This window comes from Streptomyces sp. NPDC048275 (genome assembly GCF_040652275.1).
GTDB lineage: Bacteria > Actinomycetota > Actinomycetes > Streptomycetales > Streptomycetaceae > Streptomyces.
The window spans coordinates 56415-101613 of sequence record NZ_JBEZLR010000027.1 but is presented as its reverse complement, the minus strand read 5'-3'; the positions used below and the strand labels follow the sequence as shown (position 1 = coordinate 101613).

Here is a 45199-nt window from a genome sequence, read left to right as displayed (position 1 = left end):
GAGGTGCTGGACCGGTATCTGCACCACCTGCCAACAGCCCCTACCCAGCAGGACACCCACCACGCCAAGATCGAGACAGACCTAACGGAGTCCTACTAGGGGTCGGCCTGCGCGCGCGGCTGCCGTTCCGGGTGACGCAGTCGGGCGATCACCTGATCGTCGACGTCGCGCACTCCTGGAACGCCACCTCTTAGCCGGCTCCCTCGGCCCGTACCGCACGGCTTCCCGGACCGGTGCCGAAGGCCGTGCGGTGCCCCCCCGGCCCGGAACTCCGGGGCAAAGCCGCGCCCGACGGTCGGTGGTGTCTCCCCCACCCCACGGGTGCCGGAAACCGCCAACACTTCGGGCCGAAGTGTTGGCGGTTTCTGAGAAAGGGTCCCCTGCGGCGGATCGGCCCACAGCGCCGGCGTGCGTGCGGAGCCTCCACGCGCCGGAGACCGGGTCAGCGCTGGACGGGCTTGCCGCGGCCCCAGGCCCAGGCGAGGCGGTCGGCGCCGGACTGGTTGGTGGTGGCCAGCCAGGGGCGGGCGGGGTCGCCGGTCAGGGTCTGCAGTGTGTAGGTGTCGTCGGTGCGCAGGCCGGGCCAGTACACGGAGCCCATCTTCAGCTCGCGGAAGGTGTCGGTGACGGCCTGGACGTAGTTGACGAAGTTGTTGGAGACATCCGGCTTGTTGTAGTCGAAGCCGGTGGTCATGGGGGCGCCGAACTCGTCCGCGACGGTCCGGTTCGCGCAGTCGCCGATGCGCACCTTCAGGTCGGCCACCCACTGGTCGTAGGTCGCGTACTCCTTCCAGAACCCGTAGTGGTGCAGCGACAGGTAGGTGCCCTTCAGGCGCGGGTCGGCGCAGACGGAGGTGACATGGTCGTTGTAGCCGGCGCCGCTGACGAACACCCGGTTGCGGGGGACCGACGGGTAGGTCTCGAGCCACTTCGCCGCGATGTCGGCCCACTCGGTGTCGGTGTAGCCGTGGGGCTCGTTCATCGGCTCGAAGTAGACGTGCTTGTCGTTCTTGTACGCCTTGACCACGGTGTTCCACATGGGCCAGTAGGTGGCGGTGTCGTCGATGAAGCCGTCCTTGCGGGTACCCGTCCCCTCCCAGTAGGAGACGATGACCTTGAAGCCCTTGTCCGACGCCGCGTCGATGACTCCGCGGTACGACTTCCAGTAGGAGCCGTTGGCGGTGTACGGGTTGATGGGCAGCCGTACGGTGTTGGCGCCGAGGTTCGCGCGGAAGGCCGAGATGATCCGGCTCGCCTTGGCGTAGGTCTGGGCGTAGCTGTCGGAGGTCGACAGACCGGACAGCACGATGGGGTCGTCGGCGAAGTTGTCGCGGGGATCGGCCCAGTTCACGCCCTTGAACTGGGTCGTGTCGGTGCTCGGCGCGGCGGAGGCGGGGCTGGCGGCGAGGGTCGTGCCGCTGGTCCCCGCGATCAGGATCGCCACGACGGCGGCGCGCAGGCGGGGGGTGAAGCGGGTGCCGGCGGAGGTTTTGCGCATCAGCGTGCCCTTTCGGAAGATGACGACTCGGCGCATGGCGGAGCCCGCGCGTGGCTGAGTGGCCGTCGGAAGGTGTGCCGGGCTTGACGGTTGGTGTCGGCTCGCCGTCGGGGGCCCGGTGATGGCCGGTGGTGGGGTGCACCGGTGGGCTTGGCGTGAGGGGTCGTCAACTGCTTGCCGGGGAGCGTGTACGAGGGCGGTTTAACTCGGTCGTGTGATGGTCGGCTTCCGGGCTTGCGGCGGCCTGGGCCGTCCGGGTTAACGTGATCGTGCGATCTGGGACGCCGGGTACGGCGCCAGCGTGCGGGGCCCCTGCTCCACCGGAGTGATGGTTCAGGGCCTCTCCGTCGCCTCTGGCCGTACCCATATGGCCAGGTCGCACAGGGAACTGGCCTCCCGGGCCCGGACCACACACAGGATGCGTGTCGCCGCCCCGGGGTTGAGTACGCCGGGGACCAGTGCGCCCAAGACCGTTCGGGGCGTGCGGCTGAGCGGACTCACTCCCGCTCAGTCCAGAGGAACGGTCCTACGTGAGGGCGGCGGCCTCCTGCCAGGCACCGAGACCGTCCCACAGGCAGGTGCCGCCGACGTGGGTCTTGTCGGTGGTGGCGGGGCAAGAAGGCGTGAGCAAGGCGAGGTTGTTCTTGCCGGCACCGGTGCCGGGGTCGGCACCGGTGCCGACCTCCGGGCGCGCTGAGCCCTCGCCTGCGGCGCTGTGACCATCGTTGCGTTCCTCCCTGCTCCACCGACCGCAGTGCGGTGTTTGCGTAAACATGCTTCGGGAGAAACGTTGACCGAGGCTGGGACCCGGGGCGATGTTTACGTAAACATTGCGGCGCCGGAATCGTGGCATCCGACACGGAGATCGTCAAGGTTTCGCGCACGTAACGTCGTTGGCGTGGTGTGGCAGGTTTCCCGAGTCGCGGGTCGGTCACGCTGGACCACCGCTCTTTTGCCGGTGCCGCTGAGGTCGTCGAGCAGGTGTTGCTGGACCCATCGCGTCGCTGCCGGCCAGAAGTCGGGCCGAGCCAGTCCCACCCCGCCGCATGCCAGGGCGATGGCGAGGACGACGGCGAGTATGCGGATCCGCAAACGACGCGGGCTGCCTGTGGTCCCGCCGGTGCGAGCCGCGGGGCGGCTGGTCGTGTGCACGTACGAGCCCGTCGTTGCCGGGGCGGGCTCGTACGTCCGCTCGGGCCTCGGCCGGATGAGGGAGGGCTCGGGTTCCAGCGGGGCGGGGTGGAACCTGGGCCGTACGTCTGGCGGTGCCACCGGCTCAGGGCTGGGGACGGCTGAGCGCCGACGTGGGTCCGCTGCCAGGTCGTCGAGTTCCGGAACGGGCCGTTGGCTGCCTCGCGGGGCTGGCTCGGGCCGCCATCCCAGCCCGCGCACGAACTCTTGGGGTGTTTCCACCTCGATCCGGGAGGGCGTCGGCCATCGAGCCGAGCATGCCGTGCAGGCGGTTGGCTGTGTCGCGCACTCGAGGACGTGGATGTTTCAGCAGTCGCTCCCAGCGCTCCGACGCGACGGGATTGCGGAAGTCGCGCCGCGAGAGCAGGAGGTGGTCCGCTCCCGGACGGTGCAGCTCTGTCCACAGCTCCGGGGCTTCGCTGAGCATCACGAGGGCACTGTGGATCACTTGTGAGGGGAAGCGGTCACGGTGCATCGCGGCAGTTCCGTCCTGCGGTGGCAGGTTGACCGACATGGTCGTGCTGTCGGTGATGAACGTGCTGATGTGGACCGCGGAACCGCGGATGTGGGTGCTGGTGCCGTCGTCCACTCCCCATTCGTCCCTGCGGGGCAGCCGGAAGTCGGGGTGTCCGTCCTCGCGGCGTGGCAGGCATGAGTAGGTGGGCACGGTCATGGCGTCGTAATCCACGAAGCGGATCGCTCCGTTCGGCAGCACGAGTACGTTGCCGCTCTGGAGGTCCCCGTGACTGATGCCGCAGCGGTGCATCTGATAGACGGCGGCGGCGAACTTGCGTGCTGCGCGGGTGAACTGGGAGGCGAGGTCCGCGGGGTTCTCGTCGATCAGCCGGTCTATCCAGCCTGTGATGCGCTGACCGGGGATCCACTCCATGAGGACGACGGGCCACCAGTTACCGCCCACATAGAGTCCCCGCTCCAGGTAGTGCACTTCCGCGTGCCAGGGGGCTCGTACGGAGGAAAGGCAGGCGCTGATCTGCTCGTAGCGGTGGCGGCGGTCCGGCTCATCCCGCAGGAAGCATTTCAGGGCCCAGCTTCGGTTGTCGTCCGGATCGTCGAGTCGGTAGACGGCGCCGAAGCTTCCTCCGTTCGCACCGGGTTGTCCGTCCGCGCCCCTGCGTGGTGTGGCACGCGTGAGCCGGGGGTCTTGCGCGAACCGGTGCAGCTGGCCAACGGTGTTCTGATAGTCGGACAGCGTCGGCCGCTGTCCGCCGGGCGTCAGCATGACAGGCACTCCGCCCGCAGTACGGTGATGTCGTCGTCCTGCAGATGGTGCGCCTCGCGCTGCGCGTGTACCCAGGAGTTGAAGACGGACGCCGGCTGCTCGCAGAGGTTGTCGAGTTGCGACCAAGGGTGTTGGCTGCCCGACAGGCAGCGTCCACACCAACGGGCGAGTGCGTCGGTCATGAGGTAGAAGACGTCACCGGGGATCCATGAACCGTTGCTCGTCATCGCGGGCTTGGTGGCTCCGGCCTTACCGGGGGCCGCCGTGACGACTGCCGGGTTGCGACGCGACACCTGAGTGGGGAAGGCGGCCAGGGCGCTGCCGTCGCGTACCTGGAAGAGGCAGGAGTCGCCGACCGCCACTGCCTGCCAAGTACCTGATGACGCGCCATGGGTTGTCATGCCGGCGAGCGCCGCCATGGGCTGGCGGGGGTCGGCGCACAGACGAAGGGCGAGGACGGTCGCGGACGGTCCTTGGCCTATACGGTGTCGAGCGAGCCAGCTTTTGGGATCGGACGCGCTCACGGTTCTCAGCAGGGCCTGCTTGCGGCTCGGCCAGCGCAGTGCGGCGTGCGATGCGATGCGGTCGAACGCCTGTGCCTCCTGAAAGGCGCGTCCGGGTGCCACGCAGAGGTCGCGCACCAGGTGCTGTGCCCACCAGCCGCTGACGGCCGAACCGCTGGTGCCGTCCGCCACGGCGAGGCGAACCTCGCTGCCGTGTTGCTCGTGCCGAAACGGGATGGGGCCGGCCGCGTCCTCCGACGCGATGGCTTCGAGTCCGGACTTGGGTGCCTGTCGCAGGTGCTGACGGATGATCATGGCGTCCCCACGTTGAGGAACAGCATGACGGACGACATGCTCGCGTTGAAGACGAAACCGCGGGCGCCGGGTCCTACCTGCAGCCCCAGGTCGGCTGCGGTGTCCCGCATGTCCGACGGCAGGGTGTCCGACATGGAGAACAGCTTGGCGCCCATCGGCGGCAGCCCCGCGTCGGTGCTCGGGTAGCTGGTGGGGACGGCGAACTCGGACGAGATGTGCAGGTTGAACAGGAGGACCCGGCCGTCGTTGGTGCCGAGCGAACGGAGTTGCTGCGCGGGACCGGCGGGGTCGCCGTCGGTGGACTCACCGTCCGTCAGGTTGAGGACGATCGGCGGAAAACTACCGGGGTATTCGCTCACCCAGCGGTCCAGTACCCGGTGCGCGTAGCGAAACGCCTCGCACATGGGCGTCCCGCCGGCCGCGGCAGCCTCCAGCCAGATCGGCACCTCGGCGACGTGTGTGGTGGTCGTTCCGTCCGGGAGCGGATCGGTACGGCGCAGTTGCATGCTGCGAAGCCTGCCTTGGGCGAGTGCGCTCGTGGGGACGAGATCGCGGCCGGCCAGCGGTCCGCCCAGCACCGGACCGACCGTCGCTCCGTAGCCGATGACGGCGACGTGGAAGAAGTCCCAGATCTCGTCGATGCCGCGGCCACAGCGGATGATCAGCTCGCGAAGCATGCGGTTGATCGCTTCGGCTACCACGAGCTGCTTGGACTTGACGGTGTCGGGCATGGGCGCGCGCATCGAGCTGGACTGATCGATGAGAAAGACGATGCTGGCAGGGTTGGCTCGGCTGATTTCGGCGTCGTACATGGTCGGTGTCCCACTTCTCTCGCAGGTCGGCAGGTGACTTCCGGGTTGTCATCCGGGCGGGCCCCAGGCGTGCAGGAGGCCCTTGGTCAGGGCGACGTAGAGGAGGCCGTGGCCCGTGACGGGCCCGGTCGACTGGTGGCCCCCCACGTCCAGTCGGTCGAGCGTGTGGCCGTTGTCCCGGTTCAGCCGCCACATGTGCTCCGCGCCGCCGACGGCGTGGACGATGCCGCCCCGTACCGTCATGGCGTGGCTTCCGTCGCCGTCCGTCGGTGTTCGCCAGCGTTCGCTTCCGTCCGCTACGGAGAGCGCGATCACGGTGCCCTCGTGGTCGCTGCCCAGGAGCAGGTCGTCGTCGCGGACGAGGGGCGCGGTGATGGGGCAGGACGACACCTCGCGCTGCCACACCGGTTCATCGGAGCCTTGCTGGAGGCAGCGCACCGTGCCGTCGGCGCCGCCGACGCACACCCCGTGTCCGGGGACGATGACCGGAGTGCAGCCTGCCGCGTCCCAGGGGTGCTCGGGGAACTGCGTCTCGCCCGTTTCGACGTCCATGCCCACCAGGCCGCTTCGCTCGGTGGGCACCCAGAGGGTGCGACCGGTGCACACGGCGGTCGAGACGAGGGGCTCGCCGATGTCGATACGGCGTTCGACGGTTCCGTTTCGGGGTTGGTAGATCTGGAATGTGCCGTTGCCGGTGCCGGTCCACAGGCGGTCGTCGACGACGATCGGCGCCCCGAATCCGGGGTCACCGTCGAGGTCACAACTGGCGTGCTGCTGCCCTGTGTACGGGTGAATGCCGACGAGGAGGCCCTCACGGAGGGCGAACCACAGCAAGTCCTGGTGGATGACGGGGGTGGACTCGGCGGTGCCGGGGAGGGCGGACGTGTAGCCGGCTGTGCCGGTGGTCGTCGACAGGCCGTGGAGTCTGTTCCCACTGACGATCAGGATGAGGTTCTCGTGAATGAGGGGGGCGGCCAGCAGCGGACCGCTCGCATCGAACGTCCACAGCCGCTTCAGCGGTGTGGACCCGATGGAGGATCGTGCGGTGCGGCCGCCCGGAGATTCCTCCTCGCCCCTCCCGCTGGTCGGGCCGGTCTTCCCCAGCCACAGAGTGGGACTCCCGTGCTGTGAGGGGGAGGACAGTGACGACGGGCCGGCCGGGAGGTCCGAGCCGGGTGCCGCCTCGGGCTCCTCGCGCACGGTGCCCGCGTCGATCGGCGGCGGCTCCCAGGGCGTCACAAGAGGTTCTCCCTCCGGCGCCGTCGGCTCGTCCTGTGCCGACAACGCGGAGGACGCCGCCGTCCCCGCGACGAGTGCCCGGCGTACCTGGCCAGGATCCAGTACGAGCACCGAGCGCACCGCTCGCCCCTTTTCGAGCGCCTGCGTGACACAGGAGTCCCAGCCGTGCTGACAGGCGTGGGCGCGCCGCCTCCACAGGCCGCGCCGTCCGGCGAGCTTTCCCAGCCGACCGGGCCCCGGCCGCGATCCGGGCCGTCGCCGCAGACATCGTTGGACAAGTCGCAGCACGGTCATGCCTCGCACCACGGCGTCGGTGGACGCCCAGTGGCGCAGGGCCTGGTCGGACCTGGCGCGGGCCGACTTGTGCTGCATCAACGCGTCCACCAGATCGGCGACGGGATACACAGGGACGCCCGTGCAGGCGTACAGGGTGACCGCCCCCGCGGCGTACACGCTGCTGGACGCGACCAGCGCTCGATCGATGTGGGCCCTGCGCAATTCCGGCGGCAGACAGGACACGTCCGCCCAGATGACCGGGAGGCGTGAGCTCGCCCCCTGCTGTCTGCTCCCGGACGGCGCTGTATGGAGGAGTGCTCGCAGCACTTGGGCGAGATGCACGTCCACGACGACGACCCCGGAGGCCGTGAGGAAGACGTTGGACGGCTTGAGTCCGGACAGGGACAGGCCGCGCGTGTGCAGATGACGCGCGAGCTCACTCAGCTGGGACAACAGCGAGAGCGCCGCACCGCCCTGGAACACCCCGGCACTGCGCACGGCGGTATCCAGGCCGATGGCAGGCTGGGCGTAGGCCCCTTCCTCCGTGTCGGGCAGCAGCAGCTTGGTCGCCACCCACGCGCAATCGGCCTCCCTGTCGTGGCCGCCGTCGAAGGGCCCCAGACACGTGGCCTGCGGCGATCGCCGATGAGAGGTGGCATCGAGTCGGATGTCCCGAAAGGCGTCTACGGCGCATTGCATCAGCTTGCCCACCTCGAGGGCAGGTCCCCAACCGCTGTGGAGTACCTTGACTGCCGCTCGCTGTCCATCCGCCCCGACCCCGATGTAGGTGTGCCCGAGTACACCGACGCCGAGCCGGCGCACCAGTTGGAACCCGCCGACGAAATCGCCCGTCGCCTGCCGTGAGTCGCGGACCACGCTGCCCCCCTGCTCTGGTCGTACGGCTGTCAGCCCCCTGGGCCCCTGGCTCTTCAGGAGCCCCCTGTGGGCCCGAGGGTGGATCAGCCGGTCGGGGGGAGGACCAAGGCCTCCACCCGGCAACTCCAACTGCCCACATAGGCCTGCCCGTCCGCGATCACCGGCGGTGCGTGGATCGCCCCGTGCGTGCGGTGTCTCCAGCGCACGGTTCCGTCCGTGGCGGAGAACGCCGTCAGCTCGTTGCCGGCGCCGACGTAGAGCGTGCCCGCGTCGGCCACGGGGGCGGCTCGCAGCCGACCGGTGACGTCGGCCTTCCACCGTTCGGTGCCGGTGCTGGTGTCGTAGGCACGCACCGACCGGTCACCTCCGCCGACACAGACGACGGCGTCGGCGACCGCCGGGCCGACGCAGGCGGACGGGCCGCCCACGTTCCGCCACCGCTCGTTCCCGGTGCGGGCGTCGATCGCGCACAGGGTGCCGGTGCGGATGCCTACGTACAGCACTCCGCCGCTGAGCGCCGGCTCGCCGGCCATGCCCTGGAGCCGGGGGAGTGGGCCCGTATCGGATCCGTCGCACAGGGCCAGCGCGTGCAGCGTGCCTTCCCAGGCGGAGACGTAGACGGTTTCCGCGTCGACCACCGGCCGGTCGAAGACCGTGCCGTCCCTCGGCCTGCTCACCCACTGCCGCGCACCGGTATGCGTCGCGAGGCAGTGCACCGAGCCGTCGCGTGCGCCTGCGAGGACGCGGTTTCCGGCGACGGCGGGGGTGAAGACGGCGCTGTCTCCTGCCGCGTAGCGCCACTGTTCGGAGCCGTCCGCCAGGTTGAGGGCCCGCAGGGTCCGATCCGAGCAGGAGACGAACAGCAGGCCGTCTCCCACGGCCGGGGCGCATTCGATCCTGGTGCCGAGGTCGGACTGCCAGAGGGTCTTGCCGTCGGCTGCCGCCAGCATCCGCGCCGATCCGTCCAGCGAGCAGACCGCGATGCCGCCCGGCGTGGCCACGGGTGAGGCGAAGTAGCCTCGCCCGCCCAGATGGTGGCTCCAGCGGAGCCGGGGCTCGGTTGCCACGGAGTCCCGCAGTGTCGGTGGCGCGCCGGTGGGTTTCTGCTGCGGTACCAGAGCGTCCGTCCGGGCCGCGTGGTTCAGCACGTACGACCGGGCTGTGTCCGGCAGCCATGTTTCCTTGGCTGCCGGGGTGACGGGGTGGATGTTCTTGATGGCGAGCTTGCGCAGCAGATCGTCCGCCGTTATTCGGTCCGTGGGTTCTGGGCGGGTGCAGTCCTGCACCACATCTATGAGAAGGGGATCGAGTCCGGAGAATGTGTCCGCGGGAAAGCGGGCTTTTCGTCCGGCCGCCGCTTCGGAGAGGTCCCGGCGCATGACTTCCGTGCCACGTGCCGCGTAGACCAAGGTGAGCCCGAGGGCGAACATGTCGCTGGGGTGATCCGCGTCTCCGTACAACTGTTCCGGTGCCATGAAGCCGTCCGTGCCGACGCGGACGGCCGGCCAGGTGCGGGTCTGGTCGAGCCTGCGCACGATGCCGAAGTCGATGAGTCGGAGCGAGCCGTCCGCCGCGCTGAGAATCAGGATGTTGGACGGCTTGAGGTCGCGGTGGACCATTTTATGGGTCTTCAGCCGGACCAGGATCGTGGCCAGTTCGGCGGCGAAACGCAGAACCGTCGCGGTGCGCAGCGGTCCGTGCTCATTGACCAGGGAGCGCAGGTCCAGACCGGGGACGTACTCGGTGGCGAACCATGGCTTGCCACCGCCCAAGTCGTACTTCAGCAGTCGCAGGGTGCCGTAGGCGTCCATCTGCTTCAGGGCCTCCACCTCGCGGCGGAACAGGCGCAGCGCGTAGGAGTCGGTGCTGAGGTCGTCGCGAATTGTCTTCACGACCGCGAGTTCGGCTTCCGCCGATCCCCTCCTGCGGGCATTCGCCAGGTACACCGTCGCCATGCCACCGGTGCCCAGGATCGCCAGGAGCCTGTAGGGCCCCAGCCGCCTCGGATCCGTGCCCGGGCGCAAAGCTCTCATGTCCTCTCTCCCCCCGTGCTGAAAAAGGACGTTGAATCCATTCGCAGGGATTCTGTCACCGGTGGGGCCAATAGGGTGCCGAAATAAAGAGAATGGCTCGGCCCTCTGTCCATTCGATTTCTAGTTCCTATTGGGGAACTGGCGTCCGAGGTTCATATTTTCGATCGCGTTCTCTCGTGGAGCTCCTTTTCCTTTCCTTCGGGTTCGTCGGCGACGTACCTCGCGCGGGGTCTGCCCATCGGTCCCGAGTCGTGATATAAGCGGCGGAAGGGGATTGTCGTATGGCGAGAATGGGGTTCTGACTATGAGGGCTGTGGTGGTCGGCGCGTCGAGTGGTCTGGGCCGGTGCATCGGGGTCGACCTGGGGCGCCGTGGTGACCGAGTCGCCCTGCTGGCACGTCGGCACGACCGGCTGGTCGACGCGGCGAAGGAGGCGGGCGCGGACGCGCTCGCCATCGCCTGCGACGTGACCGACGAGTCGTCGTGCCGGGCAGCGGTGGAGGAGGCCGCCGCCGGGATGGGCGGGGTGGACGCGCTGGTCTACGCGACCGGCACAGGTCCCCTCGCGCCGATCGAGAAACTCGACGCCGACATCTGGCGCCGGGCCATGGACACCAATGTGATCGGCGCGGCGCTGGTCACGGGCGCCGCGCTCCCGTACCTGTCGGCATCGGGCGGCGTCGCCGCCTATCTCTCCTCGATCGGCGGGTCGCTCACGCCCTCCTGGCCGGGGTTCGCGGCCTACCACGTGAGCAAGGCCGCCCTCGAGAAGCTCGTCGAGGCGTTCCGTGTCGAGCACCCCACCGTGGGGTTCACCCGGTTCGTGGTCGGCGACTGCGCCGGCGGTGAGGGGGACGCGGGGACCGAGTTCACCAAAGGCTGGGACAGGGCGTACGCGGGTGAGGTCATGCCGGTGTGGAGGCAGCGCGGGTATCTGTCCGGTGCCCTGCTCGACGTCGAGGAATTCCTCCGTGTGCTCGACGTCGTACTGCGCTGCGGCGGCACCATCCCGGAGGTGACCGTGACACCACGCCCGCCGGTCCGGTCGGCCTAGGTCCTGTCGTCACATTCCCGTAGTCCGCCTGGAGGGCGGGCCGCGGAGCGGCTGATGTCTGCCGTAGGTGCGGCGGGTGGGGGTCCCTGCTCGAAGAGCTTGGGGGAGCGTGCATGGCGTCGCGAGGCAGACGGGAATGTGACGACGGGGCCTAGGCCCGTGGCACCACCCGGTTCCGGCCCCGTCCACTCCGTGCCGTTGTCCTCGCGTAGGAAAATCGGTCATATGTACAGAAGGAGCGTGACGCCACGGAGGCCGTGGGCACACCGTCAAGTAGCCTGAGGCGGGGCCCAGTTGACCTGCTTGATCGTTTCGTGGGGAGGGCTCGTGGGCAGGGTTCGGGCAGCGTTGTCGCGTTGTCCCGGTCCGCCGGACGGAGGGAGGGGCGAGCGCGGTGTCTGACCAGGTGCGGACGGCGGACGGGCGGCTCCTGCGGGTCGACGTCTCGGGCGATCCGTCCGGACGCCCGGTGTTCCTGCTGCACGGCACGCCCGGCAGCCGGATCGGACCCAGACCGCGGCCCATGTTCCTGTACCAGCGCGGCACCCGGCTCATCAGCTACGACCGCCCCGGGTACGGGGGGTCCGACCGCCGGCCCGGCCGCCGGGTCGTCGACGTCGTGCAGGACGTGGCCGCCGTCGCCGACGCCTTCGGGGTGGAACGGTTCGCGGTGGTGGGCCGCTCCGGCGGTGGACCGCACGCACTGGCCTGCGCCGCGCTGCTGCCGGAGCGCGTCACACGGGCGGCGGCGCTGGTCGGGCTCGCGCCGCGGGACGCGGAAGGCCTGGACTGGTTCGCGGGGATGGCGCAGTCCAATATCAGTGAGTTCCGGACCGCGTTCACCGATCCCGAACGGTTCGAGGCCGGGCTGATTCCCCGCTCGGCCGCCATCCGCAGGAACCCGGCCCGGCTGCTCGACGAGCTGCGCTGCGATCTCACCGACGACGACCGGCAGATCGTCTCGGACACCGGAATCCGCTCCATGCTGCTGCGCAACTACCAAGAGGCGTTACGGACTTCACCGTACGGCTGGATAGACGACGTACTGGCGCTGACCGGCCACTGGGGATTCGACCTGGCGGAGATCCGGGTGCCGGTGCTGTTGTGGCACGGGGCGATGGACGCCTTCTCGCCGGCGTCCCACGCCTCCTGGCTCGCCGAGCGCATCCCCCGGGCGACGGTCGCCGTCGAACCCACCGCGGCCCATTTCGGGGCGCTGCCCGTGCTGCCGAAGGTACTGAACTGGCTTCTCGCGGAGTCGCCCGCCTGGCCGGTGCCGCGGTGAACGCGCAGGGCCTAGCGGCGGTCACACCGTCAGCGGCTCCAAGTCCCGGTAGATGCGCCGCTCGTCCATCGCGAGCCGGGTGAGGCCGTTCTCGTCACCGAGCAGGGTGCGCAGGTCCGTCAGCGCCTCGTCGCGGATCCGCCCGGCCTCGTCGTCGCGGCCCAACGCGCGCAGGGTGAGGGCGTGGTTGCTGGCCAGGGCCAAGGTGTCCGGGTGATGTGAGCTGAGGACCGCGCGAAGCGTGGCCGCGGTCTTCTCCTCCAGCTTCAGGCTCTCGGCGAGACGTCCCTGGTCGGCGAGGACATTGGCGTAGTTGACGCGAGTGAAAAGGGTGTACGGGTGCTGCTCGCCGAGGATCTCCGCCATCCGGCGCAGAACCTTGAGGAACACCGTCTCCGCCGCCTTGAGGTCCCCGCATCCCCAGTGGTAGATCCCGAGGTTGTTGAGCGCGGCCTGGGTGTACGGGTGGGACTCGCCGGGAACCAGCATGTACTCGACCAGCGCCTCCTGGGCCACATCGCGGGCGGCCTCCCGCTCGTCGGCGGCGAACAGGTCGGCAGCCATGTTCAGATCGCAGGCGAGGGAGTCCGGCGTCGAAGACTTGTACTGGGCCCGGTACCGTGCCCGGGTCGCGGTCGTCAGCCGGCGGGCGTCCTCGAACTGGCCCTCCCGGCGCAGCGCCACGGCGAGGGACTTGGCACAGCTCAGCGTGCCCGGGAAGGTCCTGCCCAGGACCTGCTTGTGGGCGTCGTAGGTGCGCGAGAGCAGGGAGACGGACTCCGCGTACCGGCCGACGTCGCGAAGGTCGATGCCGAGGCGCGCGGCCGAGCTCAGGGTGTACGGATGGTCGGGGCCCAGGATCTCCGTGCGCCGGTCGAGTGTGTCCTGGTCGATTTCGCGGGCCTCGTGGTAGCGGCCCACCATGCTGAGCGCGAGCGCGAGGTTGTTGGCCGCGCTGAGGGTGCGCGGGTGCGACTCGTGGAAGATGTCGCGGAAACCCTCGTGCGCCTCGCGGGCCAGTTCGACCGCGGACCGGTACTCGCCGAGCGCCGTGAGATCGCTGGCGAGGCTGGACGTGGTGAGGTATGTGTGGGGATGCGAAGGCCCGAGCACCTCGTGCTGCCGTTCGAGCACCGCGGTGTCGATCGCGCGGGCCTCGACGTGGCGCCCCAGGGAGCGCAGCACATTGGCGAGGTTGAAGTGCAGATACAGGTACTGCACATTGTCCTCGCCGAGGAGCGGCCCCCATTGCTCGAGAAGGTCTTCGGCGAGCTGCTGGGCGCCGCTGAAGTCGCCACGTTTCCATAGATAGCGGACGCGGTCGATGAGCAGTCGGCGGGTCTCGGGCTCGGCGCAGTCGCGGGCGTCGGAGGCGGCCAGGTGGGGCCAGATGACATCGAACCGTGACCAGGTCCCGAGGTCGTCGATGGGTTCGTCGGCGTCGGGACGGAAACCCGCGAGCACCCTGTGCACGACGTGCCGGGACTGCTGCTGCTCCTCCTCGGAGAGCTGCGAGCGGATCACCGCCTGCACCAGGCGGTGGACCTGGATGCTGCTGCTGGCCTGGTCGACCTTGGCGAGCGCGAACCGGCCGATCTCCTGGATGACCCGGCCGAGGACCAGCCGCTCCTGGAGGGCGGGGTCGTACGGCTTCAGGGCGTCGATCATCTCCTTGCTGTAGAGCAGCTGCGTGGAGATCGGCTCGGGTCCGAGGAACGCGCACAGCTGAAGCAGCCGCACGGCAGCTGGGGAGCGTTCCCGCAGCCGGTCGATGGAGACGTTCCAGGTCGCGGCCACCGGCGCCGGGTAGCCGACGGGCTGGTTGATGCCCAGTACCGCGGTGGTCTGGTCGTCCAGCTGCCGCAGATAGACCTCGACCGGAGTGGCCGTCTCGGCGAGCCAGGCCGCCGCCTGCTCCACCGCCAGCGGCAGGTCGCCCACCGCGATCGCCACCTGGTCGGCCTCCGCGCCGCTGAGCCCAGGGGCCCGCCGGGTGAGGTGATCCACGCTCTCCTCGCGCCGGAACACATCGATGGGCAGGGCCTCTACCTCCTGCGCCCACGCCTGGTTGCGCGAGGTGACGAGGATGTGGCCGCCGCCTCCGGCGGGGAAGTGGGGGAGGAGCTGCGCCGGGTCGTCGGCGTTGTCGAAGACGAGCAGCCAGCGGTTGGTCGGCACGCTGCTCGCCAGCATCCGCACGGCCTCCTGGCTGACCACCGTCATGTCCTCGCCGCCCGGTGCGCCGATGCGGGCGCCGAGTTCCGCGAGCGAGGCGACGACGTTGGCGGTGTCCTCGGCGGAGATCCACCACACGAGGTCGTAGTCGGCCATGAACCGGTGCACGTACTCCAGCGCCACCTGTGTCTTGCCGACACCGCCGAGCCCGAACAGTGCCTGGGACTGCGGCAGCACCACGGAGATGCCGCTGCCGAGCTGCTCGCGGACCTGGTCCAGGACGACGCCCCGCCCGGTGAAGCCGTAGTTGCGCTGGGGCGCGTTCCAGATAGCCGGGGTGCTGCCGGGAAAACGCGTACTCGAGGGGTCGCTGTCGACGGGCCGGACCGGCAGTTCCAAGGCCCTCAGCAGCGCCCCGACACAACTCTCCTCGCCCAGCCGATGCAGGTCGACCGGGTTGTGCTCCAGGTAGGTCTTCGACAACCGCACCTCCTCGACCCGCAGCGGGATCACGGTGCCGTGCGGGGCGTCCCGGTCGGAGTCGGTGAGGGCGCGCCAGGCGGCGTCGGCGTACCGGGACTTGCGAAAGCCGTTCGACAACAGGACGAGGGTCCTCGCTCCGGCGTCCGAGTGTTCGACAGGACCGGCGGAGATGTCGTGCGGTGTGACGTCGCAGCCGACGCGCTTGAGCAGCGACCTGATCCAGTCGGCCCACATGCGGTTCTCCGCCGCGTAGGCGATGACGACACGGGGCGCGGTCGTCGTCGGCCGCCGCCGCACGAACGCGTCGCGGCAGCGCAACCGCACCGGCTCCGGCACCGTCGGCAGCGTGTTGACCTCGCCGTCCGAGACCACCGAGGCGAGCCGCTCGAAGGCGGACAGCAGGGAGTTGGGGATCCCGGTCTCGTCGCCGACGGTGGCGAGTGTCTCCTCGTACGCGTAGTACGGCCGGTACGGGATCTCGACGGCGCCCCAGTACGCCGCCATTTCCTCGGGGCCGAGTTCCTCGCCGTCGCGGCCCTTGGGCAGTCCGTCGAACTGCAGCCGGGCCAGTGCCCGTCCGGCGTCGGCCTTCTCCTTCTCGCCCTCGTCGATGCGCATCGGCACGGGCAGTACGCGGATCCTGCGCTTGCGGTATCCGTCCTCGATGCTCCGGGCCACGGCCGCGGCGCCGTTCATGGCCTGGTCGCTCAGGGTGAAGCAGTCCACGACCACGTCGGGCATCTGGATGGTGCAGATGTCGGCGTTGTCGGACAGGCCGGTGCGGCTGTCGATCAGGACGTAGTCGTACGAGGCCTTCATGTCGTCGCGCAGCGCGTCGAGGAAGAGGCCGCCGCCCAGCCGCTCGTAGAAGTTGTCCCACTCGAAGGACGACACGGTCGCGGAGTACGAACGGTCCTGGCGGCCCGCGGAGAGGAAGTCGAGCGAACCGCCGTCCGCGAAACGCAGTCCCAGGCGTTCGGGTGTCAGCGACAGGGCGTGCCGCTCGACGCGCGCGTAGTCGAGGTGCCAGGCGCCGGAGCGCTGGGCCGCGGTGGTCGCGGTCGTCGCGGCCCAGGCGTACTCGTTGATCAGGTCGATGACGCCGGTGGTGGCGGCGAGCGCGTTGGGGTCGAGGAAGGGGTGGAAGAAGCGGTGCAGCCCCGGAGCCTCCAGGTCCCAGTCGACCGCCAGGACGCTCTTGCCGTTGGCGGCGAGTATCCACGCCGTGTTGGCCAGCGCCATGGTCCGGCCGGTGCCGCCCTTGTACGAGTAGAAGGTGATGATGCGTCCGTCCTGCGCGGCGGTCATGCTTCTCCTCCGAGGTCGGGTCCGCCTTCGCGGTACGGCAGATGGGTGGGGCCCGTCAGACGGGGCCTGCGAACCGGCGGGCCCAGGGGTGGATGGACCTCGGCGTGCCTGAGGTATTGCCGGGTCGTGTGGGCGACGACGGCCGGGAGTACGTCCGTGAATGCCTTCAGGGTGGGTACGCCGTCGACCGCGGCCCGGCAGTCGGTGCGCCGGCCCCGGTCCAGGATCAGCGGCAGGGTGCGCTCCAGCTCTTCCGCGAGCCGTCGGCCCTCGTCGCCGTGACACTGGCTGTCGCCCCGGTTCCAGGGGACGATCGCGCTGACCCAGGGGTCGGCGCTCGCGTCGAACGCCTTGAGCCTGCACTGCCGTTCCGCGTCGGCGAGTGCCCAGCGGTCGATCAGGAGGATGCGGGGGCGGCTCGGCGGCAGATGGCCGGGGCCGTCCGGCAGCGGTTCCGCGCCGGTGTCGTCGTCGAAGTCGGACACCGTGATCAGGTAGTCGAGGGAGCCGATCAGCTCCTCGGCGAGCGCGGGCAGTGGGCGGGTCGACTCCGAGTGGTACGGGTTCCAGTCCCGGGCGTCCTCGCCGTACGGGCTGTCGTCACGGTGCTTGGGGATGCTGTGCCGGGTGGGGGCCGCCACGGTCAGATGGATGCGCCGCCGACCCGTGTCGATGTGCCGCGGACCCGTGTCGATGTGCCGCGGACCCGTGTCGATGTGCCGCGGACCCGTGTCGCGCGGCTCGAACAGATTCCGTGTGCCCTCGTACGAGGGGAGACGGCCGGGTGGCAGCGGCGAGTCGTGCGCGACCCGCACGATCCGCCGGGCCAGGCCCAGTACGGCTTCCTCGTACTCGTCCCGCAGCCGGGCCAGTTTGATCAGTCCGTAGATCCCGTCGTCCGCGTAGCGGTGCCCGAAGGCGGCGTGGTCGATGCGGATGTGCCGTAAGAAGTCGGGGAGTTGGTCGTGTTCGATGCGCGTCCACAGGACGGGGACGGCCCCGGAACCGGCGGTGGCCCGTGCCCACGCCCTGCGCTCGTTGAACGCGAACCACTCCCGCCCGCAGCTCTCGCTCGTGAAGTAGCGAGGTGAGAACAGCGGTACGAACACCCGGCAGGTCGCGAGATTCTCGCGGAGTTTCCTGGGCCAGCCCTCGCCCGGCCGGGTCTCCCGGTCCATGAAACCCGCGGGGGCGCCGGCCGGAAGATCCGTGAGCGCCATGACGTGGTCGCACAGATCCGTGAAGAACGCGCGCACCCAGTGATCGGGGTCCCCACCGCCCGGACCCCGGCCCGGCGTGTGCGGATGGCTCAGGTAGAAGTACGGCCGGTTGTCCGAGACCCGATCGGGCATGTCCACATGTCCCCCTGCCCGTGGATGAACCCTCACCCCGCCCGCGCGGACGTCGTCGTCCGGCGGGAACCAACCATGTTCCCGACCGCCGACCCCCACGGGTGGCTTGTTTCACGTCAATCAACGGCGATATCTGGACATCTCCCCGGCTGCCCAGTCGACCGCCTCCCGCATTCCGAACAGCAGGACGGCTTTCCCTGCCACTTCCCGCTCCGCCACGAGATCACGCGGAAACCGGGCCCCGATCGCCGCGAAGTTCCCGTCGTCCGGCGCGACATCCTGTCCAGGGCGAAACACCGTCCACCTGATCGGGTAGGCTGGGCGCCGTGCGTTGCGAGAACCAAGCGCGTACACCGTGCTGATCGAGAGCCAAGACAGCACATGCACCTCCAAGCTTTGCCCTATCAAACCGGGCTGGTTTCAACCCGGCTGGTGTTGATCGTGGAAGACCTGTTGGGTCGCTGACCCGCAGGCAGCGTGAGCCAGGAATCCCCCTGCTTCAGCTGGGGGAGGATTCAAGAACAGATCCGCCAGGCGGACGCGATCAGCCATGGTGCCGCTTCCACTCGGCCCGCAGTTGCTCGGCCAGCACCGCGCCGGTCCTGGTCAGTTCGTGCTCCGGTGCGGCGGCCAGCTCCGCCAGGGCGCGGCCCGCCCGTTCCAGGGCCCGGGCACGCGCGTCCGGGGCGCCGGCCCAGGAGGAGGCGTTGCCGAGCTCCGCGCTCGCCTCGTCGAGGAGCTGTCCGGCCCGGTTGCCCGGCACGTTCAGATCGGCCGCTTCCCGCAGTGCGGTGAGCCGGGCGAGGCGTGCGGCGCGCGGCAGTTCGCGGATGAACTCCTCGGACTCGATGTCCACGGCCACGCCCAGCGCGCCGAGACCGTGCGCGCCGAGCCGCACTCCCGTGCCCGGCGCGAGCGGGGTGATCGTGGTGGGGAGGGGGGCGTCGACACGGAGCCCCCCGTGGGGCGCGCGCTCGGTCGGCATCTCGTACGCCGTCCGCAGCCGTTCGGAGAAACGGGCCAGGTCGGTGGGGTCCAGGGGAGGGGTGACGGGCGCGGGGTAGCAGTCCCGCAGCGGATCGGCGTCGTCGACGACCAGGGGCGCGCCGGTCGCGAGGTCCACCCTCCTCAGCGGGCGCCATGCGGCGGGGCCGTCCTCAGGGGTGTACACCTCACCGCCCTCGGTGCGTACCCGTGCGCGGCCCGCCGTCACACTGGCCTCGACGCGGCCGGGCCCCGGCAGTGTCAGGGTGCCCAGGGTCGGGAGGTGCAGCTCCGGGGCGGACTGGTCCCAGCTGAGCCGCACGGCGGCACGCGCGCGGACCGCCACGGCGACGACCGCCGCCGCCAGGTACGCGGGCGTGGTGGCCCGGCCGTGCAGGAAGTGCTTCAGGGCGGTGTGCAGATAGGGATGGGTGAGGATCACGTCGAGGTAGGGCGCGGTGCCCTGAGCGCCGTCGAGGTCCAGGAGCGCCTGCCACACCTCGTCCCAGTCCGGTTCTCCGGTGTGCCGGGCCGCGATGAGGGACAGCGTGTGACGGTCCGACTCGACCTGCGCGAAACGGAGTTCCTCCGCGCTGAACACAGCCGGACTGAGGGCGTGTTCCGTGATCCGCTCGGCGACGCCGTCGACGAAGGCGCGCAGGTCGGCGCAGAAGACGGAGGGGTTGTCGAAGCCGCGTTCACCGCTGTACCGGTGCGCGTACAGCCCTCCGCCGCACGACGCGACCACCGGGCAGCGGCGGCAGGTGTCGCTGACGCCGTCGATGCCGAGCTGGCGGGCGCGTACGCCGGGGTGCCGCGCGAACTCCTCGAAGCTGTGCCGGAAGACGTCGTACCCGGTCGCCGGGGCCCCCTCGTAGGCCACCTTCAGCGAGTCCGCCTGCTCGAAGCTGCCGTCGGTCTCCACCACCGCGAGGTCGCTCGGCGCGAGCCCCAGAGACTCCGTCGAGCTCGGTCCACCGCGCAGGGTGCTGAGCACGGACTCGAAGGTCCGCACCGGCACCGTGCGCCCCTGCCGGTCCCAGTGGTCGAAGATCCTGAGCAGCCAGTCGGCGTACGCGGTCGGTGCGTTCGGTGGTCTGGGCGGTGGGGTGTCCCAGGTGGAGTGCGGAAGCAAGTAGTCGATCCGGGGCGGTTCGAGCGCCGCGAGGGCGTCGTGCACGGCTACGGGATCGTTGGCGATGTCCACGGTGCACAGCAGGCCGCTGTAGAGGTGCTGGTACTCGGGGGTGCGCAGCAGGTCGATCGCCCGGAGCACCCGGTCGTAACTGCTGCGGCGTCCGCGGTCGAGCCGGTGCCGGTCGTTGGCGGCGCGGTCACCGTCGAGCGAGACGCTGACCTTGACGTCGAATTCCCTGAACACGTCGAGATGGCGGGTGTTCAATCGCACGCCGTTGGTGTGAATGCGGAGATCGAGAGCGGTGACCGGGGAAAGAGCGCGGGTGAGTTCCGCACAGATACTTCTCATGCGGGTGGGACCCACGAGAAGGGGCTCACCGCCGAGAAGGATCACGGAAACCGTCGGGAGTTCATGCGCTTCCGCATACGCGGCGAATCGATGGGCGGCCATTCCGAGCGTTTCCCCGGAAATGAAGGTCGGTCGCCCTTTCCAGCTCTGATCGGCGTGCTCGTACACATAACAGTGATCGCAGGCGAGGTCGCATCTGCTGTGGACCTTGAGAATGAGCTGCCGTAGCGAGGCATCGCTGTTCACGTGCTGAAGGGTAACGGCTGCGGAAGGATGCCGCGGTAGCCAACTCCATGATTATTTGAGGGAGTTGGCCACCCGTTGCCACAGTGGGCGTGACTTTACACAGCCGAGTTGAAGGTGATTGGCTTGATCGGGTGCTTTCCGGGGAGATCCGCCGCACGCTCGGCGGACCGCACCGCGGTGGTTCCGAGCGGGTCGATGGCCGAAAGAGGTGTGTGCTGCCTGCGCGTGCGCCGGGGCTCGGACGAGGAACGCGTCGTCGACGTCACCGAAAGATTCATTTCACCGCTTTCATCGGGGGCTTTCAAAGGGCCACTTGATCCCACACATACCGCCGGGCCCGGGTGCGGGGCAATGGGGGCGATGCCCGCCTGGGCGAATCCCGGCCACATCCTGGGATCGGGGCGGTTCGGTGGGCGCCGACCGCTCACAGGGGCGACTGCCAGGTGACCGTCGTACCCGCGCCGTCCTCGCTCGTCCCACGGTTCTCCACCGCACCGTTGTCATGAACCGTGAGCCGGACACAGGACCGGCCGTCGGGAAGCGTCGCCGTCGCGTCGACCGTGACCTCGATGCGGGACACCCCGGCACGGCGCGAGGCGGCGTCCAGCGCGCGGTGCAGCGCGGAGAGGAGCTGGGCGGCGACCGGTTCCGAGACGCGGCTCTCCACCGCGCCGGTGAACCGGGCGGACGGCTGGAAGCCCAGCACCGCCGCCGCACCCGCAGTCTCGCGAAGCACCTTGCCGCGGACGGTGGTGGGGGCGTCGGCGGGCGGTTGCTGGAGCGCGAAGATCGCCGTGCGGACTTCCTGGATCGTGGACTGCAACTCGTCGACGGCTCTGCTCAGAATCCGGTGTACGCCCTCGTCCTCCTCGCCCGTGCTCCTGCGCTGCGTGGATTCCAGCATCATGCCGGTCGCGAACAGCCGTTGGACGACCAGGTCGTGCAGGTCGCGGGCGATCCGGTCGCGGTCCTCGAACACGGCGAGCCGCTCCCTGCTGTGCTGGGCGTCCGCGAGGACCAGTGCCAGCGCGGCCTGCGAGGCGAACTGGGTGGCGAGCAGCCGTTCGACCGGGCTGTACGGGCGGTCACCGCGCCGGCGCGGCAGGGCGAGCGTGCCGATGAGACGGCCGTCCGCCTCGAGTGGCAGCAGCATGTTCGGCCCGAACCGGTGCCGGAGATGCGTGGTCGTCCGCGGATCGGTCGCCGAGTCGTCGATGAACACCGCTTCGCCGCCGAGGAGTTGTTCGAGGACAGGGCTGCCCGGTGCGATCGTGGTGCCGACGATGTCGCCGGGATCGTCGAGCGTGGAGGCCGTCACGAACGTCATGCCGCCCTCCTCGGTGGGCTGCAGGATGATGCCCGCCGAGGCGTCGGCGAGGATACGGGCCCGCTCGGCGACGGTCATCAGCGCGTCGGCGGCGGCCTCGCCGGTGAGCAGTGCGGTGGTGACGGCCGCGGCGCCCTCGAGCCAGCGCCCGCGCTGCCGGGCCGCCTCGTACAGCCGGGCGTTGCCGATCGCGCTGCCGGCCTGGTTCGCCAGCACCCGCAGCAGCTGCTCGTCCTCGTCCGTGAACGGACCGCCGCGCTTCTCGGCGAGATACAGGTTCCCGAACACCTCGTCGTCGACGCGGATCGGGACGCCCAGGCGGTTCTCCGACCGTCCGGTGAAAGGCCTTTGGCAGACCGCGACCGATGCGGGCAGGTCGGCCGCACGGATCTCCACCAGGCCTTCCTGCCCGGGGTCGGCCGTCCCGAGCGCCGCGTACCGCGCCCCCGTCAGCTCGGCGGCGCCCTTCACGATGTGCTGGAGCGTGGCCTGCAGTTCGAGGTCGGTGCCGACGTTGAGGACGGCCTCGAGGAGGGACGGGAGACAGGGGAGGGGGTCGGTGGGGTTGGTGGGGTCGGTCATACGAGGCCCCGGCGTCCTGAGTGTTTTGGGTGTCCTGGGTGTCCTGGGTGTCACTCCGCCAGCGGGTCCAGGACCAGCGGCTCGATCTTGCCCTCCAGCATGTAGCCCAGCCCCTGCACCGCGCACACGTCGGGCCGTTCGGCGATGTGCACCGGCATGCCCGTCGCCTGCCGCAGCATCTGGTCGAGCCCCGGCAGCAGGGCGCTGCCCCCGACCATCATGATCCCGCGGTCGGCGAGATCGGCCACCAGGTCGGGCGGGCAGGCGCGCAGCACCTTCCCGATTCCGTCGAGTACGGCGGTCAGCGGGGTCTGGATGGCGTCGCGCACGGCGGCGGTGTCGACCTGCACGGAACGGGCGAGGCCGGTCGCCACGTCCCGCCCGTGGATCTCCGTCGACGCGGGGCCGTGCGGAGTGAGCCCGTTCCCGGAGAGGGCGAGCTGCAAGGGCCGTACGGACTGTGACGGCAGCATCAGCTCGTGCTCGTGACGCAGGTGCTGCACGATCGCGTGATCCACCGCCTCACCGCCCACCGGAAGGCGCGCGGCGGTCACGATGGATCCCAGCGACAGCACGGCGACCTGGGTGGCGGCGGCCCCGCACACCATGATCATGGTGGCTTCCGGCCGTTCGACGGGCAGCCCGCAGCCCACCGCCGCGGCGATGAGCGTGTCGACGAGCTCGACCCGCCGCGCCCCCAGTCCCACGAGTGTCTCGATCGCGGCGCGCTGCGCCAGCGGGTCCGCGTCGTGCGGGGTGCAGGCCGCGGCCCGCAGCCGCGGCTTGCGGCGCAGGGTGCGCCGCACCTTGTCGCCGAGCAGGTGGCGCAGCATGCGCTGGGCCATGTCGATGTCGACGACCGTGCCGCCGGACACCGGCCGCATGACCCGGATGTAGTCGGGGGTACGGCCCGTCATCTTCTCCGCGAACTCGCCGACCGCGATCAGCGCACCGGTCTTCGTGTTGATCGCGGCGACACTCGGCTGGTCCACGACCAGTCCCGCGCCCTTCACATAGACACGGGTCCTGGCCGCGCCCAGGTCGACGGCGAAGTGGCAGCGGCGCAGCTGCTCCAGACTGGCGGTCATGGCGGGTCCTCCCGAGAGCGCAGACCGTGGGGCTCCGCCGGACGGCGGTCCTCTCTCGCATCGTGCGGGCGACGGGAGCGGGGCGCCTCTTGTGGAGGGCCGGGTGGGGGTGCCGCCGGGCGTGTGATCTCAAGGGGAGCGGGGGGAGCGGACCGCATCGAGGAGGGGGTTGTGGCTCCACACCAGGAGTTGTGCGCCTCCCGCCGCGAGCAGACGTGTCCTCGTAGGCTGGTCGGGCGTGAAGGCGAGGAACGGTACGCCGAGCGTGCGTGCCGCCGACTGTTCGGCGACGGTGGAGCCGATCATCAGGCAGCGCTGGGCCGGGATGCCCAACCGGTCCAGAGCACGGCGCAGGCTGTGGGTGTGGGGCATGATCAGACCGAGGTCGGGGTCACGGCCGTGGACGCCGCCGCGTACCGACGTGTCGAGGCCGCGTCTGCGCAGATAGGTCTCGACGGCCGCCGTCGCGATGTCCGTCACCACGGTCAGGCCCACGCCCCGCGACTCCAGGGTGCGGACCAGCAGATCGGCGCCGGTCCGGGGCGGCGAGCTGCGGGCGGCCCGGGTCTCGATCGCGTCGAGCCGTGTCCGCAGCTCGTGGGCGAGTTCGTGCCGGGCGAAGGTGCGCAGCAGGTCGAGCGGGTTGGCGTACCCCTCCAGAGGGTCGCCGTGCGGCAGCGGCTGCCCCGGCGACGGGGCGGCCTCAGGGCCACGCCGCTCCACCAGGAGCCCGGCGAGCTCACGCAGCGCCGTGGCCGACTCGCCCGGCCCGTACAGGCGGGTCAGGGGGCCGTCGAAGCCGAGGAGCACACCTTCGGCCGCCAGGAGGGCCTCACCCACGGAGGTGTCGGGGCGCCGGGGCGCCGGGGTGTTCGGTCGCGGCGGTGCGCTCAGCGAGACACTCCAGTCCAGGGCGTAACCGGGCAGCACCCATCGGCTCAGTCGGGCGTCGAGCACTTCGTCCGCCTCGGACAGGTGCGAGGGCGGGTAGTCGGAGGTGAGTGAGAGGAGTTCCGCCAGCAGATGGCGTGTCAGATACCCGGGTACGTCGCCCCTGCGCTGCCGCACCGCCTCGGCCGGGTCGGTGACGCGCCAGGTCACCTGTCCGCGTGCGGCGAAAACGGGTACCTGGTCCGTCTCCGGCCCCGGGACGTCGAGTTCGAGTGCGGTTCGGCGTTCGGTGAGATCGACTTCGTAATAGCTCTCGGCTGTGGGGCTCGGGGCGATATGGCGCGAGGCGGGGCGGAGTTCGCCGTGGGGGAGGGCGTAGACGACGGTTCGCTTCCTGCCCAGGGGCTGGGGGAGCTCGGTCCGGGTGGTGGGGAGGGGGTACGGGCCGCGGACGGGGGGCGGCGGGTGGGTGCCGTCGTAGGCCGAGCGCGGCAGATGGCAGAGACGGTGCCAGCCGCTGTACCGGCCGTCCTCCGATTCGGGATCGAGCGGACTCAACAGCGGCACGGAGGCCGGGTCTTCTTCGTCCAGCTCGTCCCTGAGATACCACGGCACGGCGATGATGCCGCGCGCCTCCGACGCCTCCAGCGCGGCCTGGACGGCGTCCGGGTCGGGTCGTTCGGAAGGTCCGTCGGTGTCGACGCACCAGAAGGTCACGCGCACTCGCGGGCCGCCCAACTCCACGATGATGTCCGGCAGTCGGAGCAGCGTGGCGGAGAGCAGTGGCAGCGCGGACACGCCCTCCTCGGTGACGGCGGTGTGGATGTGGCCGCGCCTGCGCAGTTGGTACTGATCCCGCTCCAGGCCGCTCTCCGTCAGCAGCCGGGTGACCGCCCGGCCCAACGCGGCGAGTGCGTCCGGGTCCTGGGGGCCGTCCGCGAAGTCGAAGAAGACGCAGGTGCGGTACAAGGTGTACGGCAGTGGTGGGTGATCCGGCCGGAGGTATCCGGGCCGCTCGGTCGTGTACGAGGGGTTCTCGACCGTGTACGAGGGCCTTTCCTCGACCGGGCCGTTCGTCAACCTCCTGCGCTGGAGGGCGAGCTGGTGCAGTCGGCGGAAGTCCTCGCGCGACGGGTGCGCGCGGACGAGGGCGGCAAGGTCGGTCGCGGTGCCCTCGAAGTCGCCGAGGTCCAGGCCGAGTTCGGCGCGGGTCGCGCAGAGTGAGAGACGGAGTTGGAGGAGGCGGGTGCGGGCGGCTTCGGCGGCGGGGCCGGGGACGTCGTCCAGTGCGGTGCCGTGCCACAGCGCCAGAGCGTTGTTCACGTGGGCGAGGGCGAACTCGTAGCGCCCGTCCGCCCGTTCCCTCTCCGCGCTCGCCACTGAGCGCCGGCAGTCGACCACGTCCACGAAGTCCGCGCTGGTGTGCAGGGCGTAGCCGTCGGAGAGGGTGGCCAGGACACCGGGGCCGAGGGCGTTGCGCAGCCGGGACGCGTAGGTGCCCAGGAATGCCCGGGCACGCGCGGGAGGCTTTGGGCCCCAGATGCCCTCGGAGAGTTCGCCGTGGGTCACCTTGCGGCCGTGCCGGAGGAGAAGCATGCAGAGCATGGCCCGCTCCTGGGGGGAGCCGAGGGCGAGGGGGCGGGTGCCGCGCTCGGCTCGCGGCGGGCCGAGAAGGGTGTAGCGGAGCGGGGAGTGGGCCGACTCTGCCCAGCGGGGAAGATCGGGGCTGCGGAGGAGGTCCGCGCCCTGTTGCCGCAAGGCGGGGTTGTCGGCCAGCAGCAGCCGCAGGGCCGAGGTGTAGGTGGGGCGCACCTGGGTCGGCAGGGCGGTCAGCTGTTCGGGCAGGACGTGGCCGCCCGCGCGTGCCGGCCCCCCCGACGACAGCTGGAAGACGAGCCGGCCCAGCGCGCGGAGATCCGATGCCATCCCTTCTTCCCCTGCCGCGTGGGCGAGATCGGGGGGGGTGAGCTTGGCTGTCCCGTCGGGCAGGATCAGGATCTTGGTCATGTCGGGTCCGCCGTGTGTGACACCGGCCCCGTGGATGGTTGTGAGGGCGGCGGCCAGCTGCCGCCCCAGCGACACCAGCAGCGGAGCCGGGAGACGATAACCACCCGCCGAGGCAAGGGAGTTCAGCGCGACTCCGTCCAGATGTTCCATGACGACGTACGGCTTCTCGTCCTCGACGCCGTAGTCGTGGACCTTCACCACATTCGGGTGGTCGATGCCCGCTGTCGCCCGTGCGTCCCGCAGAAAATCCTGCGGGTCGACCCGCGACGGATACAACCGCACCACCACCTCCCGCCTCAGCTCCGTGTCCTCGGCCCGCCACAGGGAACCGCTCGGCCCGAGCCGCTCGACGAAGCGGTAGCGGTCGCGCAGTGCCGGTGTGCGGCGCGGCGACCGTGCGTGCTCCGCAGCCGTCCCCAGCAGCCTCCGTACGCTCTCTGGACGCACCGTCGCGATCGGCTCGCCCCCGCCCGCCGCCTCCGTACCGGTGGCCGTCGGCGTACTCGCCCGGAACTCCCCGGCCGCCGCCCCCGCCCGCTCGTCGATCGCCGCCCCCATCCGGGCCAGCAGCCGGGAGGTCCGCCCGCGGGCGGTACGCGGCAGGCTGCGCAGCAGCAACTCCTGCACGCCCGGCCGGAAGGCGTACGACCCCTCAGGCCCCGGCACGGTGGTGAGCATGCCGCTGAGGATGACCTCGGCCAGGTGCTGAGGGCGCGGACGCGGCTCGACCGCCGCCTGGACCAGGCGCATGACGGGCAGGTCGGGACGCCCGACCGCGAGGTGTCCCGCGAGCCGGAACGCCTCCGGGGACGCGCTCGCACGGAACCGGAGAACGAGCTCCTCCGCAGGCAGCCGGGTGACGTCGCTCCGGTTCGCGGACGCGTCCGGAGGGGCGGGCCGAGAGGTCAAGTGGGCGACCGAACCGGGGAGCTGACTGCCTCCCGGGTTCGCCACGAGTGCCGACCAGTGCGCCAGCCAGGCCGCGTCCGGTTCCAGGACCGGGAGGGGAACGGCGTCGGCGGCACCGGGTTCGCCGGAGGTTTCGTACGGCGTGAAGGCCAGCGAGGAGAGCGGGGCCGCCGGGAACGGGGCCGACAGGAGGCCGGGGGTCGTGGACAGTGCCGTATCACCCCACAGGCGTTCCGGGAGGGGCTGGACCAGGGCCAGTGGCATCCGGTGGGACCAGCGCCGCAGCGTGGCGTACCAGCGGTCGCCCGCGGGGCCCGCCCACCACTGCGGGCCCATGCAGTCGCTGACCAGCAGGGTGATGGTGCGTCCGTCGCCGGGGACGTCGCCGCCCGTGCCCGAGACCGTGCCGTCGGGGTGGGCGCGATGCATGGTGAGTGTGCGGAAGACGCCCGACTGGGCCAGGACGGTATGGAGTTCGTGGATCAGGGGGTGCCAGACGGGCATCGTGGGGCCGGTGTCGCGGACCAGGCGCAGGCTCAGCCAGCGCTCCCGTGCGGGGCGCAGGACCGGCAGCCACCACTCCGGGTCGCCACCCAGACGGGCGATGCGGTGGGCGGTCGCCGACTCGTCGAGTTCGTGGCCGACGGGCGCGGCGCTGAGGCGTTTGAGCGGGCGCAGGGCCCGTTGCAGCGCCAGCGGTCGGCGCAGCATCGGAGGTGCGGGGGCCAGCAGCGACGTGTGGGGCGTCCCCGTCCCCGTCCCCGGGCCCGCGAGGCTCGGCAGGTGGAGCGGGACACGGTTGTCGTTGCGCGGCTGGGCAGGGAGCTCCGGGTCTTCCTCGATAGGCCCTGGCTTCTTCTCGGGAACCTCCGGCTTCTCGTCCTTCTCGTCGGCGGAAGGCGTGGGCGGGGTACGCGGTTCCTGTACGTCTTCGGGGGCGGGACCGGGCCTGGTGGCGGGGCCCGAGTCCGCCATCTGTGCGGCCAGCCACAGCAGTTCGGCCAGTTCGACCGGTGTCGGGGGCGTGCCGTCGCCCGCCTCGGCCAGGATTTCGGCCAGGCGGCCCAGCAGCCGTGCACCGGTCGGCTCAGAACGCATCGGTCTCCGGTGCCTCGCTCAGGTACGGCATCAGCTCCTCCGCCAGTTCGTCGAGGGACTCGGGGGCCAGCCCCGACGCGCCGGCCAGGTAGATCGCGTTGAGGAGCTGGTCCGTGGCGAGGTCACCGCCGGACGCCCGGGACAGGAAGCGGGTGATGAGGGTGCGCGCGTAGTCGTCGGGTTCGCCCAGGTGGGCGCGGACGATCCCGGCGAGATGGTCGTCCTCGGGCTGGCGCAGCCGCAGGGTGACACAGCGGCGCAGGAAGGCGGGAGGGAACTCGCGCTCGCCGTTGCTGGTGAGCACGACGAAGGGGAAGGCGCGGCAGCGCACCCGGCCCCGGGCCACCGGGACGCGCTCGTCGGTGCCGTCGACCATCACCAGCGCGTCGGGCGTGTGCCGTGCCGCGCGGACCAGCTCGGGGATCTCGTACTGGCCCTCCTCCAGCACGTTCAGCAGGTCGTTGGGCAGATCGAGGTCGCTCTTGTCGATCTCGTCGATGAGGAGAGCGCGCGGGCGGGCGTAGGGGAGGAGGGCGGTGCCGAGGGGGCCGAGCCGCAGGTGGTCCTCGATGCCCGACTCCGCTTCCCCCTTCGGGTACGGCGTCACCCGCGTGCCGCGTGCCGCGTACAGCCGCGACAAGGGGTCGTACTGGTACAGGCCGTCGTGCAGCGTGCTCCGGCTGGTGATGTTCCAGCGCAGTACCGGCCCGAGGCGCAGCTCGCGGGCGACCGCGTACGCGAGGGACGACTTTCCGGTGCCGGGCGGGCCGGTCACCAGCAGCGGGCGGCGCAAGTACAGTGCCGCGTTGACGAGTTGGACGCTGCGCTCGGTGGCTTGGTAGGTGCGGGCGCGGTGCCTGCGGTCGGGGGAGGCGGCCGAGCTGTCGTCGCCCTCGGCCGGGGTGTCCAGCGCCGGTCCGCCGTCGAAGGCCCGCCAGGGTGGGGGCGGGGGCAGCCGGGTGATGCCGTCGTGCGGCTCGTTCGTGCCGGTGTAGACGGGCCACAAGGGCATGTGAGGGCTCTCCGGTTCTCCGTGGATCGAGGGACTGTCGGGCTTCAGGTGAGGGGCGAGCTCAGCGGGGCGGCGGGTTCGGGGAAGCGACGGGGGTCGTCCCACAGGAGCTGCACGTCCTTCGCCCAGTGCCGGTCGGGATCGTCGGAAGCCTCCACCGCCTCGCGCAACGCCAGGATGTGGCGGGGAAGTTCGACCGGGGGCAGCCCGCCGACGTACGCGTCGATCTCGTCGAGGAAGTCGCAGCTCCCGTCGTGTCCGGGGCCGCCCGCGCAGCCCGTGCGGGACCAGAGCAGCACCGGGACCGGGGCGTTCAGGGTCACGTCGAAGCGTTGCCCGGCGCGGGCGGGTGGCAGGGAGAAGGCGGCGAGCTGGGCGTCCTCGTGCCGCAGCCGGAAACGGAGCTTGGTCGGCTTCTCGTCGTTCGCGCAGTCGATGCGGTGCAGGGGCGCGCCGGCCCGTCTCTCCAACGCCTCCCATTTACGAGACAGTTGATGCCGCACGCCACCGCGGCGGCGCGTCCGGTCGGTCACGACGAGCGGGTACGCGCAGCCCAGCGGGGTGTCGTCGTCCGCGCCGCGCGCCCAGTGCGCGACCGGCTCGTCGAGCCAGGCACGGGGCAACACGAAGGCAATCAGTTCCTCGGCATCCGGCTCCAGTTGGACGAAGGCGTCGTCGATGCACTCCTGGACGTACGCCCGTACACCGGACCGCGGCAGCCGACGCGCGCCCACCGGCCGCCGCGTTCCGGCGCGGTACGCGGACACCACGACGTTGACCTGGTCGCCGCCCGCCCCGCTGTGGTCGATCTCGATGAGGATGGGGGACCACGAGGGGGTACGGGAGGGCGCGGACGGTGCGTCCAGCAGCTCCGCCAGCCGGCCGGCGAACCGGGCGAGGGCCTGTGGGTCCGCCACTTCCCACAGCACGTACCAGGCCGCCGCCCACAGGGAGGCGAACCCTTCCTCCGGCAGCGGCGGGCCGAAGGGGCCCACGGCGTCGACATACAGCCGGTTCGGATCGCAGCCGAGCCGTAGCCGCTCCGCACGCTGCACCAGGGTGCGCAGCCGTTCCTTCGAGACCGGCCGGTGCTCGGGCGTGGGGATCAGCTCGCCGAGCCCCGGCCAGTAGCGGGCCATGACATGGCTGGGCAGCATCCGGCCGTTGCGTACGTCCTTGGCGCCCGAGGCCGCTGAGACCATGCCGACCACCCTGCCGTCCGCGAGGGTCACCGCCGCGCCGCTGAACCCGGCCGCCAGCGGTTGTCCGTGTGCGCTCCACGCCTCCAGCTGCACCCACTCGTCGGCGATCAACTGGTCGGAGGTGGCCCGGTATTCGGCGAGCGTGCCCTCGTCGTAGCCCCTCGGGAAGCCGTAGGCGATGAGCCGGGGGTACGGGTCGGCGTACGCGTCACCGGGCGGGGCGAAGACGGCCGGGGCGAGCGGCACCGCACGGTCCAGTTCGAGGACGGCGAGGTCGCCGGGGTCCGTCTCACCCCCGGCCCAGTCGCCGCGCGAGATCACCGTGGCGGACAGCTCGCCGAGCGACCGGTCCTGCGGGAAGGAGACCGTCACCGTCGACGCCCCGCTTCTGCGGACGACATGCGCGCAGGTCAGGACCCGGCGTCCGGAGACCAGGAAGCCCGCGCCGACCTCGCCCCCGCAGACGATTCGCGCATGCCAGGACGTGCTGCTCATGACCGCGCGGCGGTCTCCGGGGAGCCGTCGGACCGCCCGGGCGACCAGGACAGCTTGACCACCAGGTGGCCCTCGACCGCGCTCTTGGCGATCAGCGCGCCGGCCTCCGCGGTGAGTTTGACGCCGAACTCGATCTCCACCGAGTCGGGGCGCAGGCTCCCGTCGCGGAACACGCTGAGCGCGGACTCCGCGGCGGCCCGTACGCCCTCCAGGGAGCCCTCGAAGGTGCGCGCGGCCTGGACCGTACCGTCGGCGCGGGAGACCAGTCGGGAACCGGACCCGTCCTCGATGCCCTCGACGACGACCAGCGTCCCGTCGTCGGTCTTGAACTCCACCAGTCCGTCCATACGAAACCCCCGTCATCCGTGCCCCTTGAGCATCTTCATTGTTACGGACGGTGCTTGGGGCTGTCCCGGTTTCCGCGGCTCGCGCCCGTCTGTCCTGGCGTGCCCTGGCGTGTCCTGGCGGGAAGACGCCAGGGCGCCTTCCCGCCAGGTCGGGTCAACTTCCCCGCAACACAAGCCCCCTGAGACTCATCGCAGCACCAAGGTCTGTCGGCAACAGAGAGAGGGCACCGATGACCAGAGGACCAGCGAGACGCGGGGCGGCGCTACTGTCAGCCGGACTCGTGCTCGCCGTACTGCCCATGGGGCAGGCGGGCGCGCAGAACACCGTCACCCCGGTGTCGACGCGGGCCGCCTCAGCTGCCCACACCGTCACCCTCGTCACCGGCGACAAGGTGACCGTCACCGACCTCGCAGGCGGCAAGAAGACGGTCACCGTCGAGCGCCCCAAGGGGGCCGCCGGCGCTGTGCGCACGCAGGTGGCGAACGGCACCGTCACCGTCGTACCGGACGAGGCGCTGCCGTATCTGCGGGCGGGCACCCTCGACCGGCGGCTGTTCGATGTGAGCGAGCTGATACGGCAGGGGCTCACCGACAAGAAGACCGACGAGCTGCCGCTGATCGTGACGTACGACCGGACGGCACGTACGGCCACCCCGCGCGGCGCCGAGCGGACGCGCGCGCTGCCCAGCATCCGGGGCGCGGCCCTCGCCGCGGACAAGGGGCGGACGTTCTGGCGGGCGGTGACCCGGCAGGCGGGCATCGACAAGGTCTGGCTCGACGGGCGGGTCGAGGCCGACATGGCCGAGAGCAATGCGCAGATCGGCACGGAGCAGGCCTGGGAGGCCGGGCTCACGGGCAAGGGCGTCACGGTCGCCGTCCTCGACACCGGCGTCGACGCCGACCACCCCGACCTGGCCGGCCGGATCTCCGCCGGCAAGAGCTTCATCGAGGGGCAGGAGGTCGCCGACCGCAACGGCCACGGTACGCACGTGACGTCGACGGTCGGCGGCAGCGGTGCCGCCTCCGACGGCAAGGAGCGGGGCGTCGCGCCCGGCGCCACGCTCGCTGTCGGCAAGGTACTCAGCGACCAGGGCTCGGGCAGCGACTCGCAGATCATCGCGGGCATGGAGTGGGCCGCGCGGGACGTGGGCGCCAAGGTCATCTCCATGAGCCTCGGCTCGACCGAGCCGAGTGACGGCACCGACCCCATGGCCGAGGCCGTGAACACCCTGTCGCGGGAGACGGGCGCGCTCTTCGTCATCGCCGCCGGCAACTCCGGCGCCTCGTCCTCCATCGGCTCGCCCGGTGCCGCCGACTCCGCGCTGACCATCGGCGCGGTGGACTCCGCCGACCAGGCCGCCTACTTCACCAGCGCCGGCCCGCGCTACGGCGACAATGCCCTCAAGCCCGACCTCTCCGCCCCGGGCGTCGACATCCTCGCCGCCCGCTCCGGGCTCGTGGCCGGCAGCGGTTCGTACACCTCCATGAGCGGTACGTCGATGGCGACGCCGCATGTCGCGGGGGTGGCCGCGCTGCTCGCAGAGAAGCACCCCGACTGGACCGGCGCGCAGCTCAAGGACGCGCTGATGTCGACGTCCGAGCAACTCGACGCGTCCGTCTATGTGCTGGGCTCGGGACGGGTGAGCGTGCCGGACGCGGTGGGCGCCGAGGTCACCGCCACCGGGAGCGCCCATCTCGGCTTCTACAGCTGGCCGTACGACGCGAACAAGCCTGTCACCAGGACGGTGACGTACGCCAACTCCTCTGACTCGGCCGTCGAGTTGAACCTCGCGGTGGAGGGTGCGGTCGACGGGGTCGCGACCCTCGCCGACTCCACGCTCACCGTGCCCGCGCACGGCACCGCGTCCACGACGGTGACGGGCGACGGCTCCAAGGCGCCCGTGGGCGAATCGTCCGGCCGCATCGTCGCCTCCGTGGCCGGGACCCCCGTCGCGCACACCGCGTTCGGGCTGGTCAAGGAGGAGGAGCGGTACACGCTCACCGTCCACGTCAAGGACCGTGCGGGCGAGCCGGCCTCGGCCTATCTCGCGGTGCAGCGGCTGACTGCGGGCGTCGCCCCGTACTCCGCCTTCGTCGACGACTCCGGCACCCTGGAGCTCCGGCTGCAGCCGGGCACGTACAGCCTCACGTCCTTCCTCGATGTGCGGGGCAGCCACGGCGCCGACTCGCTCGGGATCGGCTTCCTCGCGGCGCCCGAGATCACCCTCGACCGCGATCGCGACGTCACCCTCGACGGGCGGCAACTCCGGGAGATCCGGGCCGAGGTGGACCGCCGGACCGAGACCCGGCAACTGCTCATGGAGTACGACCGTAACGCGGGCGGCTCCGACCTGTTCGATGCCGTCCAGGTGCCCGTGAAGTACGACAGCATCTTCGCCGCGCCGACCCCGAAGGTCGCGCAGGGCAGCTTCGAGTACCGGACGGTGTGGCGGCTGGGGAAGCCGTTGCTGGAGGTGAAGGGCATCGGTGCGGCGACGGTGCAGCCGGGCAGCACGCTGACCGAGGGGCGCAGCCGGCTGCCGCTGGTCGATGTCGGGGACGGGCCGTTCACGGGGGTCGAGGGCAAGGCCGTACTCGCACGGCTCGGTGAAGGCGTCGAGCCCGCCGCACTCGCTCAGGCGGCCCAGGACGCGGGCGCCAAGGCGCTGTTCGTGACCGACGACGCGGCCGGGCGGCTCAACGCCTGGTTCGGGACCGAGGACTACGCCGTCCGGCCGCTGCAGATCGCCACGGTGAACGCGGCGGACGCGGCACGGTTGCGGGCGATGGAGCGCGTCGACATGACGGGCACGCGCAACACGCCGTATGTGTACGACCTTTCGGAAGGTCACCAGGGAGCGATCCCGAACGGGGACCTGACCTACGAGCCCGGCGCGCGGGAACTCGCCGTGCTGGACACCAGGTTCTATGCCGACGAGCCCGCGTCGGGCGGCGAGTTCCGCTACTCGCTCACCGATGCCTTCCCCATCGGTATCGGCTTCCGGGAACGGATCGACTACCCGGCCGAACGGACCGACTACGTCTCCACCGGCGCCGGACAGTTGTGGCACGAGAGCGTGAACGTCCAGGACGGCGCGCTGGAGGAACGCGGCGGCCTGGTCCGCTACCGCGGGGGCGCGCACACGACCCTCGACTGGTTCAAGCCCGTCCTGCACCCGTGGCTCGGCACCGGGCTCGGCTGGGGCCAGCAGCGCGCGGGCAACCAGATGCAGTTCAACACGCCCGGCTGGGGCGATTCCGGACCCGACCACACCGGCTTCGGCGACGTGTGGAGCGGGGACAACGGGATAACCCAGTTCACGGAGGTGTACCAGGACGGCACCCGGGTGGACCGGCGCATGGGCTCGGGCGCGTACTACTGGGACGCGCCCGCCGACGAGCACACCTACAAGGTCGTCACGGACACCGCGCTCGACCCCGAGCGCTGGAAACTGTCCACGAAGGGTCACTCCGAGTGGACGGTGAGGTCGGCGGCCACGCCCACCGACCGCTGGACCTATCTGCCGCTGATCAACCTCGGCTACGACGTCGACACCGACCTCGCGGGCGATGTGCGCGGCGGCAGCCGGGTGTCGATGGGGATCTACGCCGAGTACGTGAAGGGCGCGTCGGACACCGGAACCCTCGGCGGCGGCAAGCTGGAGGTGTCGTACGACGACGGGAAGACCTGGCAGGCGGTCCCGGTCAAGGGTGAACGGGCCTCGTGGAAGGGAACGTTGACCGTGCCCCGGGACGCGAAGTTCGTCTCGCTGCGGGCTTCGGCTCAGGACGACCGGGGTGGCTCGGTGAGCCAGGAGATCATCCGGGCGGTGGGGGTGCGGTAGCCGGCCTCACCGGACCCTCGTGCAGACGGCGTCGGCTCCCCTTGGGAGGGGGGAGTCGACGCATGCCCTACCTTCTCAAGCGTTCTCCACGATGCCCCGGATGACTCCCAGGTCCAGCAAGTCCTGGGGCCTGATGCGGAGGTGGTCCGCCGTGGCGCGCACTTCGCTCGCGGGGCGCTTGAGGATCGCGGCCGCGAGCTCCGGCGCGATGACGGAGAAGTAGCTGTCCGGCGCGGCCCAGGTGTTGCCGGGTGCGGCCAGCGCGAGGGCGCCGCCCGAGCCGCCCTCGCCGATCACCAGCGTGGTGACGGGCGTTCGGGCGGTGGCCACGGCGGCGAACAGGTCCGCGATCGCGGAGCCCGCGCCCCCTTGCTCGGCGTCCGCGTCGTTCGCGGCGCCCGGGGTGTCGACCAGCGTGAGAACGGGGATGCCGAGCCGGCCGGCGAGCCGGATCAGCCGGGCCGCGGTGCGATATCCGGCGGGGCGGGTCGCGGTCCCGCACTGCGCCGCGTACGCGACGGTCCGCCCGTCGTGCGCGAAGCCGAAACCGCACAGCATGCCGTCGTCGGTGCCGCCGCAACGGTCACCGCTGATTGCCGCGCGTCGCGTGAAGTACGCGTCCAAGTAGGCGGCGGCGCGAGGGCGTTCGGGCGAGCGGGCGCGCCGCACGGCGTCCCAGCCGGTGCCGGGAAGGTCGGGGGCGCCGAGGGCGAGCGGGGGAGCCGCGGCCGGGGGGTGGGGTAGGGGCGGCGAAGGCGTGAGCAGTTCGAGCCAAAGTGTCATCGTCTCGCTCAAATGATCCTCCCGTACGACGGCGTCCACCGCGCCGGCCGCCACCTGCGCCTCGGCCGTGTACGCCGCCGGGTCCGCGTCGGGGGGCCGGACCCGGGAGCCCGCGAAGCCGACCTGGGCGCCGGGCAGTGCCAGCGTCACGTCGGAACCCGCGCCCAGCGTGGCCCAGCCGCCGCCCGTCGTCGGATCCCGCAGCACGGCGATCTGTGCCAGCCCCGCCTCGCGGGTGAGCGCCGATTGCCGTGCCACACGCTGGAGTTGGGTGAGGGCGAGCATGCCCTCCTGCATCCGGCTGCCCCCCGTCGCAACGAGCGAGACGACCGGCAGCCGGTGCTTCCGGGCGTAGGTGTACGCCGCTTCCAGCCGGTCGCCGGTGCGCTCACCCAGCGAGCCGCCGAGGAAGCCGAACTCGAAGGCGATCAGCACGGCGCGGGTGGAGCCGATGAGCGCGCTGCCGCAGACGACGGACTCGTCCTCGCCGGTGCGGGCGACGGCGCGGGCGCGCGAGTCGTCGTAACCCTGCCAGGACAGCGGGCCGTCGGGCCTGAAGTGCCGTATGGCTATCGGAAGTTCGGTGAACTCGTCGCAGACCAGGGCGATGGCCTCGCGGGCCGAGAGGCGCTCAGTCATTCTTCAGGGCTCGCTTAAGGATCTTGCCCATGTCGTTGCGGGGCAGGGACGTGAGGAAGTGCACGGTACGTGGGCGCTTGTGCGGGGCGAGACGGCGGGCCACGTGGTCGGAGAGTTCGCGGTCGAGGCCGGGGCCCGCGGGCTCCACCGGTACCACCCAGGCCACGATCCGCTCGCCCAGGTCGTCGTCCGGCTCACCGGTGACGGCGGCCTCGCGCACGGCGGGGTGTTCGAGCAGCGCGTTCTCGATCTCACCGGCGCCGATCTTGTAACCACCGCTCTTGATCAGGTCGGTGGCCTTGCGGCCCACGATGCGTACGGAGCCGTCCGCGTCGCGCACCGCCATGTCGCCCGTACGGAACCAGCCGTCCCCGGTGAACGCGGCGGCGGTCGCGTCGGGCCGGTTCAGGTACTCGGTGAAGAGGTTCGGCCCGCGCACCTGGATCTCGCCGACCGTCTCACCGTCGTACGGCCCCGTGGGGTTGCCGTCGGCGTCGCGTCCACCGGTGGGGTTGCCGTCGGAGTCGTACGAGGCGAGCGTCGTCCCGTCCTCCTCGACGAGCCGCAGCTCGACGCCGGGCAGCGGTACGCCGACGGTCCCGGGCCGCGCCTCCCCGTCCACCCTCACACTCGTATTCATGAGGGTCTCCGTCATGCCGTACCGCTCGACGACCCGGCGTCCGGTCGCGGCCGTGATCCGCTCATGGTCGTGCACGGGCAGCGCGGCGGATCCGGACACGAGCAGCCGCGCCCGGCCGAGCGACTTGGCCAGCTCCGCGTCCTCCTCCAGCGACTCGGCGAGCCGGTGGTACATCGTCGGCACCCCGAACAGCATCGTCGCCCCCTCGCCCAGCTCCCGCGCCACGCCCTGAGCGCTGAACCGCCCCAGATGCCGCACCGACCCGCCGCGCCGCAACGGCCCGAGCACACCCAGGATCAGCCCGTGCACATGGAAGAGCGGCAGCCCGTGCACGAGCACGTCGTCGCCGGTCCACTGCCAGGCGTCGGCCAGCGCGTCCAGGGTGGAGGCGATCGCGCGCCGCGGGATGACGGCGCCCTTGGGCGGGCCGGTGGTGCCGGAGGTGTAGACGATGAGGGCGGGGGAGGAGGGGTCGAGTTCGGCCCGCACCTCCGGCGGTACCGGGCCGGTGGCGTCCACCGCCACATCGATCCGCTCCCACTCACCCACCGGGCCCGGGAGCGTGTCCCCCGCCCCGGCCAGCACCAGCGACGGCGCGCTGTCCGACAGGATGTGCCCCAGCTCGGCCTCCCCCGACTTGGGGTTGAGCGGCACGGCCGGCACCCCGGCGAGCAGCGCGGCCACCACTGCGACGGCCGTCTCCAGGGACGGCGTCGCCCACACCGCGACCCTCCCCCGCCCCTCGAGCCGCGCGGCCAGCTCACCCGCCGAGGCGGCGAGCTGCGCGTACGTCAGGGACCGGTCGCCGAAGCGCAGGGCGGGCCGCGCCGCGGTCGAACCGCTGACCAGGGCCGGGAAGAGGGAGGACACGTGGGGTACTCCTTGCCGGTGGGGACGCCGGTGGGGCGCCCGTAGGGACGTTCTGCGGGTGACAGTCACCACCGTTCCTACACCAGGGCGATGGAAACCTGCCGGAGCACGGGATCGATCGACGGAAGCGGGAGGCAGATCACACGAGGACGCTCCGGAAGTGGGTGGCGACCGGGCCACCACACCAGGTTGGAATGGGGGCCGTGCGGAGTCACAGCGGGGTGAGGCAGCGAACGCCGCCCGTTCTCGGTGGATCCCCCGCCGTATCCGGTGACGGTCGACGCCATGCTCGCCACCGCTGCCGTTACGTCTTGGTTCACTGCCAGACCGCGGTGAGCGCGGCGACCGGGTCGGCGTCGGGCGGTGCCGCGGGCCACCATTCGCCGTCGTCGTCCCGGAGGTAGGGGTACCAGCGGGCGTCGGGGCCCAGCCGCAGCTGGATGCCGTGGTCGGTGAGGGTGAGGCGGTTGCGCCAGGCCCTGAGGAGGACGGGAGCGGTGGTCATCTCGGTGAGGGCCGTGGTCAGGGCGGTGCGGGCGGCCTTCATCGTGGCCGGGTCGGGGGTGTGAGGGTGTTGGGCGATGGTGAGGCCGGTGGGGCCGCCGTGTCGCCAGGCGCGAGTGAGGCGGGCGAACGCGGTCGGGCCGGCGCCGGTGTTCTGGATGAGGCGGTGGAACCACTCGGGTCCGGGGTCGCTTGCGGCGATGCGTACCGCGTCCTGGTGCTGGGTCAGGTGCAGGTTCGTGGTGTCGCCCGTGAGGAGCTGCGCGGCGCGGGCGGCGGCGTCGGTCATGAGGCGCCCCAGGTCCGTGGTGGCCAGGCCGCTGCCGGGCGGCGGGGTGACGGGGAGCGCGGCCGTGTGGGCTGCCGGTCCGGGAGGTTCGGGCAGTTGGGGTGCGTGTTCGGCCCAGCGGGTGTACGCGGCGGCGGCCGGGATGCCTGCCGCCGCCGGTTGGCTCGCGGTCTCCTGGGGTGGCGTACGGAGTGCGCGCAGCTGGGTGAGGACTTCCTCGCGGCTGCGGCCGCGCAGCGCGAACAGCACGAACGGGTCGGTGTCGAGGGTGGCGGCCACGGCGTAGCAGAGGGCGGCGGCGTGCTTGCAGGGGTATCCCCAGTCGGGGCAGGAGCAGTCCGGGTCGAGTTCGGTGGGCTGCGGGAGAAGGGGGACACCCGCCTGGCGGGCGTCGTCGACGAGTTCGGTGGGCATCTCGCCGTCGAGGAGCGCGGCGAGATGCCCGGCTCGGGCCGCGATGGTGTCGAGGAGGGTGTCCCACTGAGTGTCGGTGAGGACGGGAAGGCGGACCGAGGAGCGGTACGGGCGCGGCCTGCTGCCCTGGACGGCGGCCTTGACCTGGCCCGGGGCCACGGTGGCCGGGCCGACCATGCCCTTGCGGGCGTAGGTGCGTCCGCGGGACAGACGCCCGGAGTCCAGGGTGGAGTCCTCCAGGGCCGCAACCCATGCCTGCCCCCACCAGGTCGTGGCGAAGCCGCGCCTGCCGCGAGCCGGTGCGCGGCGCGGTCCGGGGACGGAGGGGCTCATGACTGCCTCCCCAGGGCGACGAGTTCGGCGAGGTCGGCGTCGGACAGTTCGGTCAGGGCGGCCTCACCGGAGCCGACGACGGCGTCGGCGAGGGCGCGCTTGGATTCCAGCAGCTTGGCCACCTTGTCCTCCACGGTGCCCTCCGCGATGAGCTTGTGCACCTGAACGGGCTTGTCCTGGCCGATGCGGTAGGCGCGGTCGGTTGCCTGGTCCTCGACGGCCGGGTTCCACCAGCGGTCGTAGTGCACGACGTGGGTGGCGCGGGTGAGGTTGAGTCCGGTGCCCGCCGCCTTCAACGACAGCAGGAACACCGGCACTTCACCGTGCTGGAAGCGTTCCACCATCTCCTCGCGTCGTGCGACGGGGGTGCCGCCGTGCAGGAAGAGGGTCGGGATGCCGCGCTCGGTGAGGTGTCTCTCCAGGAGGGCCGCCATCTGCTTGTACTGGGTGAAGACCAGCACCGACTCGCCCTCGGCGGTGATGGTGTCGACCAGTTCGTCGAGCAGGTCGAGCTTGCCGGAGCGGCCGTGCAACGGCGTGGACTGGCGCAGGCTGTGCTCTTTCAAATACTGGGCCGGGTGGTTGCAGATCTGCTTCAGCGCGGTGAGCAGCTTGAGCACCAGGCCGCGGCGGGCGATGCCCTCGGATTGCGTGATCTTCGCCAAGGTCTCGCGGACCACCGCCTCGTACAGGCTGGTCTGCTCGGCCGTCAGCGAGACGACGCGGTCGGTCTCGGTCTTGGCCGGCAGTTCGGGCGCGATGCCCGGATCGGATTTTCTGCGGCGCAACAGGAACGGACGGACGAGACGGGACAGGCGCTCGGCGGCCGCCGAACCCTCGCCGTCCCCGGCTCCCGACTCGATGGCGCGGGCGTGCCGGTCGCGGAACGCGGTGAGCGAGCCGAGGAGTCCGGGTGTGGTCCAGTCGAGGAGCGCCCACAGTTCGGAGAGGTTGTTCTCCACCGGGGTGCCGGTGAGGGCGACGCGGGCCCGGGCGGGCAGGGCGCGCAGTTCGCGGGCGGTGACGGCGTAGGGGTTCTTGACGTGCTGGGCCTCGTCGGCGGCGACCAGCGACCAGGCGGTTTCGGCGAGGACTGCGCGGTCGCGGCGCAGCACTCCGTAGGTGACCAGGACGATCTCGTCGCCGGCCAAGTCGTCGAGGTGGCGGTCGCCGCCGTGGTAGCGGCGTACGGGGGTGGACGGCGCGAACCTGGCCGCCTCGCGCTGCCAGTTGCCGAGCAGGGAGGCGGGGCAGACGACGAGTGTGGGGCCCGCGGTGGCGGGGTCGGTCTGGCGGTGCAGGTGCAGGGCGAGAAGGGTGATGGTCTTGCCCAGGCCCATGTCGTCGGCGAGGCAGCCGCCGAGGCCGAGTTCGCACATCTCGGCCAGCCAGGCGAGGCCCCGCTTCTGGTAGTCGCGCAACGTTGCCTTGAGCGCGGCGGGCTGTCGGGCGGGGGTACGGGATTCGGGATCACGGATGCGGGCGACGAGGTCGCCGAACTGGTCGACCGCTGCACAGGGGATCGGCTCGCCGTCCCTTTCCACCTCGCCGGTCAGTGCGGCGCTCAGTGCCTCCATGGGGGTGAGTGGTTCCATCCGGCGACGCCTGGCGCGGGCCACCAGCTTCGGGTCCGCGACCACCCACTGGTCACGCAGCCGGACGAGGGGGCGGTGGGTCTCGGCGAGGGCGTCCATCTCGGCCTCGGTGAGTGGCTCGCCGCCGAGCGATACCTGCCAGCGGAAGTCGAGGAGTGCGTCGGCGTCGAGGAGACCGCCCGCGCTGGAGCCGGGGGCCGTGCGCTGCCCGATCTCCGCGGTCGCGGTGAGCGCCTTGACCAGCTCGCGCGGCCAGTGCACGTCGATACCGGCCGCGCGCAGCGCGTCGGTGGCGTCCCCCAGCAGCTCGAAGGCTTCGTCGTCGGTCAGCCGGAGCTCATCGGGGGCAGCATCCTTCAACAGCCGATGGAGCGGGGGCCAGACACGGGCACCGCGGCGCAGCGTGAGCAGTGTCTCGGTCTCGGCGCGCGGGCCGAGCAGCCGCTCCACCGCGGCCGGCTCGCTCCACAGCCGTGCGGCCTCGACGACGAGCCCCGGATCCGCCACGGTATGCAGCTGCAGGGCGGCCCGGAACTGTCGGCGCCGTCCCTCGGGCAGGTCGACGCGCAGCGAGACGCCGACCTCGGCGGTGAACGCGGCGGTGGTCTCCTCGGCCCACTCGCGCAGGGCGGGCACGGCACGCGTCTCGCGCCAGGCGTACGGCACCGCTCCCATGGCGAGTGGCGCGGCCGGAGTACGGACCAGGTCGTCGGCGACCGCGTCGCAGAACTGGCGTACCAGCGAGGCCGGTTCCGTGATCCGCAGCGGGGCGGTACCGGGCTCGGGCAGACAGTGGGCGTGGGGTGGGAAGGCGGCGGCGAGGGCGTCCAGTGTCTGCCGCTGGGCGGCGGTGAAGGGGCCCGCCTGCCAGGTGTCGTAGCCGGCGGCGGTGAGGGTGGGATGGAGACGGCCGTCGGCGAGCAGCCGCAGCGCGAAGCGGGTGGCGGCCTGCCAGGCGACGGCGGCCGGGTGCGGCGGTCGGGATCCGGTCAGCGCGGCGACGGCGAGAGCCGCAGGGAGCGCGTAGCCCGCCACTGTGCGGCGTCTGACGGAGCGGCCGTGCGGCAACACCAGCTCCACCGACGCGGTCTCCACGCCCGTGGGCGGCATGCCGGCTCCGCCGGTCGACCCGGCCGGCTTCCAGAGCAGCAGCCGTCCCAGTCGGGCCGGCTCTCCGGGAAGGAAGACCGCCGCCCAGCCTTCATCGAGCAGAGCCCGTGCCCAGGCCGTCGCCTCGCTCGTGGTCGGCGCCGGCGCGCTCATGGGGGCCCTGGGCGACCTTCGTACGACGATCTGTACCACTCGATTCCGCCCCATCGTCTGCCTGTCGGACGCCACCGCCCCGCTCACCAAGGGACTTCACCACGCGCCGTCACCCACCGGCAAGCTCGGGGCCTGCCTTCACTGGCGGGAACCGGCCCGGTGTCTCGGGGCGCCGTAGTCTGTCCGATGCACCGGGCAGCCGGGGCCTTGGCCATGGAGGACAAGGACGGCAACGGCCGCAAGCGGCATCGCGGCTCGATGAAGTCCCTGCTCTGGCCTCGAGGCCGCAGGCCCCCGTCAGCCCTCCCGGTCGCGGAGCGCCGCTCGCGCCGGGAGGGTGACGGCGAGCAGGGCGAGGCCCACGGCGGCCGCGGTGAAGGACCCGTACACGAGCGGGGGTACGTACGGGGCCTCGCCGGTCAGGCCGCGCATCATCGGGATCAGGGTGGCCGCGGCGATGGCGGTGCCCAGGACGATGCCGGCCACCGCCACCAGCAGGCCTTCCCAGCGCAGCATGTCCATCACCTGGCGACTGGTGGCGCCGACGAGACGGAGCATGCCGAGCTCGCGGCGGCGGTCGAGGACGGTCATCACGAGGGTGTTGACGGCGGCGACGGCGGCGAAGCCGCCCAGGACTCCGGCCATCGTGTAGTTGGCCCAGGCGTTGAGCTTGCGGTCGGTGGTCTGCTCGACCACGTAGCCGGACGCGTCGGCAACCTTGCCCAGCGGGGCGAGGGCCTTCGTGTCTCCACCACGTACCAGCAGCGTGCTGTCGAAGCCCGAGGTGACGTGGGCAGCCAGGGACGCGCGGTCCATGGTCACGGCCGCGAGGCCGAGTCCGCGGCCGTACACGGCGACGACCTCGGGGCTGGTCCTGGTGCCGTCCGGGAGGTACATCGGCAGCTTGTCGCCGACCTTGACCTTCGCCAACGTGGCGAGCGTCTTGTCGATGGCGATACGGCCCTTGCCGACACGGTCCAGGCTGCCGCCGCGAACGTCGAGGTCCTGCACCTTCGCGAGCTGCGCGCCGGAGCCGGAGATGCCCTGGGTCGCCGAGCCCTGCAGCCACCGGTCGCCGCCCGATCCGACGGGCACGAGCACCTGCGTGTCGAGCAGGCCCACGGCCGCGTCGACGCCGGGTGCGCGGGCGGCCCGGTCGACGGCCTCGGCGGGCAGCCCGGCGGGGTGCGTGATGACGTGGTCCGCGGTGACGCCGGCGCGCAACTGCTTCGCGGCGACGTGACTTTCGCTCGTGTGCATGAAGGCGAGCGTCGAGGCGAAGGCCATGGCCAGCACGATCGGGGTGATCGCGGAGGCCAGCCGACGGGCGTTCGTACGGGAGTTGGCGGCGGCGAGCGCGGCCGCGGCGCCGCGGCCGCGCAGCAAAAGCCCGAACAGCGCCGCGCACAGCCGCGCCACCAGCGGGCCGAGCAGCGCGACGGCGAGCATGAACAGCATGACGACGCCGAGGGCGGCGTTGGCCGCGTCCTCCCCGGCCGAACGGGCGGCGATGACGGTGAGGAACCCGCCGCCGACGAGGGCACCCAGGCCCAGCACGGTACGGATCACGCCCGGCCGCAGCCGCTCCACCGACGCCTCGGTGAGCGCCTGCCCCGGCTTGATCTTCGCCGGCCGGCGCCCGGCTGCCCAGCCGGCGGCGAGCGCGGTCAGCAGCCCCGTGCCGACGGCGACGATGAGCGGGATCCAGGAGACGTGCAGGTCCACGGGGACCGGGATGGCCCCGCGGTCCTTCAACTGCCCGATCCACCAGTGCGCGAGCCCGATCCCGGGCAGGCAGCCGAACAGCCCGGCGAGCGGCGCGACGAGCAGCGCCTCGGCGGCGACCGCGCGGCGGATCTGCCGCGGAGTGGCGCCGACGGCGCGCAGCAGCGCGAACTCCTGGGCGCGCTGGGCGACGGACAGCGCGACCGTGCCGGACGCCGTGAAGACGGCGACCACGGCGGCGATCCCGCCGAACGAGCCGCCGAGCCCGGTGAGCGTTTCCTTGGCGTACCCGAGCCCGCGGTCCTCGACGGCGCCGCGGCCGTCGCCGGTGTGCACCTTGGCGCCGGAGCCGGCGAGCGCCTTCTTCACGCCGGCGGCGAGGGCGTCGGTGTCCGCCCCGTCCCTCGCCAGTACGGCGATGGCGTCGGCCTTGCCGGGATGCCCGGCGAGCGCGGGGGATTGGGCGTCGGTGAACCAGCCTGTGGCGCCCTTGGCTACGTCGCCGGATCCGGCCTTCGCCAGCCCGGAGACGCGGAAGTCGGCGCGCCCGGTGGCGGTTTCGAGCGCGACGGTGTCGCCGACGCCGGCCTTCGCGACCCGTGCGGCGGCGGCGTCGAGCACGACCTCGCCGGTACGGGGCGCGGCCCCGGAGGTGAGCGCGGCGCCGGTGAAGGCGTGCGATCCCCAGCCGTGGCCCGTCAGCGCGTCGTCGCCCTGGCGCACCGGGAACGTGAAGTCCGGCACCGCCGCCTCCGCGCCGGGCGCGCGGGCCGCCTTGTCGGCCAGCGCAGCGTCCACGCGGGCTGTGTCCGGCAGCGGGTTCGCCGACTCGGAGCGGCTGTCGCCGCTGCCCGTGACGAGGCGGGCGCACTGGTCCGCCGCCGCGACGACCGGCGCCTTCGCGTATCGCTCCGCCGGCACCGACGCGCGGGCGCCCGTCTCCAGGAGGATGCCGCAGGCCGAGACGATCAGTGCCGCCATCATC

General features: G+C 71.5%; 25 protein-coding genes (1 of these 25 running past the window's edge). 4 read left to right on the top strand and 21 right to left on the bottom strand.

The genetic code is table 11. The features are described 5' to 3' along the window. Positions 1–442: 442 nt before the first annotated feature. From AB0D57_RS18580 to AB0D57_RS18555, 6 genes are all read right to left on the bottom strand, one after another. Positions 443–1498: a cellulase family glycosylhydrolase gene (locus AB0D57_RS18580; RefSeq protein WP_362073380.1), complete on the bottom strand. Its 1056-nt coding sequence runs from the start codon at positions 1496–1498 to the stop codon at positions 443–445. 526 nt (positions 1499–2024) lie between these two features. Further along, the gene (locus AB0D57_RS18575; RefSeq protein WP_362073377.1) at positions 2025–2273 is read right to left on the bottom strand and encodes a hypothetical protein; all 249 of its coding nucleotides are present in this window, start codon (positions 2271–2273) and stop codon (positions 2025–2027) included. A gap of 501 nt (positions 2274–2774) precedes the next feature. Beyond that, positions 2775–3929, bottom strand: a complete 1155-nt coding sequence (locus AB0D57_RS18570) for a hypothetical protein (RefSeq protein WP_362073373.1) — start codon at positions 3927–3929, stop codon at positions 2775–2777. Then, positions 3923–4747 carry a hypothetical protein gene (locus tag AB0D57_RS18565; protein WP_362073370.1) on the bottom strand — a complete coding sequence of 275 codons (825 nt, stop codon included), beginning with the start codon at positions 4745–4747 and terminating at the stop codon, positions 3923–3925. Before AB0D57_RS18565 ends, AB0D57_RS18570 begins: the two co-directional genes overlap by 7 nt. Continuing rightward, on the bottom strand, positions 4744–5559 hold the full coding sequence (locus AB0D57_RS18560) for a VWA domain-containing protein (protein WP_362073367.1): 816 nt from the start codon (positions 5557–5559) through the stop codon (positions 4744–4746). Before AB0D57_RS18560 ends, AB0D57_RS18565 begins: the two co-directional genes overlap by 4 nt. Positions 5560–5607: 48 nt before the next feature. Beyond that, complete coding sequence (locus AB0D57_RS18555; protein WP_362073364.1) at positions 5608–7647, bottom strand: PQQ-binding-like beta-propeller repeat protein; 2040 nt, start codon at positions 7645–7647, stop codon at positions 5608–5610. 162 nt (positions 7648–7809) lie between these two features. Between AB0D57_RS18555 and AB0D57_RS18550 the strand changes: the two genes are divergently transcribed. After that, complete coding sequence (locus AB0D57_RS18550) at positions 7810–7938, top strand: hypothetical protein (RefSeq protein WP_362073361.1); 129 nt, start codon at positions 7810–7812, stop codon at positions 7936–7938. Positions 7939–8033: 95 nt separating this feature from the next. Here the strand turns inward: AB0D57_RS18550 and AB0D57_RS18545 are convergent, their stop codons facing one another. Next, positions 8034–9983, bottom strand: coding sequence for a serine/threonine-protein kinase (locus AB0D57_RS18545; RefSeq protein WP_362073358.1), 1950 nt, complete (start codon positions 9981–9983; stop codon positions 8034–8036). A gap of 304 nt (positions 9984–10287) precedes the next feature. Between AB0D57_RS18545 and AB0D57_RS18540 the strand changes: the two genes are divergently transcribed. Continuing rightward, positions 10288–11037 (top strand): SDR family NAD(P)-dependent oxidoreductase, encoded by a 750-nt coding sequence (locus tag AB0D57_RS18540; protein WP_362073355.1) that lies wholly within the window; start codon positions 10288–10290, stop codon positions 11035–11037. A 394-nt stretch (positions 11038–11431) separates the two neighbouring features. After that, positions 11432–12322 carry an alpha/beta hydrolase gene (locus AB0D57_RS18535; RefSeq protein WP_362073352.1) on the top strand — a complete coding sequence of 297 codons (891 nt, stop codon included), beginning with the start codon at positions 11432–11434 and terminating at the stop codon, positions 12320–12322. 21 nt (positions 12323–12343) lie between these two features. Here AB0D57_RS18535 and fxsT read toward each other — a convergent pair whose 3' ends face one another. The 9 genes from fxsT to AB0D57_RS18490 form a co-directional block, all read right to left on the bottom strand. After that, positions 12344–16288: an FxSxx-COOH system tetratricopeptide repeat protein gene (fxsT, locus tag AB0D57_RS18530; protein WP_362073349.1), complete on the bottom strand. Its 3945-nt coding sequence runs from the start codon at positions 16286–16288 to the stop codon at positions 12344–12346. Continuing rightward, positions 16285–17640, bottom strand: coding sequence for a TIR-like protein FxsC (locus AB0D57_RS18525; protein ID WP_362073346.1), 1356 nt, complete (start codon positions 17638–17640; stop codon positions 16285–16287). Before AB0D57_RS18525 ends, fxsT begins: the two co-directional genes overlap by 4 nt. Before the next feature lie 544 nt (positions 17641–18184). Then, positions 18185–20356 carry a radical SAM/SPASM protein FxsB, inactivated metallohydrolase extension form gene (gene fxsB / locus AB0D57_RS18520; RefSeq protein ID WP_362073343.1) on the bottom strand — a complete coding sequence of 724 codons (2172 nt, stop codon included), beginning with the start codon at positions 20354–20356 and terminating at the stop codon, positions 18185–18187. Positions 20357–20780: 424 nt separating this feature from the next. Further along, positions 20781–22265 carry a GAF domain-containing protein gene (locus AB0D57_RS18515; protein ID WP_362073340.1) on the bottom strand — a complete coding sequence of 495 codons (1485 nt, stop codon included), beginning with the start codon at positions 22263–22265 and terminating at the stop codon, positions 20781–20783. 50 nt (positions 22266–22315) lie between these two features. Further along, the gene (locus tag AB0D57_RS18510) at positions 22316–23353 is read right to left on the bottom strand and encodes a rod shape-determining protein (protein ID WP_362073337.1); all 1038 of its coding nucleotides are present in this window, start codon (positions 23351–23353) and stop codon (positions 22316–22318) included. A 129-nt stretch (positions 23354–23482) separates the two neighbouring features. Beyond that, positions 23483–28258 (bottom strand): SAV_2336 N-terminal domain-related protein, encoded by a 4776-nt coding sequence (locus AB0D57_RS18505; protein ID WP_362073334.1) that lies wholly within the window; start codon positions 28256–28258, stop codon positions 23483–23485. After that, a complete protein-coding gene (locus AB0D57_RS18500) occupies positions 28248–29270 on the bottom strand; it encodes a MoxR family ATPase (RefSeq protein WP_362073331.1) in 1023 nt (340 codons plus the stop codon). Before AB0D57_RS18500 ends, AB0D57_RS18505 begins: the two co-directional genes overlap by 11 nt. Before the next feature lie 44 nt (positions 29271–29314). Then, a complete protein-coding gene (locus AB0D57_RS18495) occupies positions 29315–30967 on the bottom strand; it encodes a trypsin-like peptidase domain-containing protein (RefSeq protein ID WP_362073328.1) in 1653 nt (550 codons plus the stop codon). After that, a complete protein-coding gene (locus tag AB0D57_RS18490) occupies positions 30964–31314 on the bottom strand; it encodes a CU044_2847 family protein (RefSeq protein ID WP_362073325.1) in 351 nt (116 codons plus the stop codon). The genes AB0D57_RS18495 and AB0D57_RS18490 overlap by 4 nt, the downstream gene beginning before the upstream one ends. Positions 31315–31544: 230 nt before the next feature. Here AB0D57_RS18490 and AB0D57_RS18485 point away from each other — a divergent pair, with 230 nt between their 5' ends. Further along, complete coding sequence (locus AB0D57_RS18485) at positions 31545–35159, top strand: S8 family serine peptidase (RefSeq protein WP_362073322.1); 3615 nt, start codon at positions 31545–31547, stop codon at positions 35157–35159. Between the two features lie 75 nt (positions 35160–35234). Here the strand turns inward: AB0D57_RS18485 and AB0D57_RS18480 are convergent, their stop codons facing one another. From AB0D57_RS18480 to AB0D57_RS18460, 5 genes are all read right to left on the bottom strand, one after another. Then, positions 35235–36581: a carboxyl transferase domain-containing protein gene (locus tag AB0D57_RS18480; protein WP_362073319.1), complete on the bottom strand. Its 1347-nt coding sequence runs from the start codon at positions 36579–36581 to the stop codon at positions 35235–35237. Next, the gene (locus AB0D57_RS18475; RefSeq protein WP_362073316.1) at positions 36574–38091 is read right to left on the bottom strand and encodes an acyl-CoA synthetase; all 1518 of its coding nucleotides are present in this window, start codon (positions 38089–38091) and stop codon (positions 36574–36576) included. Before AB0D57_RS18475 ends, AB0D57_RS18480 begins: the two co-directional genes overlap by 8 nt. A gap of 316 nt (positions 38092–38407) precedes the next feature. Then, positions 38408–39631 (bottom strand): SWIM zinc finger family protein, encoded by a 1224-nt coding sequence (locus tag AB0D57_RS18470; protein WP_362073313.1) that lies wholly within the window; start codon positions 39629–39631, stop codon positions 38408–38410. Next, positions 39628–42489, bottom strand: a complete 2862-nt coding sequence (locus tag AB0D57_RS18465; RefSeq protein WP_362073310.1) for a DEAD/DEAH box helicase — start codon at positions 42487–42489, stop codon at positions 39628–39630. The genes AB0D57_RS18470 and AB0D57_RS18465 overlap by 4 nt, the downstream gene beginning before the upstream one ends. A 297-nt stretch (positions 42490–42786) precedes the next feature. Next, positions 42787–45199, bottom strand: partial view of an FtsX-like permease family protein gene (locus tag AB0D57_RS18460; RefSeq protein ID WP_362073307.1) — the 3' portion only. 83 nt of this gene lie beyond the right edge of the window; the window shows 2413 of its 2496 coding nt (coding positions 84–2496); its start codon lies beyond the right edge, outside the window; it ends in the stop codon at positions 42787–42789.

Excerpts from the sequence above, each read along its gene's own strand:
- AB0D57_RS18580 (WP_362073380.1), bottom strand. The coding sequence starts at position 1,498 with ATGCGCAAAACCTCCGCCGGCACCCGCTTCACCCCCCGCCTGCGCGCC.
- AB0D57_RS18575 (WP_362073377.1), bottom strand. The coding sequence starts at position 2,273 with ATGTTTACGCAAACACCGCACTGCGGTCGGTGGAGCAGGGAGGAACGC.
- AB0D57_RS18570 (WP_362073373.1), bottom strand. The coding sequence starts at position 3,929 with ATGCTGACGCCCGGCGGACAGCGGCCGACGCTGTCCGACTATCAGAAC.
- AB0D57_RS18565 (WP_362073370.1), bottom strand. The coding sequence starts at position 4,747 with ATGATCATCCGTCAGCACCTGCGACAGGCACCCAAGTCCGGACTCGAA.
- AB0D57_RS18560 (WP_362073367.1), bottom strand. The coding sequence starts at position 5,559 with ATGTACGACGCCGAAATCAGCCGAGCCAACCCTGCCAGCATCGTCTTT.
- AB0D57_RS18545 (WP_362073358.1), bottom strand. The coding sequence starts at position 9,983 with ATGAGAGCTTTGCGCCCGGGCACGGATCCGAGGCGGCTGGGGCCCTAC.
- AB0D57_RS18540 (WP_362073355.1), top strand. The coding sequence starts at position 10,288 with ATGAGGGCTGTGGTGGTCGGCGCGTCGAGTGGTCTGGGCCGGTGCATC.
- fxsT (WP_362073349.1), bottom strand. The coding sequence starts at position 16,288 with ATGACCGCCGCGCAGGACGGACGCATCATCACCTTCTACTCGTACAAG.
- AB0D57_RS18525 (WP_362073346.1), bottom strand. The coding sequence starts at position 17,640 with ATGCCCGATCGGGTCTCGGACAACCGGCCGTACTTCTACCTGAGCCAT.
- AB0D57_RS18515 (WP_362073340.1), bottom strand. The coding sequence starts at position 22,265 with ATGACCGACCCCACCAACCCCACCGACCCCCTCCCCTGTCTCCCGTCC.
- AB0D57_RS18510 (WP_362073337.1), bottom strand. The coding sequence starts at position 23,353 with ATGACCGCCAGTCTGGAGCAGCTGCGCCGCTGCCACTTCGCCGTCGAC.
- AB0D57_RS18505 (WP_362073334.1), bottom strand. The coding sequence starts at position 28,258 with ATGCGTTCTGAGCCGACCGGTGCACGGCTGCTGGGCCGCCTGGCCGAA.
- AB0D57_RS18500 (WP_362073331.1), bottom strand. The coding sequence starts at position 29,270 with ATGCCCTTGTGGCCCGTCTACACCGGCACGAACGAGCCGCACGACGGC.
- AB0D57_RS18495 (WP_362073328.1), bottom strand. The coding sequence starts at position 30,967 with ATGAGCAGCACGTCCTGGCATGCGCGAATCGTCTGCGGGGGCGAGGTC.
- AB0D57_RS18490 (WP_362073325.1), bottom strand. The coding sequence starts at position 31,314 with ATGGACGGACTGGTGGAGTTCAAGACCGACGACGGGACGCTGGTCGTC.
- AB0D57_RS18485 (WP_362073322.1), top strand. The coding sequence starts at position 31,545 with ATGACCAGAGGACCAGCGAGACGCGGGGCGGCGCTACTGTCAGCCGGA.
- AB0D57_RS18480 (WP_362073319.1), bottom strand. The coding sequence starts at position 36,581 with ATGACTGAGCGCCTCTCGGCCCGCGAGGCCATCGCCCTGGTCTGCGAC.
- AB0D57_RS18470 (WP_362073313.1), bottom strand. The coding sequence starts at position 39,631 with ATGAGCCCCTCCGTCCCCGGACCGCGCCGCGCACCGGCTCGCGGCAGG.
- AB0D57_RS18465 (WP_362073310.1), bottom strand. The coding sequence starts at position 42,489 with ATGAGCGCGCCGGCGCCGACCACGAGCGAGGCGACGGCCTGGGCACGG.